The following is a 57,110-nucleotide window of genomic DNA, read 5'->3' as shown; positions in this document are numbered from 1 at the left end:
GCTGTCCGGCTATGCCTCGAGCGCAGCGGGCGGGCTGGCCGTGCTGCTGGGCGCGATCCTGTGGTTCGTGCCGGCCCAGCAACACCTTACTCCGATCCTGCTGTTGCTGGCGCTGGCCGGCGTGCTGTGGATCGCGGCGGCCGTGATCTTCGCCGCGTTGCGCGAGTTTCCGGGCGCCACCGAAGGCGGCGGCAACGCGCTCAAGACCGCGGCGGCCAGCCTGTCACTGCTGCGCGACAAGCCGGCCTTCGGCCGGTTCATCGCCGTGCGCGGGCTGCTGATCGCCACCGCCCTGGCCGCGCCCTATTACGCTCAACTCGCCCGGGCCGCGGGCGGTTCGAGCCTGGCGCATCTGGCGATTCTGCTGCTGGTCAGCGGCTTGGCATCGCTGGTGTCGGCGCCGTTCTGGGGACGGTTTTCGGATTATTCATCGCGCCAGGTGCTGATGCTCACCGGCGTCGCGGCGGCCGTATTGAACGTTCTGGTCGCGCTGGCGGTTTGGACCGGCCTCGGCCATATCGCCGGCGTCTGGCCGTTCGCCGTCGGTTATTTCGTGCTGGCCGGCGTTCACGCCGGGGTCCGGCTTGGGCGCAAGACCTATCTCACCGACCTCGGCAACAGCGAGGATCGCGCCCAGCTCACTGCCGTGGCCAACACCACGATCGGCGTCGTGCTACTGGCGGGCGGCGGCATCGTCGCCGCGATCGGCGAGGCCGGACCGGCCGTTGCGGTCGCTGTACTCGCGGTGCCGGCGCTGGCCGCCGCCATCCTCGCACGTGGCCTGCCGGAACTCGAGCAGGCCGCCTGATCGGCTGAATATTGCCAGGCCGCGCCGACACTACAGCGGTCGCGAAACCTAGCCTGCGGCGTTCAGCGGGCGATCGTACTCTCGGCGGCCGTCGAAGCGCTTGCAGAGCGCGGCGACGCCGGCGCCGGACAGGTTATGCCAGACCGAGAACACGGCGCCCGGCAGCGCGGCCACAGGCGAGAAATACTGCTGGGCGAGTGCGACCGCCAGCCCGGAGTTCTGCATGCCGACCTCGATGGCGATGGTGCGAGCGGCCACGCTGTCGCGCGTGGCCAGCCAGGTCAGACCGAAGCCGGCCGCCAGGCCGATCCCGTTGTGAAGTATTACAGCCAACAGCACCAGCGCGCCGAGCGTGGCGATCGAGGCGGCGTTGAGCGCCACAATGATCGCGATCACCAGCCCGATCGCAGCCGCGGAACCCAGCGCGCACCAGCCGTCGCGATCAGCCCAGCGCTCGCCGATCACGCGGTTCACGATCATGCCGCCGGCGACGGGCGCGACCACGATTTCGGCGATCGAAACCAGCATCGAGCCCACCGGCACCGGGATATGCGTGCCGGCATAGGCCCAGGTCAGCAACGGCGTCGCCGCCACCGAGGCCAACGTCGCGATGCTGGTCAGCGTGATCGACAAGGCCACGTCGCCGCCGGCCAGGAAACTGATGACGTTCGAGGCCGTGCCGCCGGCCACGCTCCCGACCAGAATCAGCCCCAGCGTGAGCTGCGGCGGCAGACCGAGCAGATGCGCCACCACCCAGGCGGTCGCCGGCATCAGGCCGAACTGCAGCGTCAGGCCAAGCAGCACGAGCGGCCAGCGCCGGATGGCGCGCGAGAAATCGGCCGGACGCAGCGTCAGCCCCATGCCGAACATGATCACGATCAGAAACGGCACGATCAGAAACTTGCCCGGGCTGAACACCGCCGGCGCCAGATAACCGGCCACCGCGAGCGCGGCGGCCCAGATCGGAAACATAACGGCAATCCGTGCCGGGCTGGGTGCGTTCATGCCGTCCTCCGGTCGACGTTGTTCTGGTACAGGGGATCGAGCCCGGTGGCGCGCAGCAGCGCCGCGGTTTCATAGACCGGCAGGCCCATCACCGCCGAGAAACTGCCCGACAGATGCGAAATGAACTGCCCGGCGTGACCCTGAATCGCATACGCGCCGGCCGCGCCCTGGGGCTCGCCAGTGGCCCAATAGGCCGCGATCGCGGCTTCGTCGAGCACATCCAGCGTGACTTCGCTGACGACCGTGCAGGTTTCGGTGACGCCCGCCGAGAACAACGCCACGCCGGTAATCACGCGATGCGTGGTGCCGCCGAGCGCGGTCAGCATGCGGATCGCGTCGGCCAGATCGACCGGCTTGCCGAAGGCCTCGTTGCCGTAGGCGACCACCGTGTCCGAACCCAGAATGCGGGCACCCGGGTAGGCCGCCGACAGCGCCTCGGCCTTGGTCCGCGCCAGACGCTCGGCCAGGGCCTCGGGCGTCTCGCCGGCCCGCGGTGTTTCGTCGATATCCGCCGGAATCGCCGTGAACGCGAGCCCGAGCTGCTCCAGCAGGCGGGCACGTTGCGGCGAGGCCGAAGCCAGAATCAGGGACTCGCTCATAAACTCTCCACGTGGTCGACCAGACGGCCGCTCGCGGCCAGATCGAAGAACGCATCGCGCATGAATCGCCCGGCATCGATGGCCTGGCGCCAGACCCGTTCGCGCGCGGCATCGTCGCCGGCATAACGATAGAAATCGCGGCGCTCGGGTACGGCGCCATCGACCAGACGCTCTGTCATGGCCGGGCCGGGGCCGACCAGCAGCACATGGTCGGCATGGCGCGGCGCGCGCCAGCCCAGCCGCTTGTCGAGCCAGCCGGGCACCAGTTTGGTATCGAAATGCGGCATGAGCACGATCGGCGCGCTCGTGCCGGGCGCCAGCAACGGCTGGTCGATGTGATAGTCGGTGATACCGCCGTCACGATACAGCCCGGCCGGCGCGCCGGCCGGGTTCTGCACCGCCTGCATGATCAACGGGACGTTGCCGCTGGCAAAGACGGCATCCCGCAGGTTGTGTTCGGTCAGCGCTACGGTGCGGCTGGCAATGCCGTCGTTGGCATACACCATCGTGTCGCCGTCGCGCGCGAACACCACGCGTTCGAAGAACGCGCCGAGCCAGCGCCGCGAGGCCGCGTTGGCAATGCCGGCCGCCACGGAACCGGCCGCCAGCAGTGCCCGTCGGTCGGTGGCCGTCGACCAGCGCGAGCGCACGGTCATGGCATGCAGCCGGTAGCGCGGATTCGTGAGGACGCCGGTCCGCACGTCGGGCGTGAGCACGGTATCGAGAATGCCGGCCAGGGTCGTGGTGATCTCGGCCGCGTCGGGCTTCATGCTGTAACGCTGGCCGATATAGGCGTCGATGAGGGCATCCAGCGCCCCGCCCGGATCGGTCGGGTGGCAGGCCGCCGCACCGGCCCAGGCACCGATCGACGAGCCGACGATCGGCAACGGGGTGTCGCGGGTGGCGAACCAGTCGGTGAACAGCGCGCGATAGAAGGCCGCGATCGCCAGCCATTTGGGGCCGCCGGCGGCGCCCGCGAGCGCACCGATGCGCTCCGGCGTCAGCGGCGACTCGGCCAGTGCGGCCCGCGCCGCGGGACCGGCCTTGAGGGTGAGATAGCGGGCGCTGTCGGTCATGGCATGAAACAAAAAAGCCGGCGCACCGCGACTCGCGATACGCCGGCCGTATCCTGCATCCCGGACCGTCGATTATTCGACGGTGAGAATCTTCATCGTGTTGGTGCCGCCGGGGCCGGTGAAATCACCCTTGGTGATCAGCACGCGATGACCGGCGACCACATCGCCACGCTCCTTCAAGCAGGCCATGGCTTCAGTGCTCGGCACCATGCTATCCAGCTCGCTCGGCTTGAAGGCCACCGGATAGACGTTGCGGCACAGCGCCAGGTACTGCTCGGTGCGCGGGTAGTGCGTGAGCGCGAAAATCGGCACCGGCGCGCCCTGACGCGACATGAGCATCGCCGTGGTGCCGGACTCGGTCAGCGAGATGATGGCATCGGCATGCATATGGCTGGCGGTATAGACCGTGGCCATGGCAATGGCCTCGTCGGTACGCCGGAAATGCGCGGCCAGACCGGCGGGCGAACGATCGGCGACGGCCTCGCGCTCGGCGCCGAGACAGATACGGCTCATGGCCTCGACCGTCTGCACCGGGTACTTGCCTACCGCCGATTCGGCCGAGAGCATGACGGCGTCGGTGCCGTCCAGCGTGGCGTTGGCCACGTCCAGTACCTCGGCGCGCGTCGGCGTCGGGTTTTCGATCATCGACTCCATCATCTGGGTCGCGGTGATTACCAGACGATTCATCTCGCGGGACTGGGCGATAATGCGTTTCTGTACGCCGGGCAGCTCGGGATCGCCGATTTCCACGCCCAGGTCGCCGCGCGCGACCATCACCACGTCCGACGCGCCGATGATTTCTTCCAGCGCGTCGAGCGCCTCGGCACGTTCGATCTTGGCGCAGAGACGGGCGTTGCCGCCGGCTTCGGTCATCAGGCGCCGAGCCTGATGCATATCGGAGGCGCCGCGCACGAACGACACGGCCAGGAAGTCCACTTCCAGCTCGGCGGCGAGCTTGATGTCCTTCATGTCCTTATCGGTGAGACCGCCGGCCGACAGGCCGCCGCCGCGCAGGTTCACGCCCTTGCGACCCGACAGCGTACCGCCCACATCCACGCGGGTGACGATGCGCGGGCCCTCGACCGAGGTCACGGTCAGCGCGATGGCGCCGTCGTTGACCATCAGCTGGCTGCCTTTCTTCACGTCCGCCAGCAGCGGCTTGAAGTAGATGGCGACCGCGTCCTTGGTGCCGGCGTCGGCGTCCATCTCGGTATCGAGCGTGAAGGTCTGGCCGTCCTCGAGCTCCACCGAACCGTCGGCGAAGGATTCGATGCGGATCTTGGGGCCCTGCAAGTCACCCAGCACGGCGACAGGCTTGCCCAGCTCCTTGGCCACGTCGCGCACGGTATTCACGCGTCGACGATGCTCTTCGGCAGCGCCGTGCGAGAAGTTGATGCGCACGGCATTGACGCCGGCTTCGATCAACCGCTTCAAAGTTTCCGGACTGTCGCTGGCCGGGCCGAGGGTAGCGAGTATCTTGGTTTTGCGATGCATGGCGGGGACGCTAGCACAACCATTTGAAAAGCGGCAGACCCTGTCGCCACGAGCCGCGTCAGATCATCGCTCCTGCCCGTGAAAACGGTCCCGAGCCGCGCAATCCCGCGCAGCTCTGCGCGCTCGATCGCGGCGACTACACCCGGGGCACCCCCTCGGGAGCGGACTCGTTAGACTGGCCCGGCCATTCTCCGCTTCCGGCTGGCGATGCCCGCGAATCAACCCGGCATACCGACACGCGCCGCAATCCTCGTTCTGCTCTGGCTCACCGGCATGGCGATGCGGGCGCCGATTCTGGTGGCCGCCCCGCTCGGCCCGCGCATCGCCGACGCGCTGGACCTGAATCAGACCGGGGTCGGCGCACTGACCACGCTACCCGTGCTCGCGCTCGGGCTTGGCGCCATCCCCGCGGCCTGGCTGATCGCGCGGTTCGGCGCCCGCAATACGCTGATGATGGCGGTCGTGCTCACTGGACTGGCTTCGGCCGCTCGGGGCGCCGCGCCCGAGGCGACAATGCTGCTCACTGCGACCGCGGTGACCGGGCTCGGCATCGCCATCATGCAGCCCGCACTTCCGGCGCTGGTCGCGCGCTGGTGCCCGGGCTTCGTCGCCCTCGGCGCCACGGTCTATCTCAACGGCATGATGGTGGGTGAATTCATCGGCGCGGGGCTTACCCTGCCGGCGCTGCTGCCCGCGGTGGGCGGTGGCTGGCGTGCCGCCCTGTTCGCGCTGTCGCTGCCGATCGTGGTGCTGGCGCCGTTCATGCTGCTGCCGCGCTTGCATGGCCGGCGCCCCACCCGCGACGAGGTCGCACATGGGCCGGACTGGCGCGATCCGCGCGTGTGGCGTTTCGGTGGGCTGCTCGGGCTGACCGCCTCGACCTTCTTTGGCCTCAACGCCTATATGGATGCCGTGTTGGCCAGCAAACAGCTGTCCGCGCACGTCGGGCTGGTGTTGGGTATTTTCAACGCCGTGCAACTGTTCACGTCGTTGTTTCTGATGGCGACCATCCGGCGTGTTCTGGCCACGCCTCGATTGCTGTTCGCGACCGTGGTGATCCACGTCGCCGGGCTGGCGGTGGTTCTTGTCAGCGGTTCGTTGTGGCTGATCGCCGGGGTGATCGCGATCAGCTTCGCCTCCGCCGTCCAGCTCATCGCGCTGACCAGTCTGCCCTCGATCGTGCTCGCGCCGGAACGCGCCGGCGCAGTGGCCGCCGGCATGTTCGCGGTCGGCTATGTGCTGGCGTTCGTGCTGCCCCTGTGCGCGGGCGCGCTGATCGACGCCAGCGGCGCGATCGACAGCGCGCTCTATTTCCTGATCGGCCTGAACCTGCTCTGCCTGCCGCTCGGCTGGACCACCACGACCGGTCTGGAAGCTCAGCGGGCGTAGCGCAGCCCGGCTTCCAACCCGCGCAGCTCGGCCAGCCCGCGTAGCCGGCCATAGAGCGGATAGCCGGGGCGCGTATCGCGCGCGCCATCACCCAACAGATGATGGCCATGGTCGGCCCGCACCGGCAATGCCCGGCCGCCGGCGGCGATGCGTCGATCCTCCTCGGCCAGCAGCACGGCCATGACACCGGGGATATCGCCGTCACCGCCCAGGTGTTCGGCCTCGGCGAAGGAACGCGGATCGACCAGATCGCGGGCGACCGAGCGCAGATGCGCGAAATGGATACGCGAGGCGAACTCGCGCGCCATCGCCACCAGATCATTGTCGGCCGCCGCCCCGTACGAGCCGGTACAGAACGTCAGCCCGTGGGCCGGGCTGTCGACGGCGTCGAGAATCCAGCGCACGTCGGCCGCGTTGGAGACGATGCGCGGCAGTCCGAATAACGGTCGCGGCGGGTCGTCCGGATGAAGCGCCAGCTTCACCCCGGCGGCCTCGGCGACCGGCACCACGCGTTCGAGAAAATAACGCAGATTCTCGCGCAGACGGGCGTGATCGATGTCGCGATAGGCCGCGATCGCGTTGCGGAAACCCGCCAGGTCATAGCCGGCATCGGCGCCGGGCAGGCCGGCCGTGACGTTATCGATCAGGCGCCGGCGGGCCGACTCGTCCATGGCCTGGAAACAGGCCCGGGCCGCGGCTCGCTCAGCTTCGTCGTAGTCGTGTTCCGCGCCGGGACGCTCGAGCAGAAACAGATCGAACGCCGCGCAGGCGATGTAATCGAAGGCCAGCGCGGTGCCGCCGCCCGGCAGCGCACGGGCCAGCTCGGTTCGCGTCCAGTCGGCCACCGGCATGAAGTTGTAGGCCACGGTCCGGATTCCGGCGGCGCCGAGCCGGCGCAACGTGGTGGCCCAGGCATCGATATCGGCATCGCGCCCCGGCGCGCCGGTCCGGATCGCCTCGGTGAGCGGAATGCTCTCGACCACCGACCAGGTCAGCCCCGCGGCCTCGATCGCCGCCTTGCGCTCGGCGATCGCCGCCGCCGGCCAGGCGGTATCGTTGTCGATCTCGTGCAGAGCCGTAACGATACCGGTCGCGCCGGTCTGGCGGATCTCGGCGAGCGTGATCGGGTCCGGCGGACCGAACCAGCGCCAGGTATATTCCATGGTGATCTCCTCTTGTTCGCGGGCCTTCGCGGGATCGGCAGGCGCCGGCCGCGATGTCTATACTTGCGCTATAACGAAACGAAAACGTCATCATCGGCCAAGCGGGCCCGCTTGGTCGAACGATGGTCATTTGCGCCCCGTGTTCGTTGCCGCGGCCTGTCCGCGACGAACGCGGGTGGTGTAACGAGGAGTCCGATGAGCGATTCGTGGCCGCTGCAGGCCCAGGACAACACACGCCGGCCCACCATTCGCGATGTCGCGCGCGATGCGGGCATTTCGAAGACCAGCGTCTCGCGTTATTTCGGCGAGGAACGGCATCGCCTGTCCGAAGCGATGCAGGCCCGGATCGAGCGCTCGGTGGAACGGCTCGGCTTCCGGCCGGACCGGATCGCGGCCAGCCTGCGCGGCGGCCGGACACGGCTCATCGGCGCGCTGGTCGCCGATATCCGCAATCCCTACAGCGTCGCGCTGATCCATGCGGCCGAGCGTGCCTGTGGCGACGCCGGCTATTCGCTGATGGTCTGCAACACCGACAACGACGAAACGCTCGAGCGGCGTCATCTGGACGTGCTGGACGGCTACAGCGTGGACGGCCTGATCGTAAACACGGTCGGGCGCAATACGGAAGCGCTGGAAGCGATGCGCCAGCGCGGCATCCCCATGGTGCTGGTCGATCGCCAGATCGAGGTGCTGGACTGCGACATGGTGGGGCTGGACGATGAAGCTGCCGTCGCCGACGCCATCGATCATCTGGTGGCGCGCGGCTTCGAACGACTCGAACTGATCATCGAGCCGGTGGCCGGCATCAGTTCGCGCCAGGCGCGCGCCGAGGCGTTCGAGGCCGAATGCCGGCGCCGCAGCCTGGACGCCACGGTGTACGAGGCGATTATTGAAGAAGCCGCTGTCGAAGCGGCCGATTCGGCCGCACTCGACCAGCGGCTGACCGAACTGCTTGCCGAACCGCGGCCGACCGCCGTGCTGTGCGCCAACGGCGTGGTGACGCTGGCCGTGTGTCATGCGCTGCAGCGGCTGGGCGGCTTCGACCGGCTTGGCGTGCTCGGTATCGACGAACTCGCGTGGTGCGCCCTGGCCGGCCCGGGTATTTCGACCCTGGCGCAGCCGGTCGACGCCATCGGCCGGCGCGCGATCGATACGCTGCTGGCGCGGATCGACGGCGATGCCACGCCCGCGGCGATCCATCGCCTGCCTGCCACGCTCAACGTTCGCGGTTCGACCGCGCCCGCGGCATGACGGCGGCCAACGATGCAACCCGCGTGGATGTGGTGACGTTCGGCGAGAGCATGGCGCTGTTCGCAGCCGATACGCCGGGCGATCTGGCCCAAGTCGCGCATTTCACGCGTCGTCTGGCCGGGGCCGACAGCAACGTGGCGATCGGCCTGTCGCGGCTCGGCCTGCGTGTGGATTGGACCAGCCGTGTCGGTAACGATGCCTTCGGTCGCTTCATCCTGGCTTCGTTGGCGGCCGAAGGCATCGACTGCGGGCACGTCGTAGTGGATCAGGCGCGCCCTACCGGGCTGCAGATCAAGTCCCGCACCAAGGACGGCAGCGATCCGGAAACCGAGTATTTCCGCCACGGCTCCGCGGCCAGCGCGCTGGCGCCGGACGATCTGCCCGCCGAACGCATGCACCACGCCCGCCATCTGCACTGCACCGGCATTCCGGCCGCCATCAGCGAATCGGCGCAGGCGCTTTGTCATCACGCCATGGACGCCATGCGCGCGGCGGGCGGCACGATCTCGTTCGATCCCAATCTGCGGCCCAGCCTGTGGCCCAGCACGCAAGCCATGCGCGAGGCCATCAACGCACTGGCCGCCAAGGCCGACTGGGTACTCCCCGGCATCGACGAAGGCGAGATCCTGACCGGGTCACGCGATCCCGCGGCGATCGCCGAACACTATCTCGCAGCGGGCTCGAACGAAGTCGTAGTCAAACTCGGCGCCGAAGGCGCGTACTGGCAATCGGCCGATGCCCACACGCGGGTCGCCGGTTGTCCGGTGGCGCACGTCGTGGATACGGTCGGCGCGGGCGACGGCTTTGCCGTGGGCTTCATCAGCGCCCGGCTCGAGGGTCTGGCACCGAGCGTTGCCGTGGCACGCGCCAACGCCATCGCCGCGCGCGTCATTCAGTACCCCGGCGACTCGGACGGCCTGCCGCGACGACATGAACTGACGTGATCGACGCGAGCGCCGGCCGCGCGCGCGGCTGCCGCGTCACGCTCAATCGCGGTCGCCCCAGTGATCGCGGTCGTCGTTGTCGCGACGATAGTCGCGGTAGTGATCGTCATCGCGGCGATCGTCTCGATAGCCGTCGTCATCCCGCCGATGATCGCTGTCGTAGTATCGATCGTGATCGACGCGGTAGCCGCGATCGTCGTGGTGGCGCCAGCCGTCGTGATCGTGGTACGGCTCGACACAAGCCGCCAGCACCATCAGCAGAGGCAGCGCAAAGAGCAGTCGTTTCATGTCGTGACTCCGTCGGCTTCGGAATGTACAACTTATGCTGAACAATCTGAACGAGACATGGCACACGCGTGGCGGGCCTTGTCGAACCCGCCCGCAAGATACGAGCGATGCGACCTCATCTCGCGGCGCGTCATACGGTATCGTCAGTGCGGCCCGACGCAACGACACGACGCAACACGATGACCTTCGGCGCCAAACCCAATCCATGAGCCGTGCTCGCTATCCGCACACGCCGGACGGCCGATATTTCGTCGCCCGTAACCGCCTCTGGCGCTGCACCGATCCGTCGCTCGACGAGGCGCAACGCCAGGCCTGGGTATCGGCCCTGATGGCGGCCCGTCGCGCTATCCGCGATGCCCGGGACGATGTCTCCGTCCGAGCGGCCCGGCAACAGGTCCAGAAAGCCAAGGAAGCACTCGGCGAACGCGGGCCGGTCTGGTGGGATGACGGCGCCGCTGACGAAACACGCCGGTCGCCGGCGAACTCGTCGTACGCCGATTGGTGGGCTAGCCTTAGCGCGGAGGAACGCCGGGCCGGCGGCTAATCAGATTTCGGTGGGAGCCGCTCGCCCCCGTTGCCGTTGCCATTTGACGACTCCTCGCGTTCGGCGTGCCGCTCGGAGAGAAAATCGCCCAGGTTGTGTAGCACGTCGATGTGCTCGCTCAGCGTGCGTACGGCCACCAGCAACGGCACGGCCACGACCATGCCGACCACGGACCACAGCCAGGCCCAGAACGAGACGCTGATGAACACGACCACCGTATTGAGCCGCAAGTTGCGCCCGACCAGATACGGCGTGACGAACTGGCCTTCGATGATGCTGATGCCCAGATAGATGCCGCCAGCGATCGGCGCCCAACCGATCCAGTGGAAACTGAGCGCGGCGACGATCGTTACCAATACGATGCCGGCAGCCGCGCCCAAATACGGAATGAAATTCAGCAGAAACGCGATCAGCCCGATCAGCAACGCGTTGGGCAGGCCGAACAGCGCCATGGCGCTGCCGAGCACGATCCCGACGCCCAGATTGATCAGCGTGATCGTGAGCAGGTAGCGCGAGAGCTTGCGCTCGATATTGAACGCGATCTCCACTGCGCGCCGCTTGTCCCGGAACGTGGGCAATACATGCACGATTTTTTCGTAGAACATGTCGCCCGAGGCCAACAGGAACAGCAGCAGCACGAGCGTAAATACGAACTGTCCGAGAATCGCCGGCGCCAGCATGATCGCGGTCGCCGCCATACCACGCTGCTTGACCTCGACCTTCTCGACGTGGTGATCGTCCGTCGGTTTCGTCAACTTCTCGATTTTGGCGTTGATTTCCATCAACCCGTTCATCGAGCGCGACAGCTCGGCCACGCGTTGCTGGATCTGGCGTTCGATACGCGGCGCGTTATCGATCCAGTCCGACGCCGGTACGGTCAGCGCCGACACCAACCCGAGAAACAGCATCAGCAACACCGCCACAATCCCGAACGACGATACGACGGTGGGGATGCCACGACGATCGAATACCCGCCGGACCGGGCCGAACACCATGGCCAGCAGGAACGCGAGCACCACGGGCACGAGGAAATCCTTGGCGATGCTCAGCACGCCGATACAGGCGAATACGAACAAGCCGATCAACGCAATCCGAGCCCCACAGGCCAGACGTTGCGCCGATCGGCTCGTCGTCGTTTCCGCCGTGCTATCGCGGTCGTCGCTCCCTCGCTCGCTCAAGCCTGCTCCTCGCTTCCGACCGGCACGTCGGGCATGCCATCGTCAGAACATAGAACAGTGCCGTGGTTACGACCATAGGCATTTATACGAGTATCAGGGCGGCCCTTCGCGCTCAGTCACTGCGCTCGATGGCCGGCCGGCTGGCGTTCGGCGTCGGTGCCCGCATGAGGTCGATGAATGCCCGATCGAAAGCCTGTCGATCGAGCTTCATCTGGACGATCACGGCCGGCCCGGCGGTCTCGGGCTTGCTCTGTTTCGTCCAGGCGAGGGTATTGCCGTAACTCGGCCCGTGGCTCAGATCCGCATCCAGATATAACGTCCGTGTTTTCTTGACCAGATCCGGATGCAGCCAGGCGAGCGCGGCAATCTCGTCCCACATGTAATAGCGCTCGTTGTCGTACGCGGCCAGATACTGCGCCGCCGGGCTGTGCGACTTGGCGATCGCCGACTGCATCCGGTCCGAATACCAGCTCTGCAACGAGATATCGACCGGCGTATCGATGATTTTTCGCCAATCGGCCGTGAACACGATATGCGCGGCTTCCGGATCGAACCAGACATTGAATTCATGGCTGGGCGTCGTGGTGAACTCGGCGTCGTCGCTCACCGGCGAGATTGAGCCGCCCATCACCACGAGCTGCTTCGCCGTACGGGCGAAACTCGGATCGATACGCTGCGCCAGGGCCAGATTGGTCAACGGGCCGGCGGCGAATACCGTCACCTGCCCAGGATGAGCATGCACCGCATCGATCAGGAAATGCGCGGCATCCTCGTGCTGCGCGCTGATCGACGGCCGCCCTTCCGGCATCGGCTGGCGCGCATTCGGATCAGCCGGATAGGCATCCGGATCGCTGCCATCGCCGCCCCACGCGCCCAGCCAGGCGATATGCCCATAAAACCGTTGCTCGGCTAGCGTACGAACCCGACTGCGAACCAGCGGATGGACCGCGCCTTCGTACACCGGGATATCGCGCCGTCCGATGAGTTCGAGCATGCGCAGCGTGTGCTCGGTCTCGGCCTTCATCCAGGCGTTGCCCGTGACCATGGAAATACCCAGCACTTTCACGTCCGGCGCCTGGATCAACGCCAGCATCGAACGCATGTTGCTGCCGCCTGGCCCCGAACCATCCTGATCGATGACCACCAGCCGCGGCCCCGAGTCCGCTGCCGCCATTGCCGGCCCGGCGGTACAGATCAATGCCAGACATAGCCAGCACGCGCTCAAATAACGCCCCATCGCTTGCTCCCTGTCGAATACGTGATCGTTCGACAAGCATAAATCCGAGCAGAGCATGTTGCGCAGCCGAACATGGACGCGGGTGTATTAGGGCCTGTTGCCATTTCGCGCCAACACACACGTGAACGCTTCGCGTAGCCAACACTGTCCCGCTGGGCCCGGTACGTATTCATCAGCCCAAACGACTGAACACACAGCACAAACAGAACCGGATCGAGACGCGTAGCGCCACCGCCTGGCCCGGGACGGCAAGAAAAAGTTGCACGTTGTGACTTGGTGTTTTACTTATGCATAACACCACATCACTACATCACCAAGACAAACGACATGAAACACGCTACATTGCACTCCTTGGCTGGCCTGGCCTGTCTTTTAGCGGTTTCTATGGCCTCGGCGGCGCCGGATTCCGGTAGCACCGCTTCAATCGGACCGATCGCGTTCGACCACGGGATCCCGGTATTCGAGCTGCCAACCCTGGCGGTCACGCCGACCTACGAACAATCGAAGCCCGCGCGCATCGCGCGTGCTGGCAAGACAGCCCCACCGGGCACGCCGGCCGACGACAATAGGCCGCGCCAGCGCGGTACGGCATCCGGCACACCGGATATGGCGTGCTATACCCCGATGCGCGTGGTCGTGCGTTGATCATGCGTTGGCAATCACACTGGCAGCGGACTGTTCATGCCCGAACGCTGGAACGACAACGAGCCGATCTATCGTCAGCTGCGCGCCCGCGTGGTCGCGATGATTCTCGACGGGCGGCTGGCCGAAACCGATGCACTGCCATCGGTGCGCCAGGTCGCGGCCGACTATCAGATCAACCCGCTGACCGTATCCAAGGCCTATCAATCGCTGGTCGAAGACAATCTGGTGGAAAAACGCCGGGGGTTGGGGATGTTCGTACGCGAAGGCGCCCGCGAGCACCTGCTGGCCTCCGAGCGCGACCGGTTCGTCAACGAGGAATGGCCGGCGATCCGTGCTCGTATCGATCGGCTCGGCCTGGACCCGGCGATGCTTCTCGCCACGCCTACCCAGGATAGTTCGTCATGAGCGATACCCCGGTCATCGAGGCGCGCGGCGTCGGGAAGCGCTTTCAGCGCAAGGTCGCCCTCGCCGATATCGATCTGAAGATCATCAGTGGACGCATCGTCGGACTGATCGGCCCCAACGGGGCGGGCAAAACGACCCTTCTCAACCGGTTGCTCGGCTTGTCCGGCGGCGACGGCACGCTGCGTGTGCTGGGCCACGACCCGATCCGCGAGCGTGACGCGCTCATGCGCGATGTCTGTTTCATTTCCGATGTCGCCACCCTGCCCCGCTGGTTGCGCGTACGCGAGGCCGTATCGCTGGTCGGCGGTCTGCACCCCCGGTTCTCCGCCGAGCGCTGCGCGCGTTTTCTCGCCCGCTCGTCACTGGATCCGAACACCCGCGTAAGCCAGCTTTCCAAGGGCATGACGGTACAGCTGCATCTTGCACTGATCATGGCGATCGATGCGCGCCTGCTCGTGCTCGACGAGCCGACCCTCGGGCTCGATCTGCTGTTCCGGCGGGCGTTCTACGACAACCTGCTCGGCGACTACTTCGACGAGAACCGCACCATTCTGGTCACCACGCATCAGGTCGAGGAGATCGAGAACATCCTCACCGACGTCATCTTCCTGCGCGACGGCCGCAAGATTCTGGACGCCTCGATGGACGAACTGGCCGAGCGCTTCGTCGAGACCCATGTCGCGCCGGGCGAACTCGACGCGGCGCGGGCACTAGGGCCAATCGGCGAACGCCGCCTGCTCGGCGCCCATGCCCTGATCTTCGATCGCGAGGCGGCGGCCGATACCGACGCCCTTGCGACACTCGACGACAATCCGCGAACCCCGGCCCTGGCCGATCTGTTCACCGCCTGCATGAACAACCACGAGGCCCGCGCATGAACTCCGCCTGGCACAACATCGCGTGGCTGTTGCGACGCGAGACCATGGAGCATCGCCGGCTACTCTATGCGCCGGCGATACTCGGCGGGGTCGTGATCGGGCTGAATCTGATCATGCTGGCCATCGGCCTGATCAACCACACACATACGAGCATCCGGATCCAGTTCGAGAGCGGCAGCGTGCTCAATGCGCTCGCTCTCAACCTCAACACGCTCGACCCGGGCGAGATGGCGGACCTCGGGCAGGCAATCGCGCTACTGCTGCTCGCCGTACTGCTGCTGTTCCTGCTCGCCTTCGGAGCGGCAACCCTGAATTACGCGCTGGGCTGTCTGTTCGAGGAGCGTCGCGATCGCAGCATCCTGTTCTGGAAATCGCTGCCGACCACCGACGGCCAGAGCGTCGCGGCCAAGGCTCTGATCGCCATGCTCGCCCTGCCGGTGCTCTACACCGTGGCCGCACTCATCACCGGTTGGGTGACGATCGGCACGTATCTCCTGTTGTTGCTTGGCTCGGGCGCTAGCGCCGCCCAGCTGCTTGCCGAAACCCATCTCGGCGCAACCACCGCGCTCACCCTGGCCGCGCTGCCGATCTACATCCTCACCATCGCCCCGGTCACCGGTTGGATGATGCTGTGCTCGGCCGTCTCACGACGTCATCCAATGCTGATGGCGATCCTGGTGCCCGCCCTGTTCGCCGTGCTCGGGGCGCTCGGCCTGCCGAACCCGGTCTGGCATCTACTCGTGGGCCAGATTCTGCCGACCGGCTATACCGCCGCGCTGTCTTCGCTCGGCCATGCTGGCGGATTCCAGCACGCGCTCGCGCTCCTGTATCGCCCGCTGGCCACGCTCGATCTCTGGCTCGGCCTGGTCTTCGCCGTCGCCTGCCTCGTCGGGGCGACCGTGTATCGCCACCGGTGCACGACGCTCGTCTGACCGCCGCGGTCTGCCGGGCGAGTAGTCAAGCCTCGCGCGACCCCCCTAGGGCCTGTTGCCGTTTCGTGCGGGCCCGCGTTGGCGTCCGCAAATCGTGTCCGGCAAGGCGCGAGTCTGGGTCGTGGCGTGCCACGACCCAGACTCGCAACGCCGCCGGGCGGCCCTGGTTAATTTTTCATGGGCGGCCCAACCCTTCGGGACAAGTGCTGTTTTGCGGCAATACAGCGTTGTCGCTCTCTCGCGTAGGCCCACTACGCCGCGTTCGCTACGCCTCGTCTTGCCGCAAAACAGCGCTTGGCGCGGACTCGCACGAAACGGCAACAGGCCCTAAGGTAGGGCACACGCCGTTGACGGCATTTTAGGGAGAATCGCAATGCAGGGTTTTTTACGCATGACGGCCGCGGCAGCGGCCGTGGCGCTTGTCGCTGGCTGTGCCACCACCAGCCAGAAAGACAACTACACCGAGAAGCTGCAGAAGCAGGCCACCCTGGCCGGGCGGGCCGCGACCGTGCTGCAACAACAGATGCTGCAGCCCAGCCAGCGTCGTATCCCCAAGGATCTGGTCGACAAGGCACGCTGTATCGCGGTGTTCCCCAAAGTCACCCAGGCTGGATTCATCGTCGGCGGCCAGCGCGGCCGCGGGCTGATCAGCTGCCGCCAGCGCTCGGGCAATTTCACCAACGCGCCGCCAGCGGTCTATACCTTGTCCGCCGCCAGCATCGGCCTACAGGCCGGCGCAGCGCAGCGCGCGGTGGTGCTGTTGTTTACCACGCAGCAAAGCGTGCGCGCGGTGCTGGATTCGCTGGTCAAGCTGGGCTCGCAGGTCAGCGTGTCGGCCGGGCCGACCGGATATGACCGGAGTGTGGATACCGCGGCCCCGATCGTCGCCTATGGCATTGCCAAGAAAGGCTTGTATGCCGGCCTGAACCTGGGCGGCGGCAAGGTCGCCTTCGATACCGAGGCCAACACCGCCATCTACGGCCCGAATCCGGATCCGCGCAAGGTCCTGCTACAGACCGACCGCGTGCCGCAGTCGATGCAGACTTATGTGAACGCGCTGGAATCGTTCACCCGCCACGACGGCAGCTGAGGCCGCTTCGATAACGCCCGGGCGCCGAACGGCGCCCGGATGTCGATCCGCGATCAGCCGATCGCCAGCATGCGATCGATCGGCCGGCGGGCCGCATCGGCTAGTGCGGCATCCACCTTCACTTCATAACGATCGTAGGCCAGCGCATCGCGCAGCTTCGCCAGCGTGGTCAACTTCATGTATTCGCAGACCGAATGCTCGCTCGCCGGGTGAAAGGTCTTGCCCGGGTTTTCTTTTTTCATCCGATGCAGAATGCCGGTCTCGGTGGCGACCACGAACTCCTTGGCTTCGGACTCGTGGGCGTGCGTGAGCATGCCGCTGGTCGAATGGATGTGGGCGTCCTTGCAGTCGAAGCTCATCGCCGAATTCATCATGCAGGCGGTCGAACAGCCGCATTCCGGGTGGATGAGGATCTCGGCGTTCGGGTACTCGCGCTGCTTGGCGGCCAGGTTCATGTCGCCGATCTTTTCGTGCACGTGGCAGGAGCCCGGCCAGATATGCAGCTTGCGTCCAGTCATCATCTCGACGTAGGTGCCGAGGAAGCGGTCCGGCAGGAACAGGATCTCTTCGTCTTCCGGGATCGCCTCGATCACCTGCACGGCGTTGGATGACGTCACGCAGTAGTCGCATTCGGCCTTGATCGCTGCGGACGTGTTCACGTAAGCCACGACGGTCGCGCCCGGATGCTCAGCCTTCCAGGTCTGAAGCTGTTCCAGCGTGATGCTCTCGGCCAGCGAACAGCCGGCATTGAGATCGGGAATGAGCACGGTCTTGTCCGGCGAGATGATGGACGCCGTCTCGGCCATGAAATGCACGCCGCAGAAGACGATCACATCGGCATCGGTGGCCGCGGCCTGACGCGACAGGCCGAGTGAATCGCCAAGATAGTCGCAGATGTCCTGGATCTCGGGTCGCTCGTAGTTATGCGCCAGAATAACGGCGTTCTTCGCGGCCTTGAGCCGCTGGATGTCAGCAACGAGTTGTTCGTGTTCGGTCGTCATGATGATGAATGCCCTCGCGGCTCGCAGCACGCCAATCGCATCAGGCGATCGACATCAATACGAGCGATTAAATGCGATCGATGCGCTGGCTGATGTCGAATGCGATCACCGAATGGGTGAGCGCGCCGATCGAGATGAAGTCCACGCCCGTGGCGGCGATGGTGACGATGTTGTCGCGTCCGACGTTGCCGGAGGCCTCGAGCCTGGCGCGGCCGGCCGTGCGTTCGACTGCCAAGACCATGGTCTCGGGCGCCATGTTGTCGAGCATGATCATCTCGACGCCGGCGGCCAACGCCTCGTCGAGCTCGTCGAGCGTCGTGGTTTCGACCTCGATGCCGATGTCCGGCGCATGAGCCCGCACGGCGGCGACCGCTGCCGTAATACCGCCGGCGGCGACGATATGGTTGTCCTTGATCATGGCCAGATCGTAGAGCCCGGCGCGATGATTCACGCCGCCGCCGATGGCCACGGCTTTCTTGTCCAGATCGCGCAGGCCGGGAACCGTCTTGCGGGTATCCAGAATCCGGGCCGGATGCTCAGCGATCAGCTCGACATAGCCACGCGTGGCGGTCGCGATGCCGGACATGCGCTGGGCGATGTTCAGGGCCGTGCGCTCGCCGGTGAGCACGGCCCGCCCGGCGCCCTCGAACGTCACCAGCTCGGTGCCGGCGACCACGGCCTCGCCCTCGGCCACGGCCGCGCGCCAGTCCAGCGCCGGGTCGAGCCGCCGGAACACGGCCTCGGCCTCGGCCAGCCCCGCCACTACACCCTCGGCCTTGGCGACCCAGCGCGCCGCGACCGGCGCGCTGGCGTCCAGCACAGCGTCGGTGGTGACGTCGCCGGTACGCACGTCCTCGGCCAGCCAACGATCGATGCGGTCGAGATCGATCGCCGTTTCAATGGCAGATTCGATGGAATTCGATGCCTGGCTCATGAAGTCACCGATGCAAAAGCGGCCCGACCACGCGCGGCGGCGCCGGCCCGCGTATCGCGCCGCCGATGGACGCCGACGCTGACGTTACGTGCCAGGGCCGCGCGCGCGATAGCCCCGGCCAGGCCGTGGATATGACGATCGAGCGAGGAAAAATATTCCGGCACGCCCGCGATCGGCGACGACTCGGCACGCGCGGCCTCGATCGCGGTCAACGCGGCTTCCAGCCCGGCTCGCTCGCGTTCGAGTCCGACGTGGCGCATCATCAGCGCCGCCAGCTCGCGGCGTCGCCTCATGAAACGATCGCGGCGCGCCGGATCGACCACGAGCGCATGGCCGGGCTCGACCGCGACCCGGCGGGGCCTGTCGCGTTCGGCCGCATGCGCCACCGCGCGATGTCCGAACACCAGACATTCCAGCAACGAATTGCTGGCCAGACGATTCGCGCCGTGCACGCCGGTCACCGCGACCTCGCCGGCGGCATACAGCCCCGGCACGTCGGTCGCGCCGTGACGATCGGTGGCCACGCCGCCGATGCAATAGTGGGCTGCCGGCGCGACCGGAACCGGCTCGCGTCGCGCGTCGATGCCGCGTTCGGCGATCGCGGCCATGATGAAGCCGAAGGACTGTTCCAGCATCGCCGGATCGAGATGGCGCAGATCCAGCCCGACATACGGCTGGTGCTGACGCCCGATCTCGGCCGTAATAGCCGCGGCGACGGCATCACGCGGGGCCAGTTCGGCACCGGGCGCATCCGCCAGGAACCGTTCGCCGGCCTCGTTGACCAGCGTCGCACCGGCCCCGCGCAGCGCTTCGCTGATGAGAAACGTCCGCCCCTCGCGCTCGTAGAAGGCGGTCGGGTGAAACTGAACGAATTCCAGATCGATGCAACGCGCGCCGGCGTCGTAGGCCAGACCCAATCCGACCCCGAGAGCACCGGGCGGGTTGGTCGTGCGCTCGAACAACGCCGAATAACCGCCGGTGGCCAGAATCGTCGCGGGCGACCGCACGATCAGTGAGCCGCCCGTATCGCGGCGATGAATCCGAGCGCCCGCGCAATCGCCTGCCGCATCACGCAACAGCCGATGCGCAAACCCGTGCTCGACCACAGTGACCGTGGCGCAATCGCGAATCCGTTCGATCAGGAAGTCGACCAGCGCTTTGCCGGTCTGAACACCCAAGGCGTGCAGGATACGGTGATGAGAATGGCCGCCTTCCAGACCCCGCCGCAGGCGGCCGTCGGCTTGGCGGTCGAACGGCATGCCGGCGGCGATCAACGCGCGCACAGCGGCCGCGCCCTCGGCGACCAGCAATTCCACCGCCGCGCGATCGCATAGCCCGCGGCCGGCGGCGAGCGTATCGGCGACATGCGCTTCCAGCGTGTCGTCGTCGGTCGTGACCGCGGCGATGCCGCCCTGGGCCCAATAGCTGCTGCCGGAGGCCAGCGCGCCGTCGGTGACCAGAATCACACGACCGAGCGCGGCCGCCTGCCAAGCCGCATAAAGGCCGGCCGCGCCGCTGCCCAGCACCAGGAAATCACAATCCAGGGTGTCCACTGTCACGCTCGCTCTTAAAAGGGCGTCCCAACCCGGTTCAATCGATAAAGACGATCGTCTTGTTGCACTGCGGCCTTGTGGCCACGCGGTGCATATCTGGACCCGCGACCGGCCCGCAATGGCACCGGCCATGACGGGGCGATCGTCGTGGCCCTCCATGTCGCACGCGCCAACCACGCGGCGCGATGCCGGCGTCCGGCGCGTCGATCAACCGACGGCAGGCCGTCGGCACGAGACGCTTGGCGCGACGTCAGCCCCACAACATACCCGATTCCGCGCCCGATGTTCAGTCATGCCGACCGCGACGATCGAATCGCGTGCAATTTATCGACGAACGCCGGGCGATCGCGCAAGATGGCGGCCCTGCGGTAGCCGGCGATGCCGGCGGTTCGTTGTTCCTGCCATGTCTATGTCCCGTCGCGCGCGATTGTCCCGTATCGAGGCCGGCCGTCTGGCCCGGCTCGCCCTGCCTATCCTCGGTGCGCAGCTGGCCCAGATCGGCATGGGCACGGTGGACGTGGCCATGGCTGGGCATGTCGATGCGACGACGCTGGCCGCCGTTTCGGTGGGTTCGAGCGTCTGGATCCCGCTGGTGGTGTTCATGGTCGGCACGCTCATGGGCCTGACGCCGATCGTGGCCCAGCATGCCGGCGCCCGCCGGCCCGAGCTCATTCGCCCGGCCGTACACCAGGCGCTGTGGGTGGCGTTGGTGCTGGGTATGGCGAGCGCGCTGGCGATCGTCTACGCCGGCCCGCCGATCTTCGCGCTCATGGACGTGCCGGCCGCGGTCGCCGCGCCGGCCACCATCTATCTGGATGCGGTCGCGTTCGGCCTGCCGGCGATCGCGATCTACGAGACGCTGCGTTTCTTCTCCGACGGCATCGGCCATACCCGCGCCTCGCTCATCTTCGCCGTGTTCGGGCTGGCGGTGAATATCGTCGCCGACGGCGTGCTCATATTCGGCGGCCCCGGGCTCACGAGTCTGTTCGGCCCGGGCCTGCCGGCCTGGCTGGCGAACCTGCCGGCACTCGGGGCGCTGGGCTGCGGCATCGCCACCGCGATATCCATGGCGCTGATGGCGCTGGCCTTGTTCGTGTATACCCGGCGCGCCGCGGTGTATGCGCCGTCGCGCACGGGCCCGGCCTGGTCCGCGCCGGCGCCGGCGCTGATCGCCGAGCAGCTGCGTATCGGCTTTCCGGTGGGGGTGTCGATTTTCGCCGAGGTGTCGTTGTTCACCGCGATTGCATTGTTCCTGGCCGGTTACGGCGAGGTGGTGATCTCGGCGCACACGGTGGCGCTCAACTTCAGTTCGGTGTTGTTCATGCTGCCCTTGTCGCTCGGGATGGCGCTGACCGTGCGCATCGGTCAGGCGCGCGGCCGCGGCAAGTATCGGCATGCCCGGTTCGTGGCCTGGAACGGGGTCGCTTGCGCCCTGGGCGTCGCCGTGCTGATCGATGCCATCCTGATCTTTGGCGGGCCTTATGCGGTGGCCCTGTATACCGACGAGCCGGCGGTGCAGGCGCTGGCCATCAACCTGTTGCTGGTGGCCGCGCTCTACCAATTCTCGGATGCCGCCCAGGCCGCCATCGCCGGGGCCCTGCGCGGGTACAAGGACACACGCATCATCATGGCGGTGACGCTATTCGCCTACTGGGTCGTGGGCCTCGGCACCGGCTACGGGCTCGGCGAAGGTTGGCCCGGTGTGTTCCCTGGGCTGGGTGTCTACGGCTACTGGATCGGCCTGATCGCCGGGCTGAGCGTGGCCGCGATTTTGCTGGGCTGGCGTCTACGGCATACCGCCGACGTGACGCGTCCGCCCGAGATCGGTCGGTGAGCCGGCCCCACGCAAGCCCCGGTCGCTGATAGATTAGGCGCACTCTGGCCCGCTGTTCTGTTTCATGCGCATTCTGTCGTCATTGTTTTCGCTCGCCATTGCACGGACTCTCGCAAGTCTGGGGGTCGCACTGACCGCCGGGCTGCTGGTAACCGGCTGTGCCACCCCGCCTGCTGCTCGAACCACCACCCCGACCCCAACGAAATCGGCAACGGCGCCCGCCGACCCCGGAGAATGGGTCGGGCGCTGGCACGGGCCCGGCGCCAGGGCGCTGACCATCATGCCGCGGGCGGACGACCATTTCATGATCGAGCGGCGCAACGCCCAGGGCGTGAGCACGCATTATCTGGCGACCGCCACCGGCGGACGGCTGTATTTTCAGCGGCTCGGCAAAACCCTGGCGATTCGGCCGGGCCGCGGCAGCGAAACCGGCGACCCGGCGCTGGCCGGCCTCAGCGACTGTCTTCTGGTCGTACCCGACGGTGGCGGGTATTGCCGCCGCGCCGACTCGGCCGATGCCCTGCCGCTGGACCGTGGCGCCTACGTGGCCGTGAAAACACCGTGTCACGCCGCCCAGCGCACCGATACGCTGTTCTTTACCGGCAAGGCGCTGGCGCGGCCAGGCCAGAACGCCTGTCAGGCCCGGCTGGTCGGCCAGCAGGGCATGATTTTTCATCTCGACGATCGCTGTGCCGGCATCAACGCCGGCGGCGGCGCCAACGAGACCATCTCGGTGCCGGATGCCCACCATATGGCGGTCGCCGCCAACGGACAGTCCGCGACCCTGTATCGATACTGCGCCACCGGCTTGCTACCACCGGTACTGCAGGCAGCGCGGCCGCAGCCGTAGCGCTCGTCGGGGTTGCCGTGCCCCGGGGAGCAAGACGGCCACGGCAACGCCCACACAGCGCCGGACTATAATCAAGCCCCGATGCGCACGTTTCTTGCTTGGGCCGCGAACGTGCCTTACGGGGGAACTGATCATTATTTACTCACATCTCCAACGCCGCGCCGTCGTCTTCGCGGCCATTGCCGGCACTATGGTCGGTTGGACCGCCCTGGCCGGCTCGGCCGCTGCCGCGAGCAATGTCGGCTATTACCGCGACCCGAGCCTGTCCGGCCAGCAGCTGGCCTTCGTCGCCGAAGGCGATATCTGGCTGGCCACGCTCGAGGGCGGCGCCGCGCGCCGGCTGACCAGCACGCCCGGCGCCGAGACCAGCCCCTTCATCTCGCCCGACGGCAAACGGGTGGCCTTCGTCTCCGATCGCGATGGCCCGCCCGAGGTCTACGTGATGCCCACGGCCGGCGGCCTGCCGAAGCGCGTGACCTTTGAACAAGCGACGGTGCGGCTGCGCGGCTGGCTGCCCGACGGCCGGCTGCTGTATGCCACGGACGGCGGCGTGGGGCCGACGAGCCAGTGGCGGCTCAAGATCGTGAATCCGGACACTGGCAAGACGCAGCCGGTGCCGCTGCAGGATGCGATCGACGGCCATTTCGCCGGCAACGGCCGGACGCTGTTCTTCACCCGTTTCGGCCTGGCCCTGACCGGCGACAATGCCCGCGTGTATCGCGGCGGTGCCATGGGCCAGCTCTGGCGCTATGCCATGAACGGCCGCGGCGAGGCACAGCGCCTGCCCACCAAAGGCTCGGTCAGCGCGCCCATGGTGTGGCACCACCGGTTGTACTTCATCTCGGATGCCGATGGCCATCCGAATATCTGGTCGACCCGGTTCGACGGCAAGGATCGGCGCCAGATCACGCATTACACCGGGTTCACGCCGCGCTCGCCGATGCTGAACGACGGCCATATCGTCTATCAGCTCGGCGCCGATATCGATTGTCTGAATCTCGCCGACGGCAAGACGCGAACCGTGCCGCTCACCCTGGCCTCGGATTTCCGGCACCGCCAGCCGCGCTGGATCGACGATCCGATGCAGGATCTGGAGCACGTCAGCCTGTCCGGTGACGGCCGTCGTGCCGTGCTCACCGCCCGCGGCCATGTGGCGACCATCGGCACCAACGCCGCGCGCATCATCCCCATCAGCCCCGAGAATGCACCGCGCCTGCGCGCCGCGGTGACCGGGCCGAAAGGCCGCTGGGTCTATGCCATCAGCGATGCCACCGGAGTGCAAGAAATCTGGCGTTTTGCCGCCGACGGCAGCGGGCATGGCAAGGCGCTCACCCACAACGGTGTCGGTATGCGCTGGAGCCTGCATCCCTCGCCCGACGGAGGCTTCATCGCCCACGACGACAATCGCGGCAATATCTGGCTGCTGAACCTGGATTCCGGCGCCGATCGAAAGATTCTGACCGGCGGCATGGGCGGCACGGCCGCTGATGCCATCCGCTGGTCGCCGAACAGCCAGTATCTGGCCGTTGCCTGGCAGAAGCGCGGCGACGAACGCGAACGCATCTCGTTATACGGCGTACGCGAACACCGGAGCGCTGTCGTCACCGACGATCGCTACAAGAGTTTCGCCCCGGCCTTCGGCGCCGGCGGGCGATGGCTGTATTTCCTGTCCGATCGACGGTTCGTACCGACACCCGCCTCGCCCTGGGGCGATCGTAATCTCGGCCCGGCGTTTACCGACCGCACCCAGATTTTCGCCCTGGCCCTGACTCCGAAAGCGGCCTTCGGCTTCGCCCCGCCGACCGAGCTGAACCCGCTGGAGCCCGATGAAAAACAGGGCAAGCCCAGCGGCGACTCCGCCGACGCCCGGAATGCCGCGAGCGGAAAAGACAACAAGACCGACGCCGCACCGCGCGTGGCCTGGTCGGGCCTGAGTGGCCGCCTATGGCAAGTGCCGGTCGATGCCGGCAACTATCACGACCTGGGCGTGACCAAGAAGCGTCTGTACGTGCTGGCCGACAATCCATCGGTGTCCGAGCAGGATCACGACGGCAAGGCCGCCACGCGGTTGCTGTCGATCGAGATCAAGCGCGTCGACGTCAAGGCCAAGACGTATAGTGACAACATCGCCGGCTTCGATCTCACCGCCGACGGCAAGCGCCTGCTGCTGGCGCGCGGCAAAGACGGCCACAAGCTGCTGATCGTCGATGCTTCGGCCAAGCTCCCGCAGGATCTGTCGAGCGCGCATGTCCGCACCGGCGACTGGCGTTTCGAGATCGACCCGGTCGCCGAATGGCACGAGATGTTCGACGACGCCTGGCGCATGCATCGCAGCGCCTTCTTCGACCCGAACATGCGCGGCGCCGACTGGAATGCCGTGAAGAAACGCTACGGTGCGCTGGTCGATCGCGTGGCCGACCGGCGCGATCTGTCCGACGTGCTGGCGCAGATGAAGACCCAGCTCTCGGCCATGCACTCGCAGGTCTACGGTGGCGATGTCGACAAGCCCACGCACCCAGTCAAGGGCGCATCGCTCGGCGCCCATCTGGTCCAGGCCACACATGGCGTGCGCATCGCGCATATCTATCGCACCGACCCCGACCTGCCGGAGGCCGCCGGCCCGCTCGCCCGGCCCGGCGTGGATGCCCGCAACGGCGACGTCATCGTGGCCGTCAACGGCCAGCCGGTGACCCGGCTCGGCGGCCTCTACGATGCCCTGCGCAACGAGGTCGGCCATCAGGTGCTGCTGACGATCAAGCGCGACGGCAAGACCCACAAGACCGTGGTCGAGCCCGTCGATCTCAAGCAGGACGCCCATCTGCGCTATCGCGATTGGGCCATCGGCAATCGCGAGAAAGTCGCCCGGGCCAGCCACGGCCGTATCGGCTATCTGCATCTGTATGCCATGGTCGCCGACGACGCGGCCCAGTTCGTGCGCGATTTCAAGGCGCAGTACCGCAAACAGGGGCTGATCATCGACGTCCGGCGCAACCGCGGCGGCGATATCGACAGCTGGGTGCTGGACCAGCTCATGCGCCGGCCGTGGATGTTCTGGAAGTCGCGCGGCGCCGACCCACAGGTCAACATGCAACAGGCCACGCGGGCCCATATCGTGGTGCTGACCGATGCGCTCACGTATTCCGACGGCGAGACCTTCGCCGCCGGCATCAAGGCGTTGGGCATCGCGCCCCTCATCGGCCAGCGCACGGCCGGCGCCGGCGTGTGGCTATCCGACAGCCATACGCTGGAAGACGGCGGTCATGCCCGGATCGCCGAATTCCCGCAGTTCGAGATCGGCGGCCGCTGGCTGGTCGAGGGCCGCGGCATCAGTCCGGATATCGCCGTGGTGAACGCGCCACATGCCAGCTATGAAGGTCACGACGCGCAGTTGACGCGCGCGATCCGCTATCTCGAACACCAGCTCCAGCAGTCACCGATCAAACCGCTCAAGGCACAGAAGATTCCGTCACTGCAGGGCGACCACCCGATGGCTCATCCGGTGAAACCGCTGACGCATCCGGCACGCGACTAACGAGCACGTTGCCACCCGGCCAGGGATGTTCCCTGCCGGGCGGATCGTCGCGGTATTCAGTCGTCGTTGCCGGCGCTCTCTTCGGCTTCGGCCGGCTCATCCACAACTGACGCCACGGCGTCGGCCGGGGTCGGGTCGGCCAGCTGCTCGGCCGGCTCCGTGAATACGCCGTCGATACGATTCAATCCGTCCAAAGCGGCCGTGCGATAGGCCTCGGCCATGGTCGGATAGTTGAAGGTGGTGTTCACGAAATAATCGATCGTGTTGCCGGCCCCGTCCTGACTCATGATGGCCTGGCCGATATGCACGATTTCGGAGGCCTGGTCGCCGAAGCAGTGAATGCCGAGGATTTGATGCGTCACCGGATCGAACAACAGCTTGAGCATGCCGACCGTATCGCCGGTGATCTGGGCTCTTGCGGTTTCCTGGAACAACGCCTGGCCGACTTCGTATGGGGTGCACGATTCGGTCAGTTCGCGCTCGGTCGGGCCGAGCGAGCTGATTTCGGGGATCGTATAGATGCCGGTCGGCACATCGTCGACGTAGCGAAAGCCCGGCACGCCGATGGCGTCCGCGCTGGCCGCCCGCCCCTGACCGTAGCCGGCGCTGGCCAGACTGGGGATGCCAATCACGTCGCCGACGGCATGGATATGGCGCACCCGGGTGCGATAGCGATCGTCGACGGCAATCTGGCCACGCTGGTTCGGCTCGATGCCGAGCTGATCCAGGCCCATGTCGTCGGTATTGCCGGTCCGGCCGTTGGCCCAGAGCAGCGCATCCGCTCGGACCTTCTTGCCGGATTTGAGGTGTAGCGTCACGCCGTCGTCGTCGGCCGCGATGCGGTCGTATTCTTCGTTGTGACGAATCAGCACGCCGTGGGTCAGGCGCAGGTGGTAGGACAGCGCATCGCTGATCTCGTCGTCGAGGAACTCCAGCAGCCGCTCGCGACTGTTGATGAGCTGCACCTTGACGCCGATCCCGGAAAAGATCGAGGCATACTCACTGCCGATCACACCGGCGCCGTAGATGATCATCGACCGGGGCGTGAAACCCGGGTCCAGGATCGTATCCGAGTTGAAAATCCGCGGATGCGAAAAATCGACGTCCGGTGGCTCGTACGGCCGCGAGCCCGTGGCAATAATCGCCTGATCGAAGGCGATCAGCTCCTCCCGGCCGTTGCCGTGGGTCACCGATATATGGTGTTCGTCGGTGAAGCGCGCATGGCCGCCGATGACATCAACGCCATTACGGCCATAGAAACTCGAACGCATCTTGACCTGCTGATCGACGACGCGATGCCAGCGTTCGAGCAACCAGGACAACGGCGCCTCCGGCGTGCGCAGATCGTAGAGCATTTGCGAGGACTGCACGGCGAGCAGCTGCTTGACCGCCTGACGTAATGCCTTGGACGGGATCGTGCCCCGATGCGTGCAGTTGCCACCGACATCCGCGACCCGTTCGATCACCGCCACCGAACGCCCGTGCTTGGCCGCATTCAGCGCCGCACTCTCGCCCGACGGGCCGGTACCGATGACCACGACTTCGTAACGCTTTTCCGCCATGAACCGCTCGCTCGAACCTGTATAAAGCAGGAATTGTCGCACGTTGCGTGCCGAGTCGCCGCCCATGCCGCCTCGCACGAACCGCCCGCGGGCGCTTAGACTGACGTTCGATCATTCGCTCTTGGAGTGCGTATGAACAACCCCAATCCCGATGGCAAGGGCGTGTCGTCGGTTCTGGCCACGCTGGACGAAGCCCGTGGCGGGCTGACGGTGGCCGCGCCCAAGCAGATCGATCAGGTCACCACCGAGCTGTTCACCTCGTTATTCGTGCTCGAATCGGAATTCCGCTTCAAGCCGGTGGTGGGCAAGACCTATTACCTCTATCGCCAGCCCGAGCGGTTCTGGCTCGGCCTCACCCCGCCCGACATGCTCGGCGAGGCGGTGGCCGGGCGCTTCATCGGCCACTGCGTGCTGCAGACCGACATGACCTGGACGCTCGAACTCGCCGAGGCGGTCGCCGCCGACGATGAATTCATGGCCTGGCTTGCGGCCAAGCGGGCCGCCTTCGAACGCCGGCTCGGTGACGCCGAAAAAGTGGACGACATCCTGCCGGTCTATGAATCGCGATTGTCGTTCTATCGCCGCGCCTCGGCCTTCGGCGTCGCCCATTCGCTGTCGCGTTCGATGAGCGCGTCCGGTATCAGCGGCTTGTCCTACGACGAAGCCCGCGGCTTGTTGACCGACGCCGCGGCCCGCGACGACGACTGACCGCCTCGGCACCGGACCGGCGTCTGCCGGTCACATACCTCTGGCGACATGGGCGACACAGCCACTCGCCCCGGCCCGACAACGGCCGGTCGTCGACCGGCCGTTGTCCAGCGATTTAGCGCCGACAGGCCGCGCGGATCGCTTCGGCAGTCGCATCCCAGCCCAGGCATTCGTCGGTCACCGACACGCCATAAGCCAACTCGCCGCCCAGCGATTGCTTGCCGTGCGCGATATGGCTTTCCAGCATCAGCCCGGCAATCGCGGTTTCGCCGGCCCGCCGACGCGCGCCCAGCTCGGTCATGACCTCGGCCTGACGCGCCGCGACCTTGCCGCTGTTGGCATGGCTGCAATCGACGATCAGCCGCTCCGGGCAGCCGACCGCGGCCAGCGCCTGGCTGGCGCGCGCGACGCTTTCGACATCGTGATTAGCGCCGCTGCGCCCGCCGCGCAGGATCAGATGGGCATCCGGGTTGCCGGGTGTCGCGATCGCCGCCGGCCGGCCGTGGCGATCGGTGCCGAGATAATGCTGCGGATGAGAGGCCGCCGAAATGGCGTCGATCGCGGTGCCGATCGAGCCGTCCGTACCATTCTTGAAGCCGACCGGCAGATCCAGCGCGCTGGCACGCTCGCGATGCGTCTGCGACTCGGTGGTGCGCGCCCCGATCGCGGCCCAGGACAACACGTCCGACAGATAATCCGCCGCGAGCGGCGTGAGCAGTTCGGTCGCGATCGGCAGGCCCAGCTCGGCCAGCTCGATCAACAGACCACGGGCGGTCGCCAGACCGGCGCCGATGTCGTTGCGGCCGTCGAGATGCGGATCGTGCAGCAGGCCTTTCCAGCCGACCGTGGTCCGCGGCTTTTCGACGTAGGCGCGCATGACCAACACGGCATCGTCGGCGCATTCTTCGGCCAGTTCGGCCAGCCGGGCACCGTAGTCGAGCGCCGAGGCGCGGTCGTGCAGCGAGCACGGCCCGGCCACAATCAAAAGACGATCGTCGCGACCGGCGAGAATCTCGCGGATCAGTTCGCGTTGATGCGCGATGCGCGCCGCGAGCATCGGCTCTACCGGCAGTTGCTCGGCGAGCTCGGCCGGAGTGGCCACAAGCGTGGGCGTCGCCGCGGGGGCGGATTCGAGGTCGAGGTTACGAACCGTGGCGTTTTGCCGGGACATGGTCGGCTCCCTGATCGCATGACGCACATAGGGCGCCGTTAGGTTGTGTGGTGGCATGTTGAGCGGTCGCAAAACGGCCGTAGGCCGCATCCCGGTAAAACTCGTAGGGGCTGAACATCGTCTTTCGATCCTCGCGTTGCATCGATGCCGTCTTCACGGCAAGAAAAAAACCCCCGGCCGGGAGATCCGACCGAGGGTTTTGGCAAACGCGTGGTCAGGCTCCCGAGTCCGGGCGCCTGTCCGTATTGGTTCAGGCGCCTGTGCGGCTAAACCAATACCCGTAAAACTTGTGCGATTGTGATTCCGCGCACGAACACGCCGTCGCCGCGGCGACAGACATCGGTCGTGTATTGAGAACGGGTTCACGCATAACGGGACCGAGATTAGGCCAGGTCGGGCCCGGAAATCAACCGCCGCGAATCAGTTCACGCACGAACCAGCGGCCGGGATGCAACGCATCCACTTCGCCGGCCGCCCGCGGCACCGGCTCGTCGCACAGTCGCGAGGCCAGAATCTCGGCGCTCAGCGGCGCGCTGACCAGCCCGTGCGCGCCATGGGCCAGACTGGTCCACAGGCCACGGCGATGCCTGCCCGGCACATCGGGGATACGCTGCGCATCGAGCGCCAGCGCGGCATAATCGCGGCGCCAGGCGGCGGTATCCGGCACCGGCCCAACACAGGGCATGCGATCGTGCCCGGTACAACGAAACGCCACGCGTGCCGCCACCGGCGGGCCCAGACGGGTAGCCAGCGCCGGGGCGATCTCGGCCAGCATGGCGCGGTTCGCGTCGTCGTCGGCGCTGCGCGCGGCCGCGTCCGCCCGGTCGCGCTGGAAACTCGCGCCCGCATACAGCCGATCTTCCAGCGCCGGCAGCGCGTAGCCCCGCCCACAGATCACGCAATCCGGCGCAAACGCAGGATCGGTCGACGCGAACGCGCTGACCTGTCCCCGCACCGTCGTCAGCGGCGGCAGATCAACACACAGCGCCGGCGCCGCACCCGCGCATGCCAACACCACGTGCTCGTAATCGGCCCGGCCGCCGTCGGCATTGGCCAGCCGCCAACCCGAGTCGATCGACTCGAGCGCGGTGACCGCGCGGCGATACAACGTCGCGCCACTGCGTTCGAACAACAATCGACACAGGCGATCCGGGCGCACCCAGCCGGCCGACGAGTAGTACAGCCCGCCGCGGACGTCGCCGGACAGCGGCGTACCCGCGAGGCGGGCCGCCGTTGCCGCATCCACCCCGCGCATGAGGGTCGGCGGCACGGCCAGCCGGTCGAGGCATTTGCGCTGACGGGCGGCCTCCGCCTCATCGCGCGCCAGCTGCAGCAGGCCACAGTCGGACCAGAGCGTGCGTGTACTATCGAGATCGGCCAGCCAGCGCCGGACATAATCCAGCGCGGCCAGCTGGAAGCGCGTCCGCGCGTCGCCGTTGGCCGCCGGGCGGACGTGCAACGCCGCCTGAGCGTTGCCCGAGGCGGCACCGGCCACGCCGAGCGGATCGTAGAGATCGCAACGCTGACCGCGCCGGGCCAGCGCTTCGGCCACCGATGTGCCCGCAATACCGGCGCCGATCACGGCGATACGCCCCACCGGGCCCGCCCGCGGTGGCTCGAACCAGGGCCGCCGTCGACGCGCCGCGGCGATCGCCGGCGCGCTCGTCGTGCTCGCCAGCCTGCCCTGCAGCATCTCGCGCTTGCGGCCGGCACCGGGACGTTTTTCGCATTCGAAGCCGACCGCGGCAGCGTGCTCGCGCACGGCTCGAGCACAGCTGTAAGTGGCGAAGGTTGCGCCGGGCCGGCTGGCCGCGGCCAATCCGGCAAACACGCGCGCGCTCCACATCGCCGGATTGCGCGCGGGCGCAAAACCATCCAGAAACCAGGCATCGACACGACCGTCGAACCCATTCAGCGCCGTGTCGACGTCATCGAAGATCAGGTCGAGCGTGACGCGATCATCCAGCCGCAGGCGATGCGTGCCGCGCAGCAACGCCGGCCAGCCATTCGCCAGCCGGCAAGCGTTGCCGTGCAGTTCCGGATCATCGGCCCACAACGCGCGCAGATCGTCCGCACCGAGCGGATGGCGTTCGATCGACACCAGATGCAGCCGCGCCGCTGCAGGCGCCACCTCGCGGAACAAACGCCAGGCCAGCAACATATTGCGCCCGGTACCGAAGCCGGTCTCGCCGATCACGAACGCCCGCGATGCCGACCAGCGGGCCCAACGAGTGGCCAGATCGTTGCCGTCGAGAAACACGTGCCGCGATTCGGCGAGGCCGTCATCCGCCGAGAAATACACGTCGTCATAGGCCGGCGCACGCGGCGTGCGCCCGGCGATATCGATCGTGGCCGGTTCGATACCGAGCGTACGCCCGTCGTCCTGGCTCATATCGGGGCCCGCCGTGGCTTGATCAATTTATGACCAATACGCCCCGAGCGCCCGCCGCGCCGACAATCGAGACGGTTCCACCCATGTCGCGCACAGGGTTGTCCACAGCGACTGTGTGTAACGTCGCGCATCCCACTACGGCCTCAGCATCTGAAACGCATGTTCGATGCCGAACGGCACGAAGGGCAAGCCGACCAGACCCAGCATCAGCAGCCGCACGAGCGGCCGATCGAGCATGCCATCCGCCAGCCGCCGATCACTGGCGGCAAACGCGATGGCCACAATAAGCAGCGCGAAGCCGAGCTTGCACCAGCGCGCATAGTCGGTGCCCAGCGCATACATCGGCAGCACGGCCAACGGCGTCAGCAGAATCAGCGCCGAGGCACGCCGCGCGCGATAAAGCACCGCGATCAGCGCGACCAGCAGCAGCCAGACGATCGCCCCGCAGACGACGTCGAACCCGGTATAGACGCCGTGGCGCCAGTACTGGTCCACCAGCACGACATTACCCTCGAGCGGGCGTGTCCAGACCTTGACCGCTGCTGGAAAGACGAACCGCCCGAGGCGATCCGCCAGCGCCTGATAGCCCGGTTCGTAACGCCCCCAGAGCAGCAGCGCGATGCCGACGGCCAGCACCACCGCCAGCAGCGGCCACAGATGGCGCCACACCGTACGCCGGTCGAGCCGAGCCGCGTCGTGCAGCCGATCCAGCGTATAGGCGATCAGCATCGGCACGCCGATGAAAAAATAAATCTCGTGCGTCAGCAGCGCCGCGGCCGTCACCAGCGCCGGCCCAAGCACCGCGCCCTGCCGGATCCAGGCCAACGAGCCGACGAGCATGACCAGCAGCACGAAATCAAAGCGCCCGATATCGGAACCGAGATTGATCAGGCCGAAGGAACCGAACAACGTCGCGGCCGTGAACACGGCCGCCGTCGGCCAACGTGTCTCGCGCCAGAGCCGGGTGAGAAAAACAGCCGCGAGTGCCGCCAGCGTCGCGTCCACGACCAGGTTGAATAACAGCGTGGCGTCCACCCAGCGTTGGCCGTGAAACGGCGCGAACAGGTTGGACAACAAGGCCCGTTTGACGAAGCCGTACTGGAAGTAATTGATTTCGTAGTGGGCCAGCGTGTAGTGATACAGCCAGACGATCTTGTCCGGCTGCATCAGCGAGTCGACGAGGCGCGGCGAGAACTGATGCACCTCGAGCAGGCCGAAGGCCGCGCAGGCCAGCCCGGCCCCGAAAAGCGCCGTCGTTACCCCCAGCCATCGGGCCGTATTGGTCATTGTCACCGCAATTGATGCCCCCAACGGGTTCGCATCATAGACGAGCCGGGCCGCGCGGGCCTTCACATTGGTCAAATTCTGATCAGAGCTTGCCGGAAACACCACTCAGCAACGATTCGACGACGCTCGCCATCGGTTTCGAACAGGGTTGTCCACAGCGACTGTGCAAAACCGGTCGCCCGTCAACCAGCGATCTGCAATCATGCCGGCATGGACGAACAAAGCGTTGTCAATTCGCGGGTGCTGCGCTGGCTACTGCGGGCGCTTGCGGGGTTGTGCATCGGCCTCGGCGCAATCGGCATCGTATTACCCGGGCTGCCGACCACGCCGTTTCTGCTGGTCGCGGCGTGGGCCGCGGGCAAATCGTCGCCCGCGCTGCGCCGCCGATTGCGTGCGCACCCGCACTTCGGCCCGGCCCTGGTGGCTTGGCAGGACCACGGCGCGATCCCGCGGCGCGCAAAATGGCTGGCCGTTACTCTGATGGCCGCCAGCTGGATCCTGCTGTGGTTCAGCATCGAACATCGCGGTGTCATCGGGCTGGTGGGCGCTATGCTCGCGGCGATGGCCGTGTTTCTTTTCACCCGCCCCGAGCCGGCACCGCCGGAGTCCGAAAGCCGAAACTAAGCCAGCGCGCTGTCTGCCAGGTTGGCCTTGAGCGTGTCGTAGATGGCCTCGCCGTCCAACGCCGACGGATCGAACGCGGAGGTCTTCGCGATGTGGGCGAACCGGTCGACGTTCGCTGCGGCGCCGACATAGGCCATCGACCAGTGTGCGAAACCGCGCGCGCTGCGGCGATCGAACGCCAGTACTTTCAACCCTGAATGCCGGGCGTCGCATTGAATACGTTCGAGGGTAACCTGGATCGCCCCATACGGGCCTTCCAGAACCTGCGCGAAGCAGCCGCCATTGAACATCAAAGCGCCGGTGACATTCGCGGCCGCGTTGTTACGCCGCGAGCATTCGAGAATGCTCTCAATCTCAGCGCGAACCGCCTCGGCATCGCCTGCTAGGGCGTTGCGGCTGAAATACACCAGCCGATACAACGATTCGGTCATGCGATTTGTTCCTGCTCGGCATGCCGCAGAAAGGGTTCCGGATCGAAGCGGCTTATATAGTCCGCCACGTCTTCGGCCGGCATCGGCCGCGAGATGTAGTAGCCCTGGACGCTGTGGCAGCCGATCGCCCGGATCGCGGCGAATTGATCCGGCGTTTCCACGCCTTCGGCGATGGTCGTAACACCGAGGCTCGTTCCGATCGCCAGAATCGCCGAAATGAGCGCCTGCGATCGCGACGAATGCTCGCTCTGCACGAACGATTTGTCGATCTTGATCTTGGAAAACGGAAAACTATTGAGATAGCTCAGCGAGGCATAGCCCGTGCCGAAATCGTCCATGGCGATCGACACGCCCATGCGATTCAGCGACCAGAGCCGCTCCAGCACCTCGGGCGATTCCGTCAGCAACACGCCTTCGGTCACCTCGATTTCGAGCCGCGAGGCCGCCAGGCCGCTGTCCTTAAGCGCGGCGGAGACGATTTGGATGATATTGTCATTTTCGAACTGGACCGGCGACACATTGACCGCCACGGTAAGGGTCGGGTCCGCCCAGCCCGCCGCTTCGAAACAGGCACTGCGAATCACCCAGGCGCCGATGGCATGGATCTCGCCGATCTCTTCGGCCAGAGGGATGAACTCGGCCGGGGAAATCGGCCCGCGCACCGGTTGCATCCATCGCAGCAGCGCCTCGAAGCCCGAAATCCGCCCATCCCGGGTCGAATTCTGGGGCTGATAGACAAGCACGAATTCGCGTAGGCCGAGCGCGCGCCGCAGATCGAATTCGATCTGGTGACGCGCCAGCGCACGGGCTTCCAAATCCGGGTCGAACACACAGTACCGCGCCCGCCCCAACCCCTTGGCCTGGTACAACGCCAAGGCGGCATGCTTGAGCAGATCGTCGAGTGCAGCCGTGCCATGACCGAGCATCGCGACGCCGACACTGGCGCTGATCTCCACCGAATTACCCTCGATCAGAAACAGCCGACTCATGACCTCGGTGAGACGCTGGGCCAGCCCGTGGGCCGCGTCCGGTTGACGTGCATCGGTTTGCAGCACGAGAAATTCGTCGCCGCCAAGCCGGATCAGCACGTCGTCCTCGCGGGTGAGTTTGCGTAGCCGATCGGCCGTGAGACGTAACAGCTCGTCACCGGCGGCGTGGCCGAGTGTATCGTTGACCTGCTTGAAACGATCGAGATCGATCATCAGCGCAGCCACCGCCGGGCGAACGGCATGCTCGCACAGCGTGGCGAGATGACGTTCATACATCAGACGATTGCCGATTCCGGTCAGGGGATCCAGCTGGGCCGCCAGCCCACAGTCGTCGGCCACCGGCCAGCCGCGAGCGCCCACCACCAATCGCTGACCGTCCCGGCTTGCGCCGATATACAGCGTCACCGGATTCGGCGCTTGCTCATTCAGCGTCACTGCCCCGGCCTCGTTGGAGCACAACCGCCGCTCGAGCGTCTGGCGGGTGTCGGGACCGAGATCGCAAGCCCAGCTCGTGATCGCGGGTCGCCCAGAGACGGTTTCAAGAGCCAGGAGCGTGGCGAACGCCGGATTGGCGTAGACCACGACATTACGCTCATCAAGCAGCGCAAGCCCGGTGTCGAGATTTTCCCAGCGCAGCGTTTTGGTCATCGGTCGCTCCGCCCGTGACACGACGGCGCAGCTGTTTGCATATCAGACCGGGCCTATCGACCGCGACCCGCGAATCTTGAGCGCGCAATCCAATTAAAGCTGAACGGAGCCGCCCTCTCAGCCCCGTTATCTCGTTCGGGCGTCGCTACTTGAAGAAAACGATCCGCAGATGACGCCGATTACACAGATGGCGGTTTGACTTTCGCGATATAGCGGATTCGAGGCGCAAACCGTAGGTGGCGTTGGCCGGCACGCCTAACGCGAAGGCGGTTCGCGAAACGAAGCCGCAAAGACCATTCGCGCCATGATCGAAGCAGCGTCTCCAACGATCAACCGCGATCTGTGTGCATCGGTGCCGATCTGCGGATCACGGCCTTACGGAACGAAGGAAACAATCGTCCGGCGCGCTCCAACCCGCTGACGTCGTAAATCGAGTCCGCCAATCAACGCCAATGACGCTAATGGCGGATCTGCATTCGACGCGGCCGGGGCTGTGCGCCGTTGTGTTTTTGAACTTCGTTCGGCCAAAGAAACTGTCCGCAGATCGACACCGATTCACGCAGATGCGGTTCGGCTTTCGCGGCATAGCCGCTTCGAGGCGCCAAGCGGAGGCGGAGTTCACTGTCACGCCTGACTCGAAGGCGGTGCTCGGGAACAAAGTGGCAAAGACCATTCGCGCCACGATCAAAGCAGGGTCTCCGGCGTCAACCGCGATCTGTGTGCATCGGTGTCGATCTGCGGATCAATGCCTTACGGAACGAAGAGAGCAGTCGTGCGGCGCCTCCAAACCGCGCATGTCGTAAATCGAGCCCGCCAATCAATCTGTGCAATCTGTGAAATCTGCGGATAAACGCCTTAATGAACGAAGCAAAAGGCCACGCGGCACCCCGAAACCGCGGAGGTCGCAAACCTCAGTCCGCCATTTGCATATTTGGCGTTCATTGGCGGACTGAAAACGTCAAACACCAGCGCCAGCCCCTATAACGCCCCAGCCCCCCCCCTCGACTGCTCGTCCACTGCTCTTGGGCCGGCTTAATCGGATTTGCCCGGCAGCTTGTAGGCGATCACGTAATCGCCGAATTTCGTACCGAACGTGCCGTGACCGCCGGCCGTAACGAGTAAATACTGCTGACCGTCGGCCTCGTAAGTCATCGGCGTGGCGTTGCCGCCGGCCGGCAGGCGTGCCTGCCAGAGCTGGCGGCCCGTGGACGCGTTATAAGCGCGCACATAGTAATCCAACGTGCCGGATTCGAACGCGACGCCGCCGGCGGTCGTGATCGGCCCGCCGAGGGCCGGCACACCCACCGGCAACGGCAGGGGCACGATGGGCGTCTCGTCACGCGCGGTGCCGTTGGGATGTCGCCATGCGATCTTGCGTTTCTGCAGATCGATGCCGGCCACGTCGCCCCAGGAGGGCGCCTGGCACGGCAGACCCAGCGGCGACATCAACGGGCCGATCTTCACAGCATACGGCGCGCCGGTATTGGGCTGCAGGCCACCGTTCTCCGACTTGGCTTGTTCCATCCGTTTGGCCTGCTCCTGCGGCACGAGCTGTAGTACGAACGCCAGATACTTGGGCGCGACGAACAGGCTCTGGTCGGCCGGATTGACGGCCACGCCGCCCCAGTTCATCACGCCGACGTTGCCCGGATAGGAAATAGAGCCCTGAAGCGACGGCGGCGTGAACTGGCCGTCATAGCGCAGCGAACGAAACCGGATCCGGCAGGCCAGCTGATCGAACGGCGTAGCGCCCCACATATCCGCCCCGGTCAGCCGCGGCGGCACCAGATTCAACGCGGAATGCGGCTGGGTCGGCGCGGTGTGATCGCCCTTGACCGCGCCCTGCGGCGCGGGGCGCTCGTGGATCGGCACCACCGGTTTACCGGTCACGCGATTGAACACATACAGCTGGCCCTGCTTGGTCGGCTGGATGACGACCGGCTGCATGCCGTCGCGTGTGGTCATATCGGTGAGCACCGGCTGGGCCGGCGGGTCCATGTCCCAGAGATCGTGATGGGTGAGCTGGCGGTGCCAGGCAATCTGCCCGGTCTTGACGTGCAACGCCACCAGCGACGAACTGTATTTCTCGTCTGCCGACGTGCGATTGCCGCCGAACTGGTCCGGCATGGCATTGCCGACCGGGAGGTAAAGCAGACCGTTTTTGTGGTCCACGCTCATCGGCGCCCAGACGTTGGGCGAATTGCGCGTGTAGTGCTGCTTCGGGCCGATCGGCTGGGTCTGATCCGGATTGCCGGCATCCCAGTTCCAAACCAGTTTCCCCGTGGTCGCGTCGTAGGCGCGCACCACGCCCGACGGCTCGTTGGTCGAACTGTTGTCGGTGACATGGCCACCGACGATCACCAGGCCGTCGGCCACCACCGGCGGCGACGTCGAGTAATAACCACCGGGTTTGAATGGGTGCTGGTGTCGGGCCAGATCCACCTGGCCGTCATCGCCGAAGTTCGCACAGCGCTGGCCGGTGTCGGCATTGATCGCGATCAGGCGGGCATCGGCCGTCGGCAGAAAGATCCGGCGCGGGCAACTCGAGGTCGCGGGCGCGTTCTGGGTGTTGTTCTTGTCCTGGATCGCATGCGCCGGTGGAGCCGGCTTGTCGCTGGCGTCGCCGGTCGCCTGATAAGCCATGCCGCGACAGGTCATATGCGCCCAGCCGGAGAAGTTCTTGGCGCCTTCCTGGCTCAGCTGGGTGTTGTAGCGCCACTTCGTTTTGCCGGTGGTCGGGTCGAGTGCCAGCAGCTTGCTGTGCGGCGTGCACACATAGAGCGTGTGATTGACCTTGAGCGGCGTGTTTTCGTCGGTGATTTCGGCCGGATGATGCGGCCCCGGCAGATCGCCGGTCTCGATCTTCCAGGCCACCTTGAGCTGCCCGACGTTATGCGTATTGATCTGCGCCAGCGATGAATAATGCGTCCCGGCATCGGTCCCGCCGTACGACGGCCAGTCCGCGCCGGCGGCATAGGCTGGCTTAACCGGGTGATCGCGATGCGCCGGGATTTGGCCGACGATAGTGGTCGGATCGGGCGTGAACTGGCTGCCGAGCGCCAGACCGAAAGCCCCCAGCACGGCCACGACCAGCGTCGGCGTGGACAAGCCGTTGCCGACGCGCCGCCCGCGTGCGGCCAGCGGGCGGCGCACCCAGGGCAGGAGCAGAACCAACCCAAGCACGGCCCACAGCGCCAGGCGCGGCACCAGCGCCCACCACGAAAAGCCGACTTCATAGACCGACCAGACGATCGACCCCATCAGGATGAGCCCGTACAACCCGAGCGCCGAGGAGCGCGCGGCGATCAGCAGCACCCCGTCGATGGCGAAAGCCACCCCGGCGATCGCGTAGTAACGGGTACCGTCCAACGACAACAACTTGATGCCGCCCGCCAGCATCGCCAGCCCGGCCACGAGCAGGATGATGCCGATGACGATCGGCAGCAGTCGCGATGGCTGTCGTTGAGGCGTGTCGTTCATGCCGGCATGTCCTGGCGCGTGTTGAGGTGTCATCCGAGCCCGCGCCGAGCGCGGCCCGAAAAATGTGTGAGCGGCGGCAATACCCAGGGCGCGGCCATAGCGTAGTCACGCCCGGCAAAAGCGCTGTAACGCGAGGCCGTCTCCCAGCCGCTCGCAGCCCGAAGCCTAGGGCGTGTTGAGGTTTCGTGCGAGTCCGCGAAAATATAAGACCAAAGTCTCAAGCGATCGTCCAGGGGGCTGGCGCTGGTCTTGAATAGAGATGTATGAGTCATCGCGCTCACAGCGCCGTAACCATTCGTCAGAAGTCGACTTTTCACTTCGCAAACATACGTATATCCTCGCCGAGTTATTGTCGAACTCTGGCTTCATCTCTCGCGAGACCCGATCGATGCGTCGCACCCTACTGCTGGCTCCGATTTTTTTCTGTGCCGTACTGACGGCCTGCCAGTCGGATAGTTCGATCTCGTCTTCCTCGCCGGAAATCTCGCCGTGCAATCGTCTGCGCGACGTCGATCTGCCGGCCCAGCGCTTCGATGTGACCGCCCAGGCCCTGGCCCATGCCAGCGGCTGCTTCATCAAGACCGATCTGGCCGATACCGGCTCGATCCAGGTCGCCGCCGTGTCCGGTCATCTGTCGATCGCCGCTGCCCTGTCCCGCGCCCTGGCGCCGACCAAGCTGCAGGTGGTTCAAAACGGCGACACGCTGATCGTCCACTCCTGAAGCGTTGACGGGCCGGCGCGGGCGCTCACAGCGACGACTGGCGATGGCCGCCATCCACCGCAATCGTGGTGCCGGTGATATAACGCCCGGCATCGGACACCAGCAGCCATAAGGCGCCATCCAGATCTTCCGGCGCCCCCAGACGTTTCTGCGGAATCCGCCGGATCATGCGCTGGCCGGCTTCGGTCTCGAAAAACGCCCGATTCATCTCGGTATCGATATAGCCCGGTGCCAGCGCATTCACGCGAATATCGTGCGCCGCCCATTCCAGCGCCAGAGCGCGGGTCAGATGTTCCAACCCGGCCTTGGAGGCGGCATAGGCGGATAGCGACCCGGCCACGCGCTGGCCGAGGATCGAACCCACGTTCACGATCGCGCCCGGCCGTCCGGCATCCGCCAGACGCTGGGCCGCGATCTGCGCCACGCGCCAACAGCCGCTGAGATTGGTCTCGATCGTGGCCTGCCAGTCCTGTTCGGACAGCGTCAGCGCCGAATCCGGCCGTGCCACGCCGGCGTTGCACACGACGATATCGGGGATGCGTCCGACCGCGGCCAGTTCATCGAAAACCGGCGTCACCGACGCTCGATCGGTAACGTCCATCGGCAACACCCGGAACTTGCCCTGCTCGGCGTCGACGGCGGCGGCTGTCGCTTCGAGCGGCTCGCGGCGCCGCCCGCAGAGCACGACCTCGGCCCCGGCCATCGCCAGCGCGACGGCAAAGCGCCGGCCGAGCCCGCTGCCGGCGCCGGTCACCAGCGCCACACGATCATCCAGTCGAAAACGTTCCAGCACAGCCTGCTCTCGCGCGCTTGAATCAGACCTCGAAGGTGGCGCGTTGCACGGCGCTCGTGCAAGCCGCTGTCATGACGCCCCTCAACCGATGGTGTCACGGGCGATACGCACAATGCGTTCGCGCAGCCAGCGATGGGCCGGATCGTGATGATCGAGCGCGCCCCAGGCGATGCCGATCTGAAAGGTCGGCAGTTCGACCGGCGGCTCGAGCACGGCCAGGCCGAGATGACGCGCCTGATAGCGCGCGATGCGCGCCGGCAGGGTCGCGATCATATGGCTCTCGGCCACCAGCTGGCGGGGCAACTGGTAATGACGGGTAAGCACGCTGATTTCGCGCGACAGGCCGCGATCGGCCAGTACCTCGTCCAGGCGCGACAAACCCACGCCGGTCTGAGTGATCAGAATATGCCGCTGGGCCAGAAACGCCTCCAGCGTCAGCTCACCGCCGGCTTCGGCCAGCGCGGGATGATCGCTACGGATAAGACAGGCAAGCCGATCTTCCCACAGCCGCTGGTGATGGAAATTGGCCGGCAGCTGGCCGAACTGATTGACCAGAAAATCCGCCTCGCCGCGCTCGATCTGGCCGATCGCATCACCCGAGGCCGACAGGATGTTGAGCGCGATGCCGGGCGCCTCGGTTTCCAGCACGGCCACGACATGCGGCATGAGCACCGACGCGGCATAGTCGGTGATCAGGATGGTGAACAGGCGCTCGGCCGTGCTCGGCTCGAACGCCCGATTGGGCGCGATCGCGGCCTCCATCTGGGCCAGCGCGTTGCGCACCGGGCGCTGGAGCTGCTCGGCGCGCGCCGTGGGCTGCATGCCGCCGGCGGTACGCACCAGAATCGGATCGCCGAGCAGCTTGCGCAGACGCTTGAGCGCGTTGCTCATCGCCGGCTGGGTGATGTTCATCGCCTCCGCCGCCCGCGTGACGCTGCGTTCGCGCAGCAACGCATCCAGCATCACCAAAAGATTGAGGTCGACGTCGCGAATATTCATGGCATGAATATAACGGGCGCCGGCACGCCCGTGCCATGTCCGCGCCCGTACGCTCTGGCATATTGGATCGGGCCATCGATCATGCCGACACTCATGCGCCACGCCCCGTTCGTTATCCCTGCCCTGCCCCATTGCAACGGGCTTCCGGCTTATCGAGGTCGGGCATGAGTCGCGCATCAGCGGTCGGCGAGCTCGTCATCGAAGCGGCCGATCTCGACGCGCCCGATATCCGCGCGCTGGTCGCCGAGCACTGGCAGGCCATGGCCGATGCCTCGCCCGGCGAGAGCATGCACGGGCTGGATATCGCCGCACTGCGCGACCCGGCGATTCGGGTACGCAGCGCTCGCATCAACGGCGAACTCGCCGGCATCGCTGCGCTGGCCGATCTCGGCGCGGGCCATGCGGAACTGAAATCCATGCGCACGGCCTGCGGCTACGGCCGTCGCGGCGTGGCCGGCCGGCTGCTGGACAGGCTGCTCGCCGAGGCGCGCGCGGCGGGCTTTGCGCGCGTGAGCCTGGAAACCGGGACCGAGTCTTACTACGACGCCGCGCGTGCTTTCTATCGACGTCACGGCTTCATCGAATGCGCGCCGTTCGCCGACTACCAGCCGGACCCCGCCAGCATATTCATGACCCGTGCATTGCACGACGACGGGGCGCCGAATGAGTGCAATCAGCAACCATCCGCCGCAGAATAACGCGCTTCGCTTTATTCACTCCGGCTCTCATGACCGATTCGCGCGCGGCCTCCGGGCCGGCAACTCGACGGCTGCTGACCCTGGCTGGCCTGTTGCTGGTGGCGTTAAACCTGCGGCCGGCCCTGACCAGCGTCTCGCCGGTGCTCACCCGTATCGGTCACGATCTGGGGCTGGCCTCGGCTGGCCAGGGTGTGCTGACCACGCTGCCCGTGCTCTGCCTCGGGCTCGCCGCGCCCCTGGCGCCGCGGCTGGCACGTCGAATCGGGCCCGAGCGCGCCGTACTCGCGGTGCTGATCGTGCTCGCATTCGCGCTGATCGTACGCCCGTATACCGCCACCGCCGGCCTGTTTCTGGGGACCGCGGTCGCCGGCGGCGCGATCGGCGTGATGGGCGTGCTGTTGCCCGGGCTGGTCAAACGCGATTTCCCGAACAGCATCGGCCTGATGACCGGGCTGTATACGATGGCACTCAATCTTGGCGCTTCACTGGCGGCCGGCGCCACCGAACCGCTGCGACTCGCGTTCGGCGACGACTGGCGCGCCGCGCTCGCCTTCTGGCTCGCGCCGGCCGTGATCGCGGCGGTCGCCTGGATCGCCCAGATGCATGCCGTGGCCAAGCCGAGAACCGGCACCGGCGGGCCGAAGCGGCTGTATCGCGATCCGCTCGCCTGGCAGGTCACCGCCTTCATGGGCCTGCAAAGCTCGCTGGCCTATATCGTATTCGGCTGGCTGCCCACCATTCTCGCTGATCGCGGCATGGCGCCGGTGACCGCGGGGCTGGCGTTGTCGATCTCGATTCTGGTGCAGGTCGCGAGTGCCCTCGTCGCGCCGGCCATCGGTGCGCGGATGCGCGATCAGCGGGCGGTATTGTGCGTCGTGCTCGCCACCACGCTGGCCGGGCTGGCGGGCTGTCTGTATGCGCCGATCGCGAGCATCTGGCTGTGGATCGTGGTGCTCGGGCTCGGTCAGGGCGGCAGTTTCAGCATGGCGCTTACCCTGCTCGCCCTGCGCGCACCGGATGCCGAGACGGCCTCGGAACTGTCGGGCATGGCCCAGGGCGTGGGTTATGTGACGGCCGCGTTCGGCCCGCTCGCCGTCGGCCTCATCCATCAGTTCTTCGGCAGCTGGTCGGCGATCGGCGGGCTGCTGGGCGTAATCGGCCTGGCTGCCATGGCCGCCGCGCTCGGCGCCGGCCGTGATCGTCAGGTCGTCGCATCTTAGGGCGTGTTGAGGTTTCGTGCGAGTGCCGCGTTGGCGTCCGCAAATCGTGACCGGCAAGGCGCGAGTCGCCGCGTCGTGGCGTGCCACGACCCAGACTTGCAACGCTGCCGGGCGCCCCTGGTTAATTTTTTATGGGCGGCCCAACCCGAAGGGACAAGCGCCCATGAATTCACGACACGACGGCAATCCAGCGTTGTTGCTCTCTCGCGTAGGCCCGCTACGCCACGTTCGCTACGCCTCGTCTTGCCGCAAAACAGCGCTTGGCGCGGACTCGCACCAAACCTCAACACGCCCTAGAACCAGTCTCCGCCGCGCCGTCATTACGAGCGGCGCGACGGCGTTGCTGGCCGGCTGTATCCACAGCCCGCTGCCCGGCACCACACCAACCGCGCCTGGCCCGGCGCCCGTCGGCGCGATCGCTTATCCGGAACCGGGGCCGCCCTATCCGGCCAGCACCAACGATCCGTTCTATCGCCAGCCGGCACCTGCTCGGCTGGCCGGCATGGCGCCGGGCAGGATTATCCGTTATCGCCCGATTTCGCCGCGCGCCTATCGCATTAGCCATGTCCAGGCACGCGCCTGGCAGTTCGTTTATCGCAGCACCGATACCCAAGGCGCCCCAATCGCGGACGTGGCGACACTGCTGGTGCCGCCGAAGCCGCGCCGACGTTTGCTGTCATACCAGGTCGCGTACGATGCGCTGAACCCGGTCTGCGCGCCGTCGCAGGAAATCGTGCGCGGCACGATGATCGAGCAGTGGTTCGTGTCAAAGGCGCTGAAACGACACTGGCCGGTCGTGCTGCCGGACTACGAGGGCCCCAAACTCGCCTTCGGTGCCGGGCGCAACGCCGGCTATGCCGTGCTGGACGCGATTCGCGCGGCGCGCGCGTTGGCCCCGCCGCAGCTCATCAACCGCCGGACGCCGGTCGCGCTGTGGGGCTATTCCGGCGGCGCCTTCGCCAGCCTCTGGGCCGGCGAGCTGGCCGGCAACTATGCGCCCCGGCTGCCGATTATCGGCATTGCCGCCGGCGCACCGCCGGCCAATCTTCTCGCCAGCGCCCGTCATATCGACGGCGGCGCTTTTGCCGGCATCTATTTCGAAGCCGCGCTCGGGCTCGCCCGCGCCTATCCGCAGATCGATCTCGACCGACGGCTCAACGAACGCGGCCGGGCGATGAAGCACAAGCTCGCGCGCAGTTGTCTGGCCCAGGAACTCGCCGGGGTACGCGATCCGTTGTTCTCCGGCTACAGCTTCACCCGGATGAAGCGCTACGTGACGGTGGATAATCTATTGTCGATGCCGACGGTGGCGACCGTTGCCCGCGCCAATCGGCTCGGCGGGCATGGCCTGCCCGCGCCGCTGTATTACTACGCCGCCTGGTTCGACCAACTCACGCCGCGCGACGAGGCCGGCGCGCTGGCACGCCGCTATTGCGACCGCGGCACGGTCGTGCATTTCGACTGGAAACTCGGCGATCACCTGCTCAGCGCGGTCACCGGCGCGAACGAGGCCATGGATTTTCTGGCCGCCCGTTTCGATAGCCACGAGACTCCGCGCGGCCATCGGCCGACCGACGATTGCCCCGACATTCGCCGCCGATGGCCGACCGAACCGTCGTCGTAACGAGGTTCGACGAGTTCAGCTGAGCTTGCGCCATCCCCGGCGGATATCGCGCGCATCGTCGACCGCGAACGACCACAGGCTGTCGTCGGACAAGGCCGCGATCGACAACCGTCCGCGCGGCAGGAACACGCCGGTATCCAGCCAGCGCGTATTGCTACAGGCGATCGCCGCCGGCATCGGCGTGTGGCCGAAGAACACACGGTCGATACCGCCGACGTCCACGGCGCGCCGCGACCGCTGGCCGTCGAGACGGGCTTGGATCGCGCCAGCGCGCTCACGACTCCAGATCGTGTGCTGGAGCACCGTCGACTCGTCGGCCGCATCGGCAATGGCGGCCACTGCTGTCGCCCATCGTTGCGCCGGCAGATCCGCATGCACCACGCCGACCTGACGGCCATCGGCCCGCTCCACGGCCAGCGCGTAGGGCAGCTCGGCCAGGGCCGAGCACAGGACATGCGCTTCGTACTCGTCCACCTCTTCGAACCAGCGCCCACCGTTCTGATACCAGAGCGCCCGGGCGCCGGGGGCGATCGTATCGCCGCCCACGGTATCGAGCATCATCTGTTCGTGGTTGCCGCGCGCGGCAACAAACCAGGGCTGGCCGAGAAAATCCGCAGCGCGATGACTCTCCGGCCCGCGATCGATGAGATCGCCGACCGACAACAGCCGGTCTCGATGCACGTCGAAACCGATATGCGACAGCGCGGCTTCCAGCACCGAGAAATGGCCGTGGATGTCGCCCACGACGTAGTCCTCGCCGCGCGTATTCGGCGACAGGCGTTGGATGCGTTCAACCTTCGGCATGTCAAGAGCATCCCATAAGCGTCCGGGGACCGTCGAAAAAGAATCTTGCCCCGTCGCCGCGCGATCGCTTTATTCGTTCCGCAAGGCGTTGATGCGGATTTTAGGGGGCGGCTTGGTTCGTTAGCGTCTGATGCATTCCGTCCGTCAGAGAACGCCCAAAAGCCGCCCATGGCGGCCCGGGTTCGCGATATCCCCGGTTCCGGGGCGCCGCGCGGCCTTTTGCCTCGTTCATGAAGGCATTGATCCGCAGATTTCACAGATTGCACAGATTGATTGGCGGACTCGATGTACGACGTGCGCGGTTGGCAGGCGCCGCACGACTGCTCTCTTTGTTCCTTAAGGCAATTCGTCCGCAGATCGACACAGATGCACACAGATCGCGGTTGACGCTGGAGACCCTGCTTTGATCGTGGCGCGAATGGTCTTTGCGGCTTCGTTCCCGAGCACCGCCGTCGAGTCGGGCGTGCCGGTGAACTCCGCCTTCGTTTAGCGCCTCGAATCCGCCATGCCGCGAAAGCCAAACCGCATCTGCGTGAATCGGCGTCGATCTGCGGACAGTTTCTTCGGCCGAACGAGGCTCGAAAAACACAACGGCGCACAGCCTCGGCCAGGTCGAATGCAGATCCGCCATTAGCGTAATTGGCGTTGATTGGCGGACTCGATTGACGACGTCAGCGGTTTGGAGTCGCCGCACGACTGCTCTCTTCGTTCCGTAAGGCCGCGATCCGCAGATCGACAGCGATGCACACAGATCGGGGTTGATCGTTGGAGACGCTGCTTCGATCGTGGCGCGAATGGTCTTTGCCGCTTTGTTCCCGAGCACCGCCTTCGCGTTAGGCGCGAAAGTGAACTCCGCCTTCGTTTAGCGCCTCGAATCCACTATGCCGCGAAAGCCAGACCGCATCTGCGTGAATCGGCGTCGATCTGCGGACAGTCTTCTTCCACAAACGGAGCCCGAGATTAACGGCGCCTGGCGTCAGGCGTAGGTCGGCTCGGGCCGCGAGCGGGCCTCGCCGCTCCTCTCGGCGTGCCGTGGATGACGGATAACGCTGGGCGCATCCGGCATCCATGACTCCTCCATCTTCAGTTTTCGAAAGGCGCGCTTACGGCGAAACTTGCTTGGTCGGCATCACCAAAATTTCCTGGGCATTGACGTGGCCCGGCTGGGCGAACGCGTAGACCAGCGAGTTGGCGATGTCTTCCGCGGTCAGCGCCTCGACCTTGTCGCGACGTTCCTTCATCGCGTCTTCGGTGACATTGAAGCCCCAGTTGGTATAGACCGCACCGGGCTCGATCAGCGATACGCGAATGCCATCGCCGCCGAGTTCCTTACGCAGCGTGTCGTGGAAACCCACTACGGCGAACTTGGTCGCGCAATAGACCGACCAGCCGGGCACGCCGTAGCGGCCGCCGACGCTGGAAACAGTCGAGATCATCGGCGCCTCGCGCCCCTTCATGAGCGGGATCGCGGCGTGGGTGCAGTTGAGCACGCCATACAGGTTGGCGTCGATCTGCTTCTTCCATTCCTCCGGCTTGGACTCGGCGAACGGGTCGTTGTAGCCAACGCCGGCGTTGTTGAACATGAGGTCGACGGCGCCGTAATCGGCGTTGACGCGTTCGAACAGCGCCCGCACAGCGTCGGCATCGCCGACGTCGGTGGGCATGGCCCGAGCCTTGTCGCCCAATTCAGCCGCCAGTTTTTCGATCTTGTCGGCGCTGCGCGCGACGAGAATCACCTGCGCGCCTTCGGCGACGAGCGCCCGCGCGGTGGCTTCGCCGATGCCGCTCGAGGCGCCCGTGATCACACAGATGTTGTCGGTCAGATCGCGATATTGCATGACAGAACTCCAGTTGCCGGGCCGCTACCGCATGGCCCATAAAGCATTGACAACAAGAACCTTGCGCACGATCCGCCGTTTTCAAGTCGCGGATTCGATCAACGTCAGTCGTTCGTAGTCTTTGACGATACGGCCCGCCGGAATCACCCGGCCATGAAACGCGGCATAGACGCCAGGCGTCAGCAACCGGGCGGCCATGAGCGCCTGGGCGACGTTCTGCGCGGCGTCGCTGTCGGCCACGCGATACGGTCGCATGGCGCCGGTCAGCACGATCGGCAGGCGCGGCGTATCCAGAGCGGTGGCGAGTGCTTGGGCCGTCTGTGCCAGCGTATCGGTGCCGTGGGTGATCACGACGGCATCGACGTCGCTCGCGGCCAGGGCCGCCCGGGCAGCCGTCACCACCTCGGCGCGCTCGGCTTCGCCCATGTCCAGCGAATCGATCGACATCACGCGCCGAACGTCGACCTGAACATCGGGCTGGTCCAGTGTCGCCAATAGCGTGTCGATCACGGGTACATCCAGCGTCAGTGCGCCAGCCGAGGCGTCGTAGCTTTTCTCGATGGTGCCACCGGTGGCCAGCAACATAATACGAAACGGTGAGCGCGATGAAATATCCATGGCGATATTCGGACTGGGGTAAACCCTCAGTTTACCGTCAACATTCGCCTGTTCCGTACCGCGGCATGCCACACTATGCGCTTTGGGCGTACCGTGCCCCGTGGGCGGCGGTGCGCGCATCGGGTGGCGGGGTGTGGAACCCGGTGAGTACGACATGACGCGCGGCCCTGGCCGCTGCTTCGAATCGTCCGGGGGCACATCACTTGGCACCGATCTCCAATCCGTCCGTCAGCCGCTTCGAACGCGGCGTATGGTGGGCCGCCGCCCTGTTCGTGTCGTTGTTCTGTACGGCGATTCAGCTATCCATCACAGCGCCTTACCATCTCACCAGCTTTGCGCGCATGGCGCATTTCACGGCGGTGGAACCGTTCCAGCATCGCGTATTGATCCCGGCGTTGGCCGCAGCGATCGAACATCTCGCCCCGCTCGGCCACCACATCGTGTTCGGCCTGCTGGAAGTGGTGACGTGGCTGATTTTGATCGCGCTGGCCTATCGCGCGGTCGAGCGTTTTGGCATCGCCGAGAACGAGGCCCTCAAACGGCTGCTTGCGTTGACCCTCGTGCTGCCGCTGGCGATCGTTGTGTTGTTGCCGGATCTTCGGGTCTGGCCATTGCTATCGCCCGAGGCCGGTACGCTCGACTTCGGGCATTGGAGCGCACGCACGCTGTTCTACTACCCCTACGATCTGCCGGCCGCTGCGTTCACGCTCGCGCTGTTGCTGGCCGTGGCCGACTGGGGCGACCGGCCCGAGCCGCGACGCCTGATCGGTCTTGCGCTGTTGTTCGCGATCGGCACGGTCAATCGCGAAACCACTCTGTTCGTCATACCCATGGCCGCGCTCATGCTCGCAGGCCGGCTGCCGGTAGCCAGGCTGGCGCTGTTGCTGGGGCTGATGGGCGCGCTCTACGTCGCGGTGCAATGGCCGCTGCACTGGATATTCGCGGATCAGCCGAATCCGCACGCCGCGCTCGGCGATACCGATTACGAACTGCACGTCACGGAAAATCTCAAACTGCTCTCGCATCCGGTTTATCTGCTCACCGAGCCGGTACGGTTCGTCGGCGGTTGCTGGCTCGTGGTCGCCTTGTGGTGGCGTTATATCGAGCGTCGACTGCAGGCCGCCGTGCTGGGGCTGGTGGTTCCGCTCGTGCTGGTCGGGCTCGTGATCGGCCGCATCGCCGAACACCGCATCTTCATCGAGGCGGTGCCCATTCTCTGGCTCACCGGGCTGCAGGCGATTCGCGGCCGGCTGGAGGTCGATGCGGCATCGACTTCCTGACCCGGCCGGCGCTCAGCCGGCCAGTGCCTCAAACACGCGGGCCACGGCTTCCGCGCCCGGGTCCTTGATGCCCGCGAGCGCGTCGTCACGTACATAGGCCGCACGACCGGCGCCGGCGTGGCCCATGTCGGCGGTAGCGTCCGCGCCCTGGCGGGCAGCCGCGGCGGCAGCGGCCAGCGAGCCGTCGGTCAGCGCTTCGGCCGCCGGGGAAAGTGCATCGAGCATGGTGCGATCGCCCGGCCGCGCACCGCCGTAATCCTGCATGCGACCGATGCCGGCCGTGAGCGCCTCGCCCAGCGGCCGGCCATCGGCCAGTGCGGCAGCAGTGGCCGTGAACAGGATCGACAGCAGCACGCCGGACGAGCCGCCCATGTCGCGGGCGAGCACGTCGCCGATTTCCTCGGCCAGACGCGCCGGATCGCCGGTCGAGAGCCGGTCGTCGTCGAGCGCGCGGCGAATGGCCGTGGCGCCGCGATCGAACGCCGTGCCGGTATCGCCGTCGCCGGCCGAAGCATCCAGCTCGTCGAGCTCGGATCGCGCCGCCGAGAGCGCATCGGCGGCAGCGCGTATCTGCTCGCCGATACGCGCATCGCGACCACCGCCCCCCGGCTGTTTGTCGGCGCTGGGGGTGGGCGCGAAAGTCGCGGGTTCGGTGACCGAGGCGGCGCCCGGCCAGCCGACCGCCGCCGTATCGCTGGCCAGCGCGGCTTCGGTGGCGTCGTCGCAGGGCAGCAGCGTGATCGAAAAACCGTGCATGTTCATCGACGTCATCAAGGCCGCCGGCACTACGGCGATGCGCGCCCGGCCCTCGGGGAGCTGCCGCAGCACCTGATCGGTCAGTACGCCCATTTCCTGAGTCGAGCAGCCGCCGAGATTGTTGACCAGCACGGCCCAACGCGCATCGCGACCGTGCCGCGCATCGGCGGCTTTCAGCAGCGGCTCGAGCGCCATGGCAACGGCCTCGGCGGCGTCCTCGGGCGCGACTTCCGACACGCCCGGTTCGTTGTGAATGCCGAGTCCGAGTTCGGGAGACCGCGGCTCGCGCGCGGTTCCGGGCAACGTCGCGCTCGACAGCGAGAGGCCGATCGACACGAGATCTCGAGTCGTGGCTTCGGCTGCGTCGGCGACCGCATCCAGATCAGCTCCGGCGGCGGCGTGATGTCCGGCGATCTTGTGTACGAACACCGTGCCGGCCAGCCCGCGGGCACCAACATCTTCGGGCAGCGAGACGTCATCGGCCACGATCACGGTCCGAACCTTGTATCCCTCGCGCGTGGCGCGCTCCGCGGCCAGGCCGAAATTGAGCCGGTCGCCGGTGTAGTTCTTGATCACCAGCAGACAGCCCGCCGGCCCGGTGACCTCGCGGATCGCGGCCAGCACGGCCTCGACACTGGGTGAGGTGAACAGATCACCGGCGATGGCCGCCGCCAGCATGCCGCGACCGACCAGCCCGGCATGCGACGGTTCGTGCCCGGCACCGCCCCCGGAGATCACCGCCACCCGGTCGCGGTCGAAGTCCCGATCGACGATCAACCGCATGCCGGAGCCGCGTTCGCTGATGCGTACGGGCGCAATGCGTGCCAGACCCGACAGGGCGTCGTCGACCACGTCGTCAGCGGCATTAAAAAAGAATTCCATGGCGGACTCCTCGCGGTTGGGCTGAAGGCAAGCGTAGTGCCTGTCACCGCTTCGTGCGAGGACCAATTCGCCCAGGCCGAGGACAACCGTCAACGCAGCCCGCTGACTACACGCCGCGCACGATGATGCAGCTCAGCCGCGCGACCCGGCGCGCCGAGCCCAGCCCGCGTTGACGGCCAGGGCGCCGCCGATGATCGTCGCGCCGAGCGCGAGGCGGACCAGATCGGCCTGATGGTTCCAGATCAACAGATTCACGATCAGTCCGGCCGGTATCAGCGCGTTGTTCATCACCGCGAGCGTGCCGGCATCGACCCGGGTCACACCGCGATTCCAGGCGTAATAACCCACGCCCGAGGCCGCGATGCCGAGCCATAGCAACACCGCCCATTCGGTGGGCGTATCGGCGATAGCGTTGCGGTTGCCCAGCACGGCGAACGAGATCGCGGCGACCGGCCAGGCGCCGGCGAAGAACCATGCGAACTGACGATGCAGCGGCACTCCCGCGGGCAGGCGCGGCGCCAGACGGCGATACCCGACCTGGCCGATGGCGAAGCAGAGATTCGCCCCCTGCATGAGCGCGAAGCCAAGCCAGACGTTCTCACCGACCTCGGTATAACGGATGACCGCTGCCCCGGCCACGGCCAGCACGGCGACCAGCAGATAGCGCGGCGCGAAGCGGCCGACCAGCAGATCCTCGAGCAGCGTGATGTAGATCGGCGTGACGATCGAGAACAACAGCACCTCGGGCACCGAGATGAACAGAAAAGACTGGTAGAAAAACAGATACATCAGCCCGATCTGCACCGCGCCGACGGCCATCAGCCCGAGCGCGGGGCCTCGTCCGGTTGCCCGTGGCCGCAGCATCGGCGCGAAAACGAGCAGCGCCAGCGTGATCCGGGTCAACACGGCAAAATAGACGTCGACCTGGCCGGCAAGATAAACGCCGATCAGGCTGAAAGAGAACGCCCAGAGAATAGTGACGGCGACGAGATAGCTCATGACGATCGCAGCGGCAGCGGACAACGAGGGAAGCGACGCGATTATACGGGCCTGGCAATGCCTGCCCGGGCTGCGCTCGCTGTCGTTCACCGCCGAACCGGGCCCCGCGTCGCAAACGGACTGGCGCGGCCGCGGTACGGCCGGAATCCGCACGGAGCGGGCAGGCAACGATTGGCGCCTGATCGAGCGCGGCCGATTCGTGCCCGCCGGGGCCGCGCGCGGCGTGACCATGAACAACGTCTATCGCTGGCAACGTGTCGGCGACCGCCTACGGCTCTACCACGAGCGTTTCGGCACCGATGCCGCGGTGTTTCTGTTCGAACTCGTCGCCGAGAGCGCGGACCGGCTGATCTGCCAACAACCGCATCTTTGCGGCGACGACGTTTATCGCGGCACGCTGGTCCTGGCCGAGACCGGGTTCGATCTCGACTGGTCGATCACCGGACCGCGCAAGGACGAGCATCTGCATTATCGCTATCGTGGATCATGATCGACTGACGTCACGGAGCCCCCATGTCCGCACAAGACACCGAACCCCGCATCACCACGCAGGCCGTATCCGAGACCGTCAGCGTGAGCGCCGACACGCGTTTGATCGCGAATACGCGGCGCGCCGTACTGCTTAACGAACGCGGCTATCGACCAAAGCTGTATGTGCCACGCGGCGATGTCGCGGCCGGTGCGCTGATCGAGTCGGACACGCGCACGCACTGCCCCTACAAGGGCGACGCGCGCTATTTCCATGTGGTCGCCGGCGACCGAACTTATACCGATGCCGCCTGGTCCTACGACGAACCGTTGGCAGACGTGGCGACGATCGCCGGCCTGATCGCCTTCGATCATCCGGCCATTCGGGTCGACCAGCAGCGCTGACGACGTTCGGTTCGACGCGCGGGGCAACCTCGCATCGCCGCGACGCCACAGCGCGATCGCGTTCCGTCGGTTCGGCACGCGGAAACAACCCCGTATACTCGTGCCGATTTCGCCCGCCACCGGACATCAGCATGTGGGTCACCGTTCTATTGATCGCGATCACCTGCGCGGTCTCGATCACCTGTTTTTCCAATGAGCGCCTGCTCGATCGGCTGCTGCTCTGGCCGCCGGCGGTCAACCGCGGCGAATATTTCCGCCTCGTCACCAACGCGTTCGTGCATGCCGATGGCGCGCATCTAGCGTTCAACATGATCACGCTGTTCTTCTTTGGCCGTGTGATCGAGGGGTTCTTCGAGCGCTATATCGGCGCGGTGGGCTTCGTACTCTTTTATTTTGCTGCGGCCGTGGTTTCGACCGTGCCGAGCTATCTCCAGCATCGCCAAGATTCGCGCTATCGCAGCCTGGGCGCATCGGGCGCCGTTTCGGCCGTTCTGTTTGCCTTTATCCTGCTCGCGCCATGGTCGACGATCTATGTTTTCGTGGTACCGGTGCCGGCGATTCTCTACGGCGTGCTGTTCACCGCCTACGGTCTCTATGCCGGCCGGCTCGGCCACGACCACATCAACCACAGCGCGCATCTATGGGGGGCGGCCTTCGGCGTGGTCTTCACATTGATCATGGAACCGCGGTTGGGGCCACTGTTCCTGGCACAGATCACCTCGCCCGGGGCCCAGTTCTGATATGCGGGTACTCTTCTGGCTGGCCGCACTCGCCGTCGTCGTGCTGCTGGTACGCGCGCGCTGGCAACGCTGGCAGCGCCGCCGCCGGGGAGAGCCGGAGCCGGAGCAACAAGGGCCGCGCACCATCACGCTGGTCGTCATCGCTTTGTTGCTGGTCTATGGCCTGTTGATCGGCTATCGGCTGTTCGTGGGCGGTTGGAATACGCTGTACTGAATACTGAATATGGATTTGGCAAACGAAAGCCCGCGCCTCGTGCTCACCGGCGCCGGGCACGCCCACGTGGAATTATTGCGCCGGCTGGCGCTGCGGCCGGCGCTGCGGCGCGCGTTCGCGGCCATCGATCTGATCGAGCCTGAAGACACCATGGCTTATTCCGGGCTACTGCCGGCCACGGTGGCCGGGCACTACGCGCGCCACGACATGCAGATCGATGTCGCTGCACTCGCCCGGCTTGCCGCGGTGAACTGGCACCGTGGCCGGGTGACACGAATCGACGCGACGGCCCGTCGGGTCCACCTCGCCGACGGCACGCAGCAAGCTTACGACCTCTTGTCGCTCAATATCGGGACCGAGCCGCCGGTGGTCGCCGGCGACCATCAGGCGCACGTCGTGCCCGTCAAGCCGGTGGCCACGCTCTGGCGGGGGCTGGCGCGAATCGAGCATCGGCTCGAAACCGCGCGCGCGCCGTTGCGGATCGCCGTGATCGGCGGCGGCGCGGGCGGCGTGGAACTGGCCCTCGCATTAGCGTATCGCTGGCGTCGATGCCGCCCGAATCCGCGGATCGATTTGTACCATCGCGGCCCGGCACTGCTCGGCGGCGCCGAGCCAGCCGCGGCAGAAACCCTGGCGCAAGCACTGTGCGACGCCGGCATCGGGCGCCACCCCGAAGCGTCCATTACGCGCATCGCCTCCGATACGATCGCGAGCGACGACGGCCGCATCTTTCCGGCCGATGCGGTGGTGCTGGCCACCGGCGCAGCGACGGCGCCTGGGCTCGGCAGCCGCGGCCTGGTTCGAGATGCCCAGGGTTTCGTGCGCGTCGACGCTACGTTGCGCAGTGTCGAAGCGCCCGAGGTATTCGCCGCTGGCGATATCGCCAGCCTGCCGTTGCCCCGCCCAAAATCCGGCGTGTTCGCGGTACGCGCGGCCCCGGTCCTGGCCGACAACATCGAGCGCACCGCGACCGGCCGTCCGCTGCGCGCGTTCGAAGCCCAACCCAGAGCACTCGCCCTGATCGGTCTGGGCGCCCGACGCGCCGTCGCCGCCCGTGGCTGGCCGATTGCGCCGAGCGGTTATGCCGTATGGCGGCTCAAGCAGGCCATCGACCAACGCTTCATCGAGCGCTACGACGCCGGCAAAATCGCTCGCATCATGCATCGCTCGGGCGTATAATCCGCGGCCAACGCGCTCCCTTCGTCTAGCGGTCTAGGACGTCGCCCTCTCACGGCGAAAACAGGGGTTCGAGTCCCCTAGGGAGCGCCACTCCTCGTCCTCGCCGTACCGTCACCCGCCGCTCCGATATGGGGCTTTCATAGGACGACGCCTCCAGGCAACACCATCGAAGGCCGCCCGCGCCTACGTCCGGCTCGACGCGATCGCACGTCGAGCACACGACGATTGGTGCATCATATCGCCAGGGGCCAGTGGACAGTTGGGGGATTCATGATCGATCGATATCGGCGGCTCGTCCGCGCCATCGGGCCACGCCTGTTCGCCGCTGCGCTTTGCGCCGGCTTGTGTGGCCCGGCCGGCGCCACCGTGATTGCGTTCACGGGAACGCCGGATTTTATGGCGCTCTCGCCGGGCGCCAAGGCAGTCGACGGCCACAGCGTTCTCACCGGCCAGCTTCGCTTCATCGACGCTTATCGCGGCGGCGTCTTCAATGCCGCCGATGTCGCCCGGCTCGACCTCCAGATCGGTGGCCTGGATTTCACCACGAGCCTCAATGAACCGGCAGCCAGCCAAATCACGGGTCATACCTCGGACCAGGGGATGCATCTCGACGGCTTGTTCTATCAACTGACATTGCCGCTCTGGAATACTCACTGCGCCGGTTGCAGTCTGAATCTGGCGGTGTATGGAAGTCCGGGCCGCTTTGTCGCCAGCTACGAGACCGCACGCCAGGGGAGCGGCGTACTGCTCGGCCAGGTCGACAATCGTTCGCCCTCGCCGCCCGGCGGTAACACGAATATTCCGGAACCCCCGGCCTGGCTACTGTTCGGCTTCGGCCTGGCCCTGCTCGGCTGGGGCGTGCGTCGACGCCGCAGCCTACCGCCCCGGTCCTAGGTGTCCAGTCCCGCCAACAACTGGTTTGGCGGATAAAAGAATGGCTGGGGATCTCG

The 57,110-nt window shown here is 66.2% G+C and carries 50 protein-coding genes, 1 tRNA gene and 1 pseudogene (1 of these 52 running past the window's edge); 27 read left to right on the top strand and 25 right to left on the bottom strand.

From position 1 onward, the window contains the following. Positions 1-808, top strand: the 3' portion of a protein-coding gene (locus C41B8_RS11410; protein ID WP_198025166.1) for an MFS transporter. It extends 473 nt beyond the left edge of the window; 808 of the gene's 1,281 nt are visible here — the last part of the coding sequence; its start codon lies off the left edge, out of view; it ends in the stop codon at positions 806-808. 48 nt (positions 809-856) lie between these two features. Here C41B8_RS11410 and C41B8_RS11405 read toward each other — a convergent pair whose 3' ends face one another. The 4 genes from C41B8_RS11405 to pyk form a co-directional block, all read right to left on the bottom strand. Next, positions 857-1,813 (bottom strand): bile acid:sodium symporter family protein, encoded by a 957-nt coding sequence (locus tag C41B8_RS11405; protein ID WP_037338083.1) that lies wholly within the window; start codon positions 1,811-1,813, stop codon positions 857-859. Next, the gene (locus C41B8_RS11400; protein WP_037338081.1) at positions 1,810-2,412 is read right to left on the bottom strand and encodes a Maf family protein; all 603 of its coding nucleotides are present in this window, start codon (positions 2,410-2,412) and stop codon (positions 1,810-1,812) included. Before C41B8_RS11400 ends, C41B8_RS11405 begins: the two co-directional genes overlap by 4 nt. Then, positions 2,409-3,488, bottom strand: a complete 1,080-nt coding sequence (locus C41B8_RS11395; RefSeq protein ID WP_037338079.1) for a patatin-like phospholipase family protein — start codon at positions 3,486-3,488, stop codon at positions 2,409-2,411. The genes C41B8_RS11400 and C41B8_RS11395 overlap by 4 nt, the downstream gene beginning before the upstream one ends. 72 nt (positions 3,489-3,560) lie before the next feature. Further along, positions 3,561-4,982, bottom strand: coding sequence for a pyruvate kinase (gene pyk, locus C41B8_RS11390; protein WP_037338076.1), 1,422 nt, complete (start codon positions 4,980-4,982; stop codon positions 3,561-3,563). 207 nt (positions 4,983-5,189) lie between these two features. Here pyk and C41B8_RS11385 point away from each other — a divergent pair, with 207 nt between their 5' ends. Then, positions 5,190-6,371, top strand: a complete 1,182-nt coding sequence (locus C41B8_RS11385; protein WP_037338074.1) for an MFS transporter — start codon at positions 5,190-5,192, stop codon at positions 6,369-6,371. Here the strand turns inward: C41B8_RS11385 and uxuA are convergent. Then, entirely contained in the window at positions 6,359-7,534 is a 1,176-nt protein-coding gene (gene uxuA / locus C41B8_RS11380; RefSeq protein ID WP_037338072.1) for a mannonate dehydratase, read from the bottom strand. The two genes, C41B8_RS11385 and uxuA, sit on opposite strands and share 13 nt — an antisense overlap. Before the next feature lie 195 nt (positions 7,535-7,729). Between uxuA and C41B8_RS11375 the strand changes: the two genes are divergently transcribed. Beyond that, a complete protein-coding gene (locus C41B8_RS11375; protein ID WP_037338070.1) occupies positions 7,730-8,785 on the top strand; it encodes a LacI family DNA-binding transcriptional regulator in 1,056 nt (351 codons plus the stop codon). Beyond that, positions 8,782-9,729 carry a sugar kinase gene (locus tag C41B8_RS11370; RefSeq protein WP_037338068.1) on the top strand — a complete coding sequence of 316 codons (948 nt, stop codon included), beginning with the start codon at positions 8,782-8,784 and terminating at the stop codon, positions 9,727-9,729. Before C41B8_RS11375 ends, C41B8_RS11370 begins: the two co-directional genes overlap by 4 nt. Before the next feature lie 42 nt (positions 9,730-9,771). Here the strand turns inward: C41B8_RS11370 and C41B8_RS11365 are convergent, their stop codons facing one another. Then, positions 9,772-10,017, bottom strand: a complete 246-nt coding sequence (locus C41B8_RS11365) for a hypothetical protein (protein ID WP_037338065.1) — start codon at positions 10,015-10,017, stop codon at positions 9,772-9,774. Positions 10,018-10,222: 205 nt separating this feature from the next. Between C41B8_RS11365 and C41B8_RS11360 the strand changes: the two genes are divergently transcribed. Next, the gene (locus C41B8_RS11360; RefSeq protein WP_037338152.1) at positions 10,223-10,561 is read left to right on the top strand and encodes a hypothetical protein; all 339 of its coding nucleotides are present in this window, start codon (positions 10,223-10,225) and stop codon (positions 10,559-10,561) included. On the opposite strand, the gene C41B8_RS11355 is transcribed toward C41B8_RS11360, so the two are convergent. Both C41B8_RS11355 and C41B8_RS11350 read right to left on the bottom strand, forming a co-directional pair. Continuing rightward, positions 10,558-11,739 (bottom strand): AI-2E family transporter, encoded by a 1,182-nt coding sequence (locus C41B8_RS11355; protein WP_198025163.1) that lies wholly within the window; start codon positions 11,737-11,739, stop codon positions 10,558-10,560. The two genes, C41B8_RS11360 and C41B8_RS11355, sit on opposite strands and share 4 nt — an antisense overlap. 112 nt (positions 11,740-11,851) lie before the next feature. After that, positions 11,852-12,976 (bottom strand): nucleoside hydrolase, encoded by a 1,125-nt coding sequence (locus tag C41B8_RS11350; protein WP_037338063.1) that lies wholly within the window; start codon positions 12,974-12,976, stop codon positions 11,852-11,854. Between the two features lie 327 nt (positions 12,977-13,303). Between C41B8_RS11350 and C41B8_RS11345 the strand changes: the two genes are divergently transcribed. From C41B8_RS11345 to C41B8_RS11325, 5 genes are all read left to right on the top strand, one after another. Next, entirely contained in the window at positions 13,304-13,621 is a 318-nt protein-coding gene (locus C41B8_RS11345) for a hypothetical protein (RefSeq protein WP_156962514.1), read from the top strand. A gap of 36 nt (positions 13,622-13,657) precedes the next feature. Next, a complete protein-coding gene (locus C41B8_RS11340; protein WP_037338057.1) occupies positions 13,658-14,026 on the top strand; it encodes a GntR family transcriptional regulator in 369 nt (122 codons plus the stop codon). Next, positions 14,023-14,904, top strand: a complete 882-nt coding sequence (locus C41B8_RS11335; protein ID WP_037338055.1) for an ABC transporter ATP-binding protein — start codon at positions 14,023-14,025, stop codon at positions 14,902-14,904. The genes C41B8_RS11340 and C41B8_RS11335 overlap by 4 nt, the downstream gene beginning before the upstream one ends. Continuing rightward, complete coding sequence (locus C41B8_RS11330) at positions 14,901-15,836, top strand: hypothetical protein (RefSeq protein ID WP_037338052.1); 936 nt, start codon at positions 14,901-14,903, stop codon at positions 15,834-15,836. The genes C41B8_RS11335 and C41B8_RS11330 overlap by 4 nt, the downstream gene beginning before the upstream one ends. A 373-nt stretch (positions 15,837-16,209) precedes the next feature. After that, on the top strand, positions 16,210-16,926 hold the full coding sequence (locus C41B8_RS11325) for a lipid-binding SYLF domain-containing protein (RefSeq protein WP_037338045.1): 717 nt from the start codon (positions 16,210-16,212) through the stop codon (positions 16,924-16,926). A 53-nt stretch (positions 16,927-16,979) separates the two neighbouring features. Here the strand turns inward: C41B8_RS11325 and nadA are convergent, their stop codons facing one another. The 3 genes from nadA to nadB all read right to left on the bottom strand — a co-directional run bounded on the left by nadA (position 16,980) and on the right by nadB (position 20,420). After that, positions 16,980-17,927: a quinolinate synthase NadA gene (gene nadA, locus C41B8_RS11320; RefSeq protein WP_037338043.1), complete on the bottom strand. Its 948-nt coding sequence runs from the start codon at positions 17,925-17,927 to the stop codon at positions 16,980-16,982. Positions 17,928-17,994: 67 nt separating this feature from the next. Beyond that, on the bottom strand, positions 17,995-18,861 hold the full coding sequence (gene nadC / locus C41B8_RS11315; RefSeq protein ID WP_037338041.1) for a carboxylating nicotinate-nucleotide diphosphorylase: 867 nt from the start codon (positions 18,859-18,861) through the stop codon (positions 17,995-17,997). Further along, positions 18,858-20,420, bottom strand: a complete 1,563-nt coding sequence (gene nadB, locus C41B8_RS11310; protein WP_198025162.1) for an L-aspartate oxidase — start codon at positions 20,418-20,420, stop codon at positions 18,858-18,860. The genes nadC and nadB overlap by 4 nt, the downstream gene beginning before the upstream one ends. A 397-nt stretch (positions 20,421-20,817) precedes the next feature. Here nadB and C41B8_RS11300 point away from each other — a divergent pair, with 397 nt between their 5' ends. The 3 genes from C41B8_RS11300 to C41B8_RS11290 all read left to right on the top strand — a co-directional run bounded on the left by C41B8_RS11300 (position 20,818) and on the right by C41B8_RS11290 (position 26,630). Then, positions 20,818-22,248, top strand: coding sequence for an MATE family efflux transporter (locus C41B8_RS11300; RefSeq protein ID WP_037338038.1), 1,431 nt, complete (start codon positions 20,818-20,820; stop codon positions 22,246-22,248). 64 nt (positions 22,249-22,312) lie between these two features. Continuing rightward, the gene (locus tag C41B8_RS11295; RefSeq protein ID WP_037338036.1) at positions 22,313-23,098 is read left to right on the top strand and encodes a hypothetical protein; all 786 of its coding nucleotides are present in this window, start codon (positions 22,313-22,315) and stop codon (positions 23,096-23,098) included. A 190-nt stretch (positions 23,099-23,288) separates the two neighbouring features. After that, entirely contained in the window at positions 23,289-26,630 is a 3,342-nt protein-coding gene (locus tag C41B8_RS11290) for a S41 family peptidase (RefSeq protein ID WP_084188867.1), read from the top strand. Positions 26,631-26,803: 173 nt separating this feature from the next. Here C41B8_RS11290 and sthA read toward each other — a convergent pair. Further along, positions 26,804-28,192 (bottom strand): annotated as a pseudogene (sthA, locus tag C41B8_RS11285) (Si-specific NAD(P)(+) transhydrogenase); the annotation flags it as partial. Between the two features lie 132 nt (positions 28,193-28,324). Between sthA and C41B8_RS11280 the strand changes: the two are divergent. Next, entirely contained in the window at positions 28,325-28,900 is a 576-nt protein-coding gene (locus C41B8_RS11280; protein WP_037338034.1) for a DUF2452 domain-containing protein, read from the top strand. Positions 28,901-29,015: 115 nt separating this feature from the next. On the opposite strand, the gene C41B8_RS11275 is transcribed toward C41B8_RS11280, so the two are convergent. The 3 genes from C41B8_RS11275 to C41B8_RS11265 all read right to left on the bottom strand — a co-directional run bounded on the left by C41B8_RS11275 (position 29,016) and on the right by C41B8_RS11265 (position 33,750). After that, complete coding sequence (locus tag C41B8_RS11275) at positions 29,016-30,071, bottom strand: 3-deoxy-7-phosphoheptulonate synthase (protein WP_037338032.1); 1,056 nt, start codon at positions 30,069-30,071, stop codon at positions 29,016-29,018. A gap of 406 nt (positions 30,072-30,477) precedes the next feature. Continuing rightward, positions 30,478-32,463 carry a bifunctional tRNA (5-methylaminomethyl-2-thiouridine)(34)-methyltransferase MnmC2/FAD-dependent 5-carboxymethylaminomethyl-2-thiouridine(34) oxidoreductase MnmC1 gene (gene mnmC / locus C41B8_RS11270; RefSeq protein WP_051883425.1) on the bottom strand — a complete coding sequence of 662 codons (1,986 nt, stop codon included), beginning with the start codon at positions 32,461-32,463 and terminating at the stop codon, positions 30,478-30,480. A 135-nt stretch (positions 32,464-32,598) separates the two neighbouring features. Continuing rightward, positions 32,599-33,750, bottom strand: coding sequence for a hypothetical protein (locus tag C41B8_RS11265; RefSeq protein WP_037338030.1), 1,152 nt, complete (start codon positions 33,748-33,750; stop codon positions 32,599-32,601). A gap of 210 nt (positions 33,751-33,960) precedes the next feature. On the opposite strand from C41B8_RS11265, the gene C41B8_RS11260 reads away from it, so the two are divergent. Further along, a complete protein-coding gene (locus tag C41B8_RS11260) occupies positions 33,961-34,374 on the top strand; it encodes a YbaN family protein (protein WP_051883424.1) in 414 nt (137 codons plus the stop codon). On the opposite strand, the gene C41B8_RS11255 is transcribed toward C41B8_RS11260, so the two are convergent. From C41B8_RS11255 to C41B8_RS11245, 3 genes are all read right to left on the bottom strand, one after another. Further along, the gene (locus C41B8_RS11255) at positions 34,371-34,805 is read right to left on the bottom strand and encodes a BLUF domain-containing protein (protein ID WP_037338027.1); all 435 of its coding nucleotides are present in this window, start codon (positions 34,803-34,805) and stop codon (positions 34,371-34,373) included. The two genes, C41B8_RS11260 and C41B8_RS11255, sit on opposite strands and share 4 nt — an antisense overlap. Next, complete coding sequence (locus tag C41B8_RS11250) at positions 34,802-36,442, bottom strand: sensor domain-containing protein (protein WP_051883423.1); 1,641 nt, start codon at positions 36,440-36,442, stop codon at positions 34,802-34,804. The genes C41B8_RS11255 and C41B8_RS11250 overlap by 4 nt, the downstream gene beginning before the upstream one ends. A gap of 1,032 nt (positions 36,443-37,474) precedes the next feature. Further along, the gene (locus C41B8_RS11245) at positions 37,475-39,922 is read right to left on the bottom strand and encodes a membrane-bound PQQ-dependent dehydrogenase, glucose/quinate/shikimate family (RefSeq protein ID WP_037338024.1); all 2,448 of its coding nucleotides are present in this window, start codon (positions 39,920-39,922) and stop codon (positions 37,475-37,477) included. Between the two features lie 388 nt (positions 39,923-40,310). Here C41B8_RS11245 and C41B8_RS19630 point away from each other — a divergent pair, with 388 nt between their 5' ends. Beyond that, positions 40,311-40,643 (top strand): hypothetical protein, encoded by a 333-nt coding sequence (locus tag C41B8_RS19630; RefSeq protein WP_156962513.1) that lies wholly within the window; start codon positions 40,311-40,313, stop codon positions 40,641-40,643. A gap of 25 nt (positions 40,644-40,668) precedes the next feature. On the opposite strand, the gene C41B8_RS11235 is transcribed toward C41B8_RS19630, so the two are convergent. Further along, positions 40,669-41,436, bottom strand: coding sequence for an SDR family NAD(P)-dependent oxidoreductase (locus C41B8_RS11235; RefSeq protein ID WP_037338021.1), 768 nt, complete (start codon positions 41,434-41,436; stop codon positions 40,669-40,671). A gap of 81 nt (positions 41,437-41,517) precedes the next feature. After that, positions 41,518-42,435 carry a LysR family transcriptional regulator gene (locus C41B8_RS11230; protein WP_037338017.1) on the bottom strand — a complete coding sequence of 306 codons (918 nt, stop codon included), beginning with the start codon at positions 42,433-42,435 and terminating at the stop codon, positions 41,518-41,520. Between the two features lie 164 nt (positions 42,436-42,599). Here C41B8_RS11230 and C41B8_RS11225 point away from each other — a divergent pair, with 164 nt between their 5' ends. The 3 genes from C41B8_RS11225 (at position 42,600) to C41B8_RS11215 (ending at position 45,977) form a co-directional block, all read left to right on the top strand. Next, on the top strand, positions 42,600-43,133 hold the full coding sequence (locus tag C41B8_RS11225; RefSeq protein WP_051883421.1) for a GNAT family N-acetyltransferase: 534 nt from the start codon (positions 42,600-42,602) through the stop codon (positions 43,131-43,133). After that, on the top strand, positions 43,130-44,353 hold the full coding sequence (locus C41B8_RS11220; protein WP_415752834.1) for a CynX/NimT family MFS transporter: 1,224 nt from the start codon (positions 43,130-43,132) through the stop codon (positions 44,351-44,353). Before C41B8_RS11225 ends, C41B8_RS11220 begins: the two co-directional genes overlap by 4 nt. Positions 44,354-44,693: 340 nt before the next feature. Further along, positions 44,694-45,977 (top strand): lipase family protein, encoded by a 1,284-nt coding sequence (locus tag C41B8_RS11215; protein WP_037338011.1) that lies wholly within the window; start codon positions 44,694-44,696, stop codon positions 45,975-45,977. A 15-nt stretch (positions 45,978-45,992) separates the two neighbouring features. Here C41B8_RS11215 and C41B8_RS11210 read toward each other — a convergent pair whose 3' ends face one another. The 3 genes from C41B8_RS11210 to C41B8_RS11200 form a co-directional block, all read right to left on the bottom strand. After that, the gene (locus C41B8_RS11210; RefSeq protein ID WP_051883420.1) at positions 45,993-46,781 is read right to left on the bottom strand and encodes a metallophosphoesterase; all 789 of its coding nucleotides are present in this window, start codon (positions 46,779-46,781) and stop codon (positions 45,993-45,995) included. Between the two features lie 1,103 nt (positions 46,782-47,884). Further along, positions 47,885-48,619, bottom strand: coding sequence for an SDR family oxidoreductase (locus C41B8_RS11205; protein ID WP_037338008.1), 735 nt, complete (start codon positions 48,617-48,619; stop codon positions 47,885-47,887). Positions 48,620-48,700: 81 nt separating this feature from the next. Beyond that, entirely contained in the window at positions 48,701-49,237 is a 537-nt protein-coding gene (locus tag C41B8_RS11200; RefSeq protein ID WP_037338005.1) for an asparaginase domain-containing protein, read from the bottom strand. A 203-nt stretch (positions 49,238-49,440) separates the two neighbouring features. Here C41B8_RS11200 and C41B8_RS11195 point away from each other — a divergent pair, with 203 nt between their 5' ends. After that, positions 49,441-50,517 (top strand): hypothetical protein, encoded by a 1,077-nt coding sequence (locus C41B8_RS11195; protein WP_037338001.1) that lies wholly within the window; start codon positions 49,441-49,443, stop codon positions 50,515-50,517. A gap of 12 nt (positions 50,518-50,529) precedes the next feature. Here C41B8_RS11195 and C41B8_RS11190 read toward each other — a convergent pair whose 3' ends face one another. Both C41B8_RS11190 and C41B8_RS11185 read right to left on the bottom strand, forming a co-directional pair. Next, complete coding sequence (locus C41B8_RS11190; RefSeq protein ID WP_037337997.1) at positions 50,530-52,155, bottom strand: dihydroxyacetone kinase subunit DhaK; 1,626 nt, start codon at positions 52,153-52,155, stop codon at positions 50,530-50,532. A gap of 132 nt (positions 52,156-52,287) precedes the next feature. Then, positions 52,288-53,154, bottom strand: a complete 867-nt coding sequence (locus C41B8_RS11185; protein ID WP_037337994.1) for an EamA/DMT transporter family protein — start codon at positions 53,152-53,154, stop codon at positions 52,288-52,290. Between C41B8_RS11185 and C41B8_RS11180 the strand changes: the two genes are divergently transcribed. From C41B8_RS11180 to C41B8_RS11150, 7 genes are all read left to right on the top strand, one after another. Continuing rightward, on the top strand, positions 53,153-53,644 hold the full coding sequence (locus tag C41B8_RS11180; protein WP_051883419.1) for a DUF6314 family protein: 492 nt from the start codon (positions 53,153-53,155) through the stop codon (positions 53,642-53,644). The genes C41B8_RS11185 and C41B8_RS11180 overlap by 2 nt on opposite strands. A gap of 23 nt (positions 53,645-53,667) precedes the next feature. Then, positions 53,668-54,027 (top strand): DUF427 domain-containing protein, encoded by a 360-nt coding sequence (locus C41B8_RS11175; RefSeq protein WP_051883418.1) that lies wholly within the window; start codon positions 53,668-53,670, stop codon positions 54,025-54,027. Positions 54,028-54,158: 131 nt separating this feature from the next. Continuing rightward, a complete protein-coding gene (locus C41B8_RS11170; RefSeq protein ID WP_037337991.1) occupies positions 54,159-54,767 on the top strand; it encodes a rhomboid family intramembrane serine protease in 609 nt (202 codons plus the stop codon). Between the two features lies 1 nt (position 54,768). Further along, a complete protein-coding gene (locus C41B8_RS11165; protein ID WP_037337988.1) occupies positions 54,769-54,981 on the top strand; it encodes a hypothetical protein in 213 nt (70 codons plus the stop codon). 9 nt (positions 54,982-54,990) lie between these two features. Then, a complete protein-coding gene (locus C41B8_RS11160; RefSeq protein ID WP_051883417.1) occupies positions 54,991-56,160 on the top strand; it encodes an FAD-dependent oxidoreductase in 1,170 nt (389 codons plus the stop codon). A 14-nt stretch (positions 56,161-56,174) separates the two neighbouring features. After that, a tRNA-Glu gene (locus tag C41B8_RS11155) sits at positions 56,175-56,250 on the top strand. Positions 56,251-56,430: 180 nt separating this feature from the next. Further along, entirely contained in the window at positions 56,431-57,054 is a 624-nt protein-coding gene (locus tag C41B8_RS11150; RefSeq protein WP_037337986.1) for a PEP-CTERM sorting domain-containing protein, read from the top strand. The last annotated feature ends 56 nt before the right edge of the window (positions 57,055-57,110 follow it).

This window comes from Salinisphaera hydrothermalis C41B8 (genome assembly GCF_000732535.1).
GTDB lineage: Bacteria > Pseudomonadota > Gammaproteobacteria > Nevskiales > Salinisphaeraceae > Salinisphaera > Salinisphaera hydrothermalis.
The sequence above is the reverse complement of the archived record's forward strand: the minus strand, read 5'-3'. Positions and strand labels throughout refer to the sequence as shown.

Excerpts from the sequence above, each read along its gene's own strand:
- C41B8_RS11335 (WP_037338055.1), top strand. The coding sequence starts at position 14,023 with ATGAGCGATACCCCGGTCATCGAGGCGCGCGGCGTCGGGAAGCGCTTT.
- C41B8_RS11325 (WP_037338045.1), top strand. The coding sequence starts at position 16,210 with ATGCAGGGTTTTTTACGCATGACGGCCGCGGCAGCGGCCGTGGCGCTT.
- C41B8_RS11290 (WP_084188867.1), top strand. The coding sequence starts at position 23,289 with ATGGTCGGTTGGACCGCCCTGGCCGGCTCGGCCGCTGCCGCGAGCAAT.
- C41B8_RS11300 (WP_037338038.1), top strand. The coding sequence starts at position 20,818 with ATGTCTATGTCCCGTCGCGCGCGATTGTCCCGTATCGAGGCCGGCCGT.
- C41B8_RS11185 (WP_037337994.1), bottom strand. The coding sequence starts at position 53,154 with ATGAGCTATCTCGTCGCCGTCACTATTCTCTGGGCGTTCTCTTTCAGC.
- C41B8_RS11345 (WP_156962514.1), top strand. The coding sequence starts at position 13,304 with ATGAAACACGCTACATTGCACTCCTTGGCTGGCCTGGCCTGTCTTTTA.
- C41B8_RS11340 (WP_037338057.1), top strand. The coding sequence starts at position 13,658 with ATGCCCGAACGCTGGAACGACAACGAGCCGATCTATCGTCAGCTGCGC.
- C41B8_RS11180 (WP_051883419.1), top strand. The coding sequence starts at position 53,153 with ATGACGATCGCAGCGGCAGCGGACAACGAGGGAAGCGACGCGATTATA.
- C41B8_RS11245 (WP_037338024.1), bottom strand. The coding sequence starts at position 39,922 with ATGAACGACACGCCTCAACGACAGCCATCGCGACTGCTGCCGATCGTC.
- pyk (WP_037338076.1), bottom strand. The coding sequence starts at position 4,982 with ATGCATCGCAAAACCAAGATACTCGCTACCCTCGGCCCGGCCAGCGAC.
- nadA (WP_037338043.1), bottom strand. The coding sequence starts at position 17,927 with ATGACGACCGAACACGAACAACTCGTTGCTGACATCCAGCGGCTCAAG.
- C41B8_RS11280 (WP_037338034.1), top strand. The coding sequence starts at position 28,325 with ATGAACAACCCCAATCCCGATGGCAAGGGCGTGTCGTCGGTTCTGGCC.
- C41B8_RS11375 (WP_037338070.1), top strand. The coding sequence starts at position 7,730 with ATGAGCGATTCGTGGCCGCTGCAGGCCCAGGACAACACACGCCGGCCC.
- C41B8_RS11230 (WP_037338017.1), bottom strand. The coding sequence starts at position 42,435 with ATGAATATTCGCGACGTCGACCTCAATCTTTTGGTGATGCTGGATGCG.
- mnmC (WP_051883425.1), bottom strand. The coding sequence starts at position 32,463 with ATGAGCCAGGACGACGGGCGTACGCTCGGTATCGAACCGGCCACGATC.
- C41B8_RS11200 (WP_037338005.1), bottom strand. The coding sequence starts at position 49,237 with ATGGATATTTCATCGCGCTCACCGTTTCGTATTATGTTGCTGGCCACC.
- C41B8_RS11255 (WP_037338027.1), bottom strand. The coding sequence starts at position 34,805 with ATGACCGAATCGTTGTATCGGCTGGTGTATTTCAGCCGCAACGCCCTA.
- C41B8_RS11275 (WP_037338032.1), bottom strand. The coding sequence starts at position 30,071 with ATGTCCCGGCAAAACGCCACGGTTCGTAACCTCGACCTCGAATCCGCC.
- C41B8_RS11400 (WP_037338081.1), bottom strand. The coding sequence starts at position 2,412 with ATGAGCGAGTCCCTGATTCTGGCTTCGGCCTCGCCGCAACGTGCCCGC.
- C41B8_RS11260 (WP_051883424.1), top strand. The coding sequence starts at position 33,961 with ATGGACGAACAAAGCGTTGTCAATTCGCGGGTGCTGCGCTGGCTACTG.
- C41B8_RS11330 (WP_037338052.1), top strand. The coding sequence starts at position 14,901 with ATGAACTCCGCCTGGCACAACATCGCGTGGCTGTTGCGACGCGAGACC.
- C41B8_RS11385 (WP_037338074.1), top strand. The coding sequence starts at position 5,190 with ATGCCCGCGAATCAACCCGGCATACCGACACGCGCCGCAATCCTCGTT.
- nadC (WP_037338041.1), bottom strand. The coding sequence starts at position 18,861 with ATGAGCCAGGCATCGAATTCCATCGAATCTGCCATTGAAACGGCGATC.
- C41B8_RS11360 (WP_037338152.1), top strand. The coding sequence starts at position 10,223 with ATGAGCCGTGCTCGCTATCCGCACACGCCGGACGGCCGATATTTCGTC.
- C41B8_RS11170 (WP_037337991.1), top strand. The coding sequence starts at position 54,159 with ATGTGGGTCACCGTTCTATTGATCGCGATCACCTGCGCGGTCTCGATC.
- uxuA (WP_037338072.1), bottom strand. The coding sequence starts at position 7,534 with ATGGAATATACCTGGCGCTGGTTCGGTCCGCCGGACCCGATCACGCTC.
- C41B8_RS11175 (WP_051883418.1), top strand. The coding sequence starts at position 53,668 with ATGTCCGCACAAGACACCGAACCCCGCATCACCACGCAGGCCGTATCC.
- C41B8_RS11205 (WP_037338008.1), bottom strand. The coding sequence starts at position 48,619 with ATGCAATATCGCGATCTGACCGACAACATCTGTGTGATCACGGGCGCC.
- C41B8_RS11405 (WP_037338083.1), bottom strand. The coding sequence starts at position 1,813 with ATGAACGCACCCAGCCCGGCACGGATTGCCGTTATGTTTCCGATCTGG.
- C41B8_RS11160 (WP_051883417.1), top strand. The coding sequence starts at position 54,991 with ATGGATTTGGCAAACGAAAGCCCGCGCCTCGTGCTCACCGGCGCCGGG.
- C41B8_RS11370 (WP_037338068.1), top strand. The coding sequence starts at position 8,782 with ATGACGGCGGCCAACGATGCAACCCGCGTGGATGTGGTGACGTTCGGC.
- C41B8_RS11210 (WP_051883420.1), bottom strand. The coding sequence starts at position 46,781 with ATGCCGAAGGTTGAACGCATCCAACGCCTGTCGCCGAATACGCGCGGC.
- C41B8_RS11225 (WP_051883421.1), top strand. The coding sequence starts at position 42,600 with ATGAGTCGCGCATCAGCGGTCGGCGAGCTCGTCATCGAAGCGGCCGAT.
- C41B8_RS19630 (WP_156962513.1), top strand. The coding sequence starts at position 40,311 with ATGCGTCGCACCCTACTGCTGGCTCCGATTTTTTTCTGTGCCGTACTG.
- C41B8_RS11190 (WP_037337997.1), bottom strand. The coding sequence starts at position 52,155 with ATGGAATTCTTTTTTAATGCCGCTGACGACGTGGTCGACGACGCCCTG.
- C41B8_RS11395 (WP_037338079.1), bottom strand. The coding sequence starts at position 3,488 with ATGACCGACAGCGCCCGCTATCTCACCCTCAAGGCCGGTCCCGCGGCG.
- C41B8_RS11350 (WP_037338063.1), bottom strand. The coding sequence starts at position 12,976 with ATGGGGCGTTATTTGAGCGCGTGCTGGCTATGTCTGGCATTGATCTGT.
- C41B8_RS11365 (WP_037338065.1), bottom strand. The coding sequence starts at position 10,017 with ATGAAACGACTGCTCTTTGCGCTGCCTCTGCTGATGGTGCTGGCGGCT.
- C41B8_RS11150 (WP_037337986.1), top strand. The coding sequence starts at position 56,431 with ATGATCGATCGATATCGGCGGCTCGTCCGCGCCATCGGGCCACGCCTG.
- C41B8_RS11250 (WP_051883423.1), bottom strand. The coding sequence starts at position 36,442 with ATGACCAAAACGCTGCGCTGGGAAAATCTCGACACCGGGCTTGCGCTG.
- C41B8_RS11295 (WP_037338036.1), top strand. The coding sequence starts at position 22,313 with ATGCGCATTCTGTCGTCATTGTTTTCGCTCGCCATTGCACGGACTCTC.
- C41B8_RS11265 (WP_037338030.1), bottom strand. The coding sequence starts at position 33,750 with ATGACCAATACGGCCCGATGGCTGGGGGTAACGACGGCGCTTTTCGGG.
- C41B8_RS11165 (WP_037337988.1), top strand. The coding sequence starts at position 54,769 with ATGCGGGTACTCTTCTGGCTGGCCGCACTCGCCGTCGTCGTGCTGCTG.